The following is a 57,417-nucleotide window of genomic DNA, read 5'->3' as shown; positions in this document are numbered from 1 at the left end:
GCGCTTTGAGCGCAATAGTATTGCACTGAAGCGCAGGCGTGGAGATTCAAGTCGGGTTGTTGGCTATCGCCAAGTAGCTCGCGGTCGCTTCGATATTAGCCCGGTGGCTCTCCAACATATCTTTGAGATGGCGATGCAAATCGTCGTCACGTACCCGCCGGAGCAAGGCTTCAAGCCTGCGCACGACCCAGGCCTGCCCCCGATTGAGGAAGATAAGCCGGTCGAGTGGATCTGCAATAGCGAGGGCTTTCTGGTGAAACGCCCCCGTTTCATCGGATGGCAGGCCGCCGAGGCGACCTATCTGGCACGTAAGCATCGCACACCAACGCGCCTCATCCGCGCGCACTCTTTGCATCAAGTTCGTGTAGGCGCCGTTCGTCTCTGGCTTGCTGCTGGCGAGCGCGACCTTTGCCCCCGCTCGTTCGGCTTCCAGCAGCTCGTTTAAGGCAGCAAGAAGCTCATCGCGAGGAGCATAGCCCATATAGGCGTCATCGGCTTGCGCTGCATAGCAGACCGGCGAGGATGGATCGTTGGTCATGTGGCGATCGCCGCGGACGCTCTGAGCCCAGCGCGTATTCGATCCATTACGCCAGGATCGGCTTTGGCCGAATGCACGACGTGGGCCGAGTACGAAAACTCCGGACTCCCAGGAATGAGCGCCAGCCGCCCTTCATCGAGATAAGAGCGAATGAAACCCTTGCGGAAATAGCCGCTGCCTCCGGTGGCGAGAATGTATTCCAGAGCCAGCGGCCCGTAGCTGATCGACACGACCGCATTGGGATTGTCGGGGTAAGCGGCTTGATAGCTCGCGGCAAACTCCTCACCCCAATCGATCTGCACGTGGTCTTCCGGAGCCAAAGGCGTGGTGGTTGGGGTCGACCTCACAAGGACAAGCTTTTCCTCGAACAAGAGTTCAGCAACGACTCCTGGCCGGCTGGGCGCTGCATAGAGGACGGCGACGTCGAGCGAGCCATCCTGGACTTGTTCCATCAGGCGCTCTGACGTGTCGATGTGGGTGCTGACAGCAATCTCGGGGCATTCGCGCCGCATCCACAGCAGCCAGTGTCGAAGAAGCGGGCTCCAAAGACTGAGTTCGGAGCCGATGGTCACGACAGTTTCTCGCCCGGGAGGCAAGGCGACAGCGCGCCGAGCTCTCTCCCAGACCTGGACGATGGTCGTAGCGAAACGAAGGAAGTGCTCGCCGGCCGGCGTCAATTTCGCCCCAGCCTTGTTGCGAATGAAGACGGGACGGTCGAGTTGGTCTTCCAGGACCCGGATTCGCGCGCTAACAGCGGTCTGCGTAAGATTAAGATTAGCCGCCGCGGCCACGAAGCTGCCGGTTTTCACGACCTCGAGGAATGTGCGCGCAACACTGATATCCATTCTGCAATTTCCCGATTGCCAAAGCCCAATAATATTCATTTGCTTGATGGATGCTAACGGGCCGATGGGTGATTCACAAGGAGAGATCGTGTGGTCGAACCGACACAACCACCCACGACTGAGCGGCATCGGGCTGACGGAGGGGCGGCAAGATGAAACCCTGGGTTCCTTTCGAACCTGAGCCCCCGCCGCCGCAGGCGGCACTCTGGAAGGTCTGCATCGCCCTCACCATGTTGATTTTGGGAGTAGGAATCGCGCTGTTCAGCTTTCGTGATGCCGGAGCTATCAGCGACGAAGTCTATCTCGCCATGATGGTCTTCGTGATCGCGGCGAGCGCCGGGGTCATTATCGCAATGGACTTCGAGCAACAGGCTCATCTCGCCAAGCAGAAGAGACCGGAGGAAATACCTCCGCCGTTCGACTTCCTGTTGCTGTGGCCGCCCGATGGATCCGATATGGCGGACGATGGATCTGCGAATTCGGCAAAGCATCGCCCATCGAAGCCGCCTGCTAGTTCGCGGACGGACAAGCCGTGAATGCGGACAATAAGGACGACCTGGAGACGCGGGAGCCAGGGCGGCCACGCCCAATGTACGGGCTCAATATGATTCTTCTCGCTGGGTTGGCCTTTGCAGTGATCCGGCTTTTCGTTTGGATGCTGCGACAAGACGGCTCCATCACCGAAGAGAATGGCAACGCTTTGGTACTGGTGGCCATGCCCATCGCCTTCTTCGTGATCGCTTGGATCGGGCAGGAAGACCGCTATTGATTATCAACAGAAATATTGCTGATAATCAATAATAACATTCATTTGTTTGATGGCTCCTGGTTCTCCACATTGATCGTGCAGAATGAAGGAGTTCCCATGACCATCCAACTCGGACAGATCGCCCCCGATTTCGAGCAGGACAGCACGCACGGCCCCATCAACTTTCACGAATGGCTAGGGGAAAGCTGGGGTGTCCTGTTCAGCCATCCCAAGAATTTCACGCCCGTGTGTACCACCGAGCTCGGCGAGGTGGCCAAGCTGCGTCCGGAGTGGGACAAGCGAAACGTCAAGCCGATCGGCCTTTCGGTGGACCCGGTCGAAGCGCATCACAGATGGGAACTCGATATTCACGAGACCCAGGGCGCGAAGCTCGATTTCCCGATGATCGCGGACCCGGACGCCAAGGTCTCGACACTCTACGACATGATCCATCCGGAGAGTGACCCCACGGTTACCGTCCGATCGGTCTTCGTGATCGATCCGTCGCGAAAGGTGCGGCTGATCCTGACCTATCCCCCTTCGACCGGCCGGAATTTTGCCGAGATTCTCCGGGCCATCGACAGCCTTCAACTGACCGATTCCCGTAGCATCGCTACGCCAGTGAACTGGGAGCCGGGCGAACCTGTGGTGATTTCGCCCAAGCTTTCGGAGGAGGAGGCCGCGCGGCAATTCCCGCAAGGGTACAAAACACTCAAGCCTTACCTGCGAATGGTCGATCTGCAGGCATCGGCGCAGTGACGAAGGCTTGGGAAATTGATGAAGGGGCGCCCGCTGTCGCCGAGATCGGTGACGGCGGGCTGTCCGCCCTATTCGCGCGCAACCGTGCGTGGGCTGAAGCTAAAACCCTGGTCGATCCCAGCTTTTTCAAACGCCTCGTGGGTCAGCAGCAGCCACGCTATTTCTGGATTGGCTGTTCGGACAGCCGGGTGCCCGCAACCGAAATAGTCGATCTCGATCCCGGCGAGATGTTCGTTCATCGAAATGTCGCCAATCTCACCATGCCGACCGATCCGAACTTTGCGGCCGCACTGCAGTTCGCAGTCGATGTCCTGAAAGTCGAGCACATCATCGTTGTCGGCCACTACGGGTGCGGCGGGATTCAAGCTGCAATGACGCAGGGGACGGACGACGCGATCGGTGACTGGCTCGCGCCCGTGCGCGCGCTTCATCGGGCGACCCGCGGCGAGCATGATACCGGCGCCAATCGTTTGTGCGAGCATAATATTCGGGCCCAGGTGGGCGCACTTAGTACAAATCCGCTCGTCTTGGCGGCGTGGGAACGGCAAGCTTCTCTGACGCTCCACGGTTGGGTTTACGCCATCGGAGACGGTCTCCTGCGATCCGTGTGTGCTCCCGTAAATAGCTGCTCGAGCGGTGCAATCGCCGGCCGTCTGGTCGAGCCGCCGGTATGAATCTGGGGCGGGCCTTGCAGCGCGTTAGAGCGATAGGTCAGGACGACAGCCTCGTCGGCGCCATTGCCGCATGCAAGGCTGCCCTCGCGCCGAGCCGCGAAATTGACGCCCGGATCGCGCTCGCCGTGTTTCCGGCGCTGCGAGGCCTAACCTCCGTCGCCCCTGGGGTCTGGGAGCAGCACGACGGCGGTCACGTCCGCGCCCTCCTCTACACTGCAGCTTGTCCCGCGGCGGCAACGCTGGTGCCTCCAGGGTACTGGATCGAGACCGGTCCACAGGCGGTCGTTGTCCTTGGTGAACTGGGTGAATGGATTGGCGTCCATTCGGTGGAAGCAATTGCCCTGTGCATTGCTGCGCTCGATGCCCGCCGGGCCGAGTTGTCCTATGCACAGTGACCTTTCTCCGCAGCAGGTGAGCCATCCGTACCCGCCTGGCGGTCTCAGTCGGTATCACCCTGGCCGTTTTGCGGATTCCCTGCTGAGGGAGCGCTATACCAGTATCGCGCCCGCCGATTGGGGGGCGCCCTTCGGAGCGATAGACCGTCACACTTTGGCCAGTTTTGCGGAAAGCTGGGATCGCCTCGTTGACGATCGCTGGATGGGCGATGGCGGACGCTATCGTCGTCGGCGGTTTGCGGCCTTTGCGGTCGCGGACGGCGCCATCACGCGAAAGCAACATCGCCCGCATTTCCAGAAGCGCGCACACAATCGCCTCAATGGAGGAATCTCGCGGTGGTTTTCGCCAGTCGAGCGCATGATTGGCGAACATGTCGTGACGAGCACATTACTGCGGATCGGCGAAGAGCTTGCCAATGCGCTCATCGGTTGGGCGGGTTGCGCGTGGCATGCCGAATTGCACCGGTTCCGGATCGATGCGTCCGATCAGATCGGAAAGCCATCACCCGAAGGACTACACCAAGACGGCGTCACCGCGGTCCTCATGATCCTGATTGATCGACGCAACGTCCGCGGCGGCGTGACGATGCTTGTCGAGGACGGCCGGCTCGTCGCCCAGTTTGAACTGGCGAGTCCACTTCAGGCGATCGTCCTCGACGACATCCGGCTGCGCCATACCGTCACCCCGGTAATCGCCTGCAACATGGGCGTACCGGCCCGGCGGGATGCTCTGGTGATCACATTCCGCCCGGAGCGGAACACGAAATCTTTCCCGCTAAAGGAGACCAGCAATGGCTGATCAAAGTCGTGGTAATGGAGTAGCTCATCTCGATGATGAGAGGCTCGTCTTTGAACTACCGCCCCTTCCCTACGGGGAAAAAGACCTGGAGCCGATCCTTTCGGCGGAAACGCTGAAGATACACCATGGCAAACATCACGCGCGCTATGTTGAAACGCTCAATCGGCTGCTGACCGAGCAGAATTTCTCGGCGCATTCGCTCGAGGATATTGTCCGGATCGCGCGCGGCTGCGGGGCCCAAGGCGTCTTCAACAACGCCGCCCAGGCTTGGAACCACAGCTTCTTCTGGGAGAGCATGGCTCCGAAGGTGTCCAAGCCTTCCGGTGCGCTCGCTGCGGTTGTCGCGTCGGAATTCGGGAGCCTCGAAGGTTTCCGGCAACGCTTCTGCGCCGAGGGAGCGGGCCATTTCGGATCAGGCTGGGTTTGGCTCATCGCGAAGCGGGACAAGCTCGAAGTGATTTCGACGCACGACGCGGGAACGCCGATCCTTGACGAAGGCGTAACGCCGCTCCTGGCATGTGATGTGTGGGAGCACGCCTACTACATCGACTACCGCCAGGATCGCGCCGGTTGGCTGACGTCCTGGTCGAACCTGCTTGCGAACTGGCATTTCGCCGAAGCGCAATATGACGCGGCGCTCGGCCGGGGCCAATCGTGGCACTATCCCGCGCCGAAAAAAGCCCATGAAGGATGAGAGGAGAAGCACATGCTCATTGACGTATTGGCCGGACGGGACAGCGGGTCTGCGGTCTATCGCGGCGCCTTCCATTTCGCCTGTTCGCCAAAAGCGGGAGAAGAGATCGAAATCGAGGGAGCTTTTGCCATCGTGACAAAAGCCTGGCACCGGCCGGACATCTACTACAAGGGCGCGAAATTCGTGATCCTCGTGGAAGAACCGGTCGGTCGCGCAGAATCTCTTGCGGAGATCAGAGACGACGCTGGCGCACTGGTCTGAGGCGCGCGCCTCGCGGCCGCGCGAGGGTGGCGCGAACGGCCTCAGCAGCTAAGTGGAGAAGGAGGCCCATTCAGACTAGCTGCCGAGGTACACGTTGGAAACCGTTACGCTTGTCCTGACATTACTGTTCATGGTCGTGGCGAGCGGGATCCTGGCGCGACTCCTTCCGGTCCCGATACCCCGTCCCCTGGTTCAGATTGCGCTTGGTGCAGGGGTCGGATTGGTCGCGGACTGGCGGGTGGAGCTAGACCCTGAAATTTTCTTCTTGCTCCTCCTGCCACCGCTGCTCTTTCTCGACGGATGGCGTATCCCGCGTGAGGACCTGTTCAAGGATCGCACGACGATACTGGAACTGGCCCTTGGCCTCGTCGTGTTTACAGTGCTCGGCATGGGGTTTTTCATCCACTGGATGATCCCATCCATGCCGCTAGCAGTCGCGTTTGCACTTGCTGCTGTCATCTCCCCGACAGATCCGATCGCAGTTTCAGCAATTGCCCAGCGCACTCCGATACCCAAGAGGATGATGCACATCCTTGAAGGGGAATCGCTGCTCAACGACGCATCAGGGCTCGTGTGCATGCGCTTTGCGATCGCCGCTGCGCTGACGGGCGCATTTTCGTTTGGGAGCGCTGCGCTCAATTTTTTGTGGGTAGCGTTCGCAGGCATTATCGTCGGCGTCTGTCTGACCTGGATCGTCGGGTGGGCCAAAGCGATCGTTACGCGCCGCGTCGGCGAGGAGAGCGGCTCGCAGATCCTCATCAGCCTGCTCATCCCATTCGGTGCCTATTTGATCGCAGAGCACCTCCATTGTTCAGGAATTCTCGCAGCCGTCGCCGCGGGGTTGACCATGGGCCTCGTCGAGACGCGAGGTAACGCCCTGGCAGTCACGCGCATTCGTCGAACGACGGTATGGGACATAATCCAGTTCACGGCCAATGGGATCATATTCGTCTTGCTGGGTGAGCAACTGCCGACGATCCTTGCCGGAGCCGCCGAAACCGTCCGACTGACAGGACATCGCGAGCCGTGGTGGCTTGCTGTCTACGTCGTCGGAATAAACCTCGGTCTGGCTGTCCTGCGGTTCGTCTGGGTCTGGCTATCATTCAGATTGACTCTGTTCCGCCGGCCTGAGGACCGTGTCCGACCGAACGGGCGCATCATCGGGGCCATGTCGTTCGCGGGGGTCCGCGGTGCAATCACTCTGGCCGGCGTTCTAACTCTTCCGTTGACGATGGGTGACGGCACGCCATTTCCTGCGCGGGATCTGGCGATATTCCTGGCGATGGGCGTGATCATCATCTCTCTGATCACGGCGTCGGTCGGCTTGCCATTGATGATGCGCGGCCTGGAGATGCCTCCGGAGCCTTTCGCCGACGCTAAAATAGAGGCAGCTCGTGTTGCAGCGGCCGAAGCTGCTATCGGAGCGATCGAGCGCACTCAGCATCGGCTCGCCGGCGGCAGAAAAGATGCCGATGCCTACGTCAATGTCGCATCGCGCCTGATGGATCTTTATCGTGATCGGATTAATCACCAGTCCACCGCGCCGGAGGACAAGGACGTTCGAAAGCGTGATGAAAACATTGAGCGCGAATTGCTTCTCGCTGCCCTGGGGGCTGAGCGCGAAGAGATATTCCGGCGGGTTCGCCAGCGGGAATTAGGTAGCGAAGCGGCTCGAAAGCTCGTTCGTGAGCTTGACCTGGTCGAGGCAAGGCTCGCCAACTGACCGACATGGGGTGGGCGCGCAAGGGTTGATCGTTTGAAGCGAGGAGATGCGGCCGAGCGAGATCGTGCCTATAACAGTTCATTCTGGCGCGGGCGGTTTGACATCGCCGCTGAACGCCCGAATACTCGGCATCCCATGTCTAGGCATTTCATCTCGGCGGCGCACCCTGGTAGCAGTACACCGCGCGTGCCCCCCCCAGAGGCGGTTGGCTTGAGATCGCCGCTGGGGTGAAAGAGGCTGCGCGCAGTGGATGCCATCCCGGCGAGCCTAGCAACCAAAGACCGTTAGTGGGCTCGATCCCCCCCGGCGGCTACAATGAACATCGGGCTCTCGGACTGATCTGGAGCCCGATACGCCACTCCAGGGCAAACGCTTCGCGACCCTGCGGCGTCGTGGCGTTACCATAGAAACTTGGAGTAGCCCTTTGTTCCTGACACGTTTTACAGCCCTGACGATCGCAATCATCACCGCGATTGTCTCTGGGTACTACTTGCCAAATGTCTGGGCCATTCCGCTCTTCATTGTCGCCGTATGTCTCACCGGGGTAGGCCTGTACGACTTGGCGCAGCCGCTCCATTCCGTTCGACGGAACTATCCGATCATTGGGCATTTGCGTTGGTTTTTCGAGGAAATCCGCCCTGAGATTCGCCAGTACTTGATCGAGGGAGATCAGGACAAAACTCCATTCTCGCGAAGCCAGCGGTCACTAGTCTACGCCCGTGCCAAGGATGAAGACAGCGATCGAGCCTTCGGAACCCTCCTCGACGTCTATCAAAACGGCTTTGAATTTATCGCCCACTCCGTTCGGCCCGCGCCTCCAGCGGATCCGGCAAAGTTCAGAATTCGTATTGGGGGCGATGCGTGCACCCGCCCCTACTCGGCCAGCATTTTCAACATTTCCGCGATGAGCTTCGGATCGCTTAGCGCCAACGCGATACGCGCGCTGAATAAGGGCGCCGCAATCGGCGGTTTTGCTCACGACACCGGCGAAGGCAGCATCAGCCCCTACCATCGCGAGTTCGGCGGTGACCTCGTTTGGGAAATTGGCAGCGGATATTTCGGCTGTCGAACTGCCGACGGCAATTTCGATCCAAGCCGGTTCGAAGAGCAGGCGCGAGACTCTCAGGTCAAGATGATCGAGATAAAGCTCAGCCAAGGGGCGAAACCCGGCCACGGCGGTATCCTTCCCGCCCGAAAGGTGACGCTCGAAATCTCGCAAACGCGGGGAGTGCCGATGGGCGAGGACTGCATCTCGCCTTCCCGGCATCGGGCGTTCTCTACACCTCTCGAACTGATGCAATTCATATCCGACCTTCGCCGTCTTTCCGGGGGTAAACCCGTCGGATTCAAGCTTTGCGTCGGCCAGCCCTGGGAATTCATGGGTATGGTCAAGGCAATGCGTGAAAGCGCGATTGTTCCCGATTTCATCGTCGTCGATGGCGCGGAAGGAGGCACGGGTGCATCACCGCTGGAGTTCTCCGACCACTTGGGAATGCCCCTGAGGGAGGGCCTCCTCTTTGTGCACAACACCCTTGTTGGCGCAGGACTTCGAAACAAGATCCGCATCGGAGCGGCCGGAAAAATCGTTAGTGCGTTCGACATCGCGGCGACGCTCGCGCTTGGGGCGGACTGGACCAACGCGGGCCGCGGCTTCATGTTCGCGCTCGGCTGCCTACAGTCTCTCACCTGCCACACGAACCGATGCCCGGTCGGGGTGGCGACACAGGATCCTTTGCGCCAGCGGGCGCTCGCGGTGCCCGAAAAGGCGGAGCGCGTCGCAAACTTCCATCGGAACACGCTTCTCGCCTTGTCTGATATGCTTGCAGCTGCGGGTCTCGAGCACCCCACGATGATTGGACCGCATCACCTGGTCCGCCGGGTCAGCCCGACTGAGGTACGGATGTTCTCCCAACTCCACACCTTCCTTGAGGAAGGGCACCTTCTCCGCAAAACGCGAAAGCAGGACTTTTACAGCTCCGCATGGAGTCTGGCACGGCCCGACAGTTTCAGCATCGGACAGTAACGCGAAAAGCGTCCCCTTTGGGCCGGCCTATCGCCGGCCGATGATATGGAGACCATAGGTCGTGGTGCAAAGCAGAACGGCTCCCAGGAACTGGTGTCCGGCCGCAAGCCATATCGACATCCCAGACCAAATTGTGGCGACACCGAGGATCACCTGTGCCCCGGCCAACCCGCCGATGGCGAAGGCTGCGCTACGCTGATTTCGATCGCGGAGCATTCGGGCCGTAACGGCGAGCATGAGCAGAAGCGCCAAAGCCCACCAGCGATGCACGAAGTGGATGAGGTAGGGATCGTTCAGCCCGGCAAACGCAAGCCCTCGTGACCAGTCGATTCCTCGTGGAACCAGGCTTCCCTGCATCTGTGGCCAGGCTTCGAGGTTGCCCCACCCCGCCCCAGCAACATAGCCTGCCTGAAGCCCCGCCACCATCGCTCCGAGCAGCATCTGAAAAAACAGGGCGGCAAGGACGATCCACGCGAACGGGGCCAATCTCGCTGCGGGCGCGCCGCAAGCAGAGGCATTCAAGTCGAGCGCTGTCCACACGACACAGCCGAGCGTGACAAGCGCCAGTGCCTGGTGGATCGCCAATCGCAGGTGACTCACCTTCACATCCTGGGTGAGTCCGGATGTCACCATCCACCATCCGACGATACCCTGTATGGCTACGAGGAACACAAGCGCCGCCAGTCGCGGCCGGTACCCAGCGGGAATGCGGCCACGCATCCAAAGCCATCCGATCGACAGCAAGAACGCAAGCCCGATCAGCCGGGCGAGAAGCCGATGGGCCCACTCGCAGAAATAGATGACCTTGTAGTCAGCAAGCGTCATGCCGGCCGGCCCGGTCACGTGCTTGAATTGCGGAATGCCTCGATAGGCCTCGAACTCAAGCTCCCATTGGGCGTCGGACAGCGGCGGGATGATGCCGGTAACAGGCTTCCATTCCGTGATGGAGAGGCCGGCTCCAGAGAGCCGCGTCATTCCGCTCACGATGACGATAAGGAGTAGCAGAAATCCGATCGCGCTCAGGACGCGAGACAAGGCGATAGCATCCGCGGCGCGCGTGATTGCGTTCACTCTCCTATCGGACTTCAGCATCCTGCCTGCGCCTTCGCGGCGATTGTAGTTTCGTCCAACGCCCCATTATTCGATGGCACTGGCGAGTTCCCGATTGAGAGCAAGAGCGATCACAGTGAACACGGCGCCGGAGAGCAGATAAGCGCCCGCGGCGATTACGCCGAAACTGCTCGACAGAAGAAGCGCGGCCAGCGGAGCGAAGCCGGCGCCGAACAGCCAGGCGAGGTCGGAGGTCAGGGCCGAGCCGGTATAACGGTGGCGCGGTGAGAAGCTCGACGACAGTGCGCCCGAGGACTGACCGAACGACAGACCGAGTAGCGCGAAGCCCGTGAACATGAATACCGCTTCGCCGATTTCGCCAGCATCGAGCAACTGCGGCGCAAAGCCGCTGAACACCGCGATCGCCACGGCGGTCGCGCCGAGCACTGGGCGCCGTCCGTAGCGGTCCGCGAGGTAGCCGGAAGCGACGATCGCGAGCAGTCCCAGCACTGCCGCCATCGCTTCGATCACGAGGAAGCGCACCGGGCTTTCCTCGGTGAACAGGAAGACCCACGAGAGCGGGAAGACCGTGACCATGTGGAACATGGCGAAGCTGGCAAGCGGCGCGAATGCGCCAAGCGCGATCGTGCGCCATTCGCGCTGCAGGGTCTCGGTCAACCTGGCCGGCTCCAGCGAACGACGCTCGAACAGGACCGTATATTCGGGGGTGACGACGATGCGCAGCCGCGCAAACAGGGCGACGACGTTAATCGCGAAGGCCACGAAGAACGGATAACGCCAGCCCCAGCCGAGGAAGTCCTCAGCGGGCAGGGAGATGATCAGGAACACGAACAACAGGCTGGCGACGATCAGTCCCAATGGCGCCCCAAGTTGTGGGAGCATCGCATACCAGCCGCGCTTGCCCGCGGGCGCGTTGATCGCCAGCAGCGAAGCAAGGCCGTCCCAGGTGCCGCCTAGCGCCAAACCCTGCCCCATGCGAAAGAGCGCGAGAAACAGCACCGCGCCGACGCCTAGCGTCTCGTAGCCCGGCAGGAAGGCTATCGCGGCTGTAGACCCGCCTAGGAGGAACAGCGCGATCGTCAGCTTGGTACCGACTCCGTAGGCGCGCTCTATCGCGGTGAACACCGCCGTGCCGACCGGGCGAGCAAGGAATGCCAGCGCGAAGATGCCGAAGGAATACAGAGTGCCTGTCAGCGGATCGACGAAGGGAAAGATCAGCTTCGGAAAGACAAGCACCGAGGCGATGGCATAGACGAAGAAGTCGAAGAACTCCGACGTTCGGCCGATGACGACACCAATGGCAATCTCGCCTGGAGCGATCTTATGGCCTTCCGTATGAAGCTCGCGGGCATCACGTTCAGCTGCAGTCTGCGCGGTCATCTCAGATAGCTCCCAGAGCGAGCACGCTCCGTTCCGAATCGAACAACACCGCGCAGAGCCGCACGGTTCAAGTTCCAATGGTCGCTGAAGGTGCGAACGGGGATTGGACAAAATGTCCTATGTGCAGCGCAGCATGGTCGGCTTAGGCGCCGAGCATGCTTGACGCCCTTGCCCGATTCCGGCGGAGAATTCCCCTCCTGCTGTCGCTTACCGGTTTCCCGCTGCTCACCGGTTGCAACATGGTGGTCTTGGATCCGGCTGGCGACGTTGCACAGCAACAAGGCAACCTTGTCGTTATCGCGACCGCGCTGATGTTGCTGATCATCGTGCCGGTGATGGCGCTCACGATCCTGTTCGCATGGCGTTACAGGGCCGCTAACCGAGAGGCGCGCTACGAGCCCGACTGGGATCACTCGACCCAACTCGAGTTGGTGATCTGGGCTGCGCCGCTGCTGATCATCATCTGCCTGGGCGCAATAACCTGGGTCGGCACCCACCTGCTCGATCCCTACCGTGCCCTTGCCCGCACGGCGCCCGGGAAAGTCGTGGCAGCCGAGGTCAAGCCGCTCGACGTCCAGGTTGTCGCGCTCGACTGGAAATGGCTGTTCATCTACCCGGAGCAGGGCGTGGCCACGGTCAACGAGCTAGCGTTGCCGATCGATCGCCCGGTGCGTTTCCGCATCTCGGCTTCTTCGGTTATGAACAGCTTTTACATCCCGGCGCTCGCCGGGCAGATCTATGCCATGCCGGGCATGGAGACGAAGCTTCACGCGGTTCTCAATCGGCCAGGCAGCTACGAAGGTTTTTCCGCCAACTACAGCGGCGCGGGCTTCTCGCAGATGCGCTTCAAGGTGACTGGCATGGACGAGGCCGCCTTCGCCGCCTGGGCCAAGGGCGCCAAGAGCGCCGGTGGCACGCTAGATCGCGCGGGCTATCTCGTACTCGAAAAGCCAAGCGAGAACGAGCCCACGCGCCGCTTTGGCGAGGTTGAGGCCGGGCTGTTCGACGCTGTCGTGAATATGTGCGTCGAGCCTGGCAAGATGTGCATGCGCGACATGATGCGGATCGACGGACAAGGCGGGATGGGCCTCGCTGGGATCCACAACATACGCCCACTCGCCTACGACAAGCTCACCGCCCGAGGGTCGAGTCTGCCTGCCGAGTTGCTGCCAACTCGCCAGATGGTCGCAGCAACCTGTTTGCCCGAGGATGGCGATGGCGCTGGCGCCGCGTTGTCGCGCCCTGTGGACAGCGCTCCGCTGATCGGCGCGGGCCTAGCGCGGCCCGGCGTCTCGTCGTCGCTTTCACGGCCTTCCCTTTCCCAGATCGCGGTGTCTGACGCCGCGCCATTTGTCACAGGCAATCCCTGATGTCTTACGATCCCGTTCCCATCAGCCCGCTCCTCGGGCGACTTTCGCTCGAGGCCTTGCCGCTGCACGAGCCGATTATCGTCGCCACTTTCGCCGCGGTCGTCATTGGCGGCCTAGCGGTTCTGGGCCTCATCACACGCTACAAGCTGTGGGGCTATCTCTGGAATGAGTGGTTCACCAGCGTCGACCACAAGAAGATCGGCATCATGTATATGGTGTTGGGCCTAATCATGTTCCTCCGCGGCTTCGCCGACGCGATCATGATGCGTATCCAGCAGGCTATCGCCTTCAACGGGTCCGAGGGCTATCTCAACGCGCATCACTACGATCAGATATTCACCGCGCATGGCGTGATCATGATCTTCTTCGTGGCGATGCCCTTCGTCACTGGTCTGATGAACTACATCGTCCCGCTCCAGATCGGCGCGCGCGACGTCTCGTTCCCGTTCCTCAACAATTTCAGCTTCTGGATGACCACGGCGGGCGCCGTGTTGGTGATGATGTCGCTGTTCGTCGGCGAATTCGCGCAGACCGGCTGGCTGGCCTATCCGCCGCTTTCGGGCATCGCCTACAGTCCCGCCACCGGCGTCGACTATTACATCTGGGCGCTACAGATAGCCGGCGTGGGAACGACGCTTTCCGGCATCAATCTGATCGCCACGATCCTCAAGATGCGCGCGCCAGGCATGGGCATGATGAAGATGCCTGTCTTCACCTGGACATCTCTCTGCACCAACGTGCTGATCGTCGCCTCCTTCCCTGTGCTGACCGCGGTGCTGACGTTGCTTAGCCTCGACCGCTACGTCGGAACCAACTTCTTCACCAACGACTTCGGCGGCTCGCCGATGATGTACGTGAACCTGATCTGGATTTGGGGCCATCCTGAGGTCTACATCCTGATCCTGCCGCTGTTCGGCGTCTTCTCCGAAGTCACCTCGACCTTCTCGGGCAAGCGGCTCTTCGGCTATACCTCGATGGTCTATGCGACGATCGTCATCACGATCCTGTCGTACCTCGTCTGGCTGCACCACTTCTTCACGATGGGGTCGGGCGCTAGCGTCAACTCGTTCTTCGGCATCACGACAATGGTGATCTCGATCCCCACGGGCGCCAAGCTCTTCAATTGGCTGTTCACGATGTACCGTGGCCGCATCCGCTTCGAACTGCCGATGATGTGGACGGTGGCCTTCATGCTGACCTTCGTAGTCGGCGGGATGACTGGTGTGCTGCTCGCCGTGCCGCCAGCCGACTTCGTGCTGCACAACTCGCTGTTTCTGATCGCTCATTTCCACAACGTCATCATCGGCGGCGTGCTGTTCGGACTGTTCGCGGCGATCAATTACTGGTGGCCCAAGGCCTTCGGCTTCAAGCTCGACGTGTTTTGGGGAAAGATAAGCTTCTGGTGCTGGGTCGTCGGCTTCTGGCTGGCCTTCATGCCGCTCTACATTTTGGGCCTGATGGGCGTGACCCGGCGCATGCGCGTATTCGATGATCCGGGCCTGCAGTTCTGGTTCGTCATAGCCGGCATCGGCGCGGCCGTGATCGCGGTGGGCATCGGCGCGATGCTAGTCCAGTTCGCGGTGAGCATCTGGAAGCGGGACGAACTGCGCGACACGACCGGTGATCCTTGGGGCGGCCGCACACTCGAGTGGTCGACCTCCTCGCCGCCGCCCGAGTACAACTTTGCGTTCACCCCGGTGATCCACTCGCTCGACGCTTGGTACGACATGAAGACGCGTGGCGCCGAGCGGCCACTTCAGGGCTACCGTCCGATCCACATGCCGAAAAACACTGGAACCGGCGTGATCCTCTCCGCGCTCGCAACCGTCATGGGTTTCGCTCTGATCTGGTACATCTGGTGGCTCGCGGCGTTGAGCTTCACTAGCATTCTGGCAGTCGCTATCGGTCACACCTTCAATTATCGGCGCGATTTTCATATCCCCGCGGCCACGGTTGAGACGACCGAGGCCGAGCGGACACGCCTGCTGGCGGCAGGAGCCTGACGCCATGACGATGCACACCACCCTCGCCGCCGCTGACGAAGCGCGCCGCTTCTACGACCTCGATGAGCATGACCATCCCGAGGGCCACAGCACGATGCTGGGCTTTTGGATCTACCTGATGAGCGACTGCCTCATCTTCGCGATCCTGTTTGCCTGTTATGCCGTACTCGGCGGCAACCTCGCGGCGGGACCCGGTCCCAAGGATCTGTTCGAGTTGCCGTTGGTGGCGCTGAATACGGCAATGCTGCTGTTCTCGTCGATCACTTATGGCTTTGCCATGCTGGCGATGCAGCGCGATCGCCTGCGGCAGACGCAATTTTGGCTGACCGTGACGGGCCTGTTCGGCGCGGCGTTCCTCTCGATCGAGCTCTATGAGTTTCACCACCTGATTCATATTGGCGCCACGCCGCAGCGAAGCGCTTTCCTGTCCGCCTTCTTCACGTTGGTGGGCACCCACGGGCTGCATGTCACGTTCGGCATTGTGTGGCTTGTGACGCTGCTGGTGCAGCTTTCTCGCCGGGGGCTGATCCAGGCCAACAAACGCCGGCTCATGTGCCTAAGCCTTTTCTGGCACTTCCTCGACGTCATCTGGATCGGTGTCTTCACCCTCGTCTACCTGCTGGAAATGCTGCGATGAGCGCTCATCAAGACCATCCTGTCGATCAGGGCGCTCACGGCTCCTTGCGCGACTATGTCATCGGCTTCGCCCTGTCGGTCGTGCTGACGGCGGTTCCATTCTGGCTGGTGATGACGCAGCAGCTGGCCGATGGCCCCACCGCAGCGATCATCCTTGTCTTCGCGGCAGTGCAGATGGTGGTCCATGTGATCTACTTCCTGCACATGAACGGTAGGCAGGAAGGCGGCTGGACGATGATGGCGATGATCTTCACGGTGATCATCGTCGTGATCATGCTCACCGGGTCACTCTGGGTGATGTACCACTTGAACCACAATATGATGCCGATGTCTCACGACATGAGTCAGATGCCGTGATAAGCGCCGACGGCATCCCGGAGCGCGCCGGGTTCTTCGGCGTGCTGCTGGCCTTGGCGGCGTGCTTCGTCGCGCTGGGCCTATGGCAGATCGAGCGGCGCGCGTGGAAGCATGAGCTCGTCGCTGCAGTCGAGAGCCGAATCCATGCGCCGGCGGTGCCCGCACCAGACCCCGATGCTTGGCGCACGATCAACGCCGAACATGACGCCTATCGCCGCGTAACGGTGACGGGACGCTATGTGCCAGGTCATGAGACGCTCGTCCGCGGGGTGAGCGATCTCGGAGCAGGCTATTGGGTGATCACTCCGTTCGACACAGGGGACTTCATCGTTCTGATAAATCGGGGCTTCATTACCCCGGAACAACGCCGATCGTCGAGGCGCGAACCTGAAGGCGACCTGACGGTCACCGGCCTGCTGCGCATGTCCGAGCCGGGAGGCGGATTCCTCCGCGATAACGACCCCAAAACGGATAACTGGTATTCGCGCGATGTTGCCGGAATTGGCGCGGCGCGGGGGATCGTGCGGTCCGCCCCCTATTTCATTGATGCAGACGCGGTGCCGGGCGGCTCGAATGGGCCTGTAGGCGGGCTGACCGTGGTACGCTTTGCCGACAACCACGCTGCTTACGCGCTCACATGGTTCGCGATGGCATTGCTGTCCGCTTTTGCCGCGTGGCGCATAGTGCCCCGAAATCGCTTTATTAGGAGAGCCTTCGCCTGAGGTGGGATTGGTGTACGGTCCTATCGCTCGATGTGGACCGCGAACGGACCAGACGGCGCGGGAAATAGAAGCTCGATGATGCTCCCCGCGCCGACCTCGCTATCGATTTTCATGAAGCCACCGGCTTGTTCCACGAATGTCTGAACTTGGGGTATGCCCAAGCCAGTGCCGGTTCCGGTCTTGGTCGTGAAGAACGGATCGCAGATCCTGCGTAAGACGTTGGCGGACATACCCTCACCGTTGTCTCGCACGCGAACGCGCACATAAGCTTCCTGATCGGCACTCGGAAGTGTCGCTAAGGTAATGCAATCTGTGCTGATTTCGATCGCGCCGCCATCTGGCATCGCATCTCGAGCGTTGACGACGAGATTCATGATCGCCGCATTGAATCGTGGGGGATCAAAATCGAAATCCGGGACATCAGCGCCGAGTTGGAGGACAACCTTGACATCGCTGCCGGCGGCATATCGCAGAAGTGCTTCGGACTGCCGGAGTGCTTCGTTCACGTTTCCGGTTTGAATCTCACAGTCATTCCCGCGCGCGAATTCCAGGAGTCGCATCGTCATCTTCAGCCCGCGATCCACGCCCTCTTGAGCTCCCGTGAGGAACCCTTCCGCCAGAACCGGATCGGAGCTGTGCCGTTTCGCGAGGTTCAGCCCCGCGGAAATCACAGCGAGGACATTTCTGAAATCATGCACGAAGCCTCTGCTCATTTGGCCTAGATCAACCACTCGCTGAATGGCCAGCGCATTCGAGTCCTGAGAGCTGAGCACCGACCGGTTTGCCGTTGAACTCTCAACGATGCCGTCCAAGCTCTTAAGCTCCTGGAATAGTTCTGAAGATGTTTCAACCGGCATACCAGGGTCCCTCCCTGCCACCTGTGTCCAGATTTCTCTGGGAAGCCGCTTCGTAGCCATGGAAGATGGGCGCAAATTTAACAGAAGTCGAAAGAATATTATTGGCCGTTTGCAGCAACTATTTTCTCTTGTCATCCTTCGGAAGCTGGCGGGCCGAACGTTTGATCCCCACCGGATCGTTCCCGACGTTTGGCTTCCCATGGGAACGTCGGGCGCTGCTTCCGTCAGTCGGTCGTTTCCCTCTTCTGTGCCGGGAACCTTTCACCGTGCAGCCCATCAAATGGACGAAGTGAAGGCGATCATGGCCTGCTCTTGATCCCCGAGTTTCACACGCTGCGAATTGAAGGAGTGATGATGGAAAGCGCTCAGGTGGCCGACGTGTCGCGGGAGGCGGTTGGCATTTTCCACAGTTCGCAAGGACTGCAGGACGCGATAGATGACTTGTTGATGTCGGGCTTTCACCGTGCCGATCTTAGCCTCCTCGCCAGTGCGAAGACCGTGGAGGAGAAGATGGGTCATCGATATTCCAGGGTAGATCTGCTGGCCGACGATCCAAACGTCCCCCGAGCCGCATTCGTATCGACCGAGGCAATCGGCGATGCGGAGGGCGGTATCATCGGAGGTCTCGTCTATGTGGGAGCGATCGCTGCAGTTGGCGCTATCGTGGCGACCGGTGGAACAATGCTTGCCGTCATCGCCGGCGCAGCGATTGCCGGGGGTGCTGGCGGCCTGATTGGTTCGGTGCTCGCCAGACGTCTAGGCGACCACCATGCGCAGTACCTGGAGGAGCAGATTGTACGCGGCGGCCTGTTGCTGTGGGTACGCGTCTCGGACCCGGCCAGTGAAGAGCGGGCACTGGCTATTCTCAAGAAACAATCTGCGGACAAGGTTCATATCCACATGTTGCCGCGTGACGCGGACGGCTCGTGACCGATTGTGAAGCCTTGTTGGCGGAAGTACGGGCTTGCCGGGCGTGCGGTGATCTCCTGCCGCTTGGCCCCCGACCTGTTTTGCAAATGTCTGCGAGCGCGCGGATCCTGATCGCGAGCCAGGCCCCGGGCACAAAGGTTCACGCGACCGGTATCCCCTTTTCCGATCCGTCGGGCGATCGGTTGCGCCAATGGATGGGGCTTACTTCAGATCAATTCTACGATGCCGCCAACATTGCCATTGTTCCCATGGGGCTTTGCTATCCGGGGCGCGCGAGCAGCGGCGATGCACCGCCACGCCCGGAATGCGCGCCGTTATGGCGGAAGCGGCTACTTGCACTAATGCCGGACCTGCGCCTCACTCTCCTGGTCGGAAGCTACGCTCAAAACTATGTGCTGGGAAACGGTGCGATGACTGACCGGGTCCGCGATTTCGCGAGCTACCTCCCGCGGTGGTTTCCGCTTCCGCACCCCTCTTGGCGCTCCCAAATCTGGATGCGCAAACATCCTTGGTTCGAGGAGACCGTGCTTCCAGCGCTGCGCGCGCAAATTCGGCCAATAGAGCCGGCACTGGAAGACGCCGAAGAACCTGATCATAATGCGCAATTCGCGAGAGGTTGAACAGTCAATGCCCCCGCCAATGCCCATTTTCACCATCGGCCACTCCACAAGATCGCTAGGAGACTTCATGGATCTGCTAAAGGTCGGCGAGGTTACAAACGTTGTCGACGTCCGCACTATCTCGCGCTCCCGGACGAATCCCCAGTATAACGCCGATACCTTGCCAGCCGCCCTTGCTGCCGGTCGGATTGAATACAGCAAAATTCATGAGCTGGGCGGACTACGCAAGAGATCCAAAACCGTTGCGCCTGATGTAAATGGCTTCTGGATCAATCCGAGTTTTCACAATTATGCCGACTACGCTTTGTCGGCCGAGTTTCGGACAGGACTGGATAGCCTAATCGAAATTGCCTGCGGCGGCCGGTGCGCAATTATGTGCGCTGAGGCGGTGTGGTGGCGATGCCATCGCAGGATCATCGCTGATTACCTCCTTCATAGGGAGCAGAAGGTGTTTCACCTGATGGGGACTTCGGAAGCGAAGCCCGCGCTTATGACCCCTGCCGCGCGGGCCGACGTGCTCGGCCTAGTTTACCCCGCTGTTCCCTGACTGAATTCCCGCGCCTAGATAGCGTGCTCGACGGCCGCCTCTCCATCGCCAAATAGCCCTTGAACGATCGCCGCAGCATCGTTCTGGATCGCTTTAGATGGTCGGCGCCGGATACCGTGCGGTCGGCATCGGTGTCGTTGGCGACAGCTAGATCTAACCGATCGAGCAGCCGATCAAACGGGTCATCGCGTAGTGCGACGAGCAATCCATCCGGATCCTGCCGTCCCAGTCATCTGTTATGAACTCGAATGTGGGGTCGATCCTTCTCTCGACGATTGTGGCATCGAGGCCATATCTGTCGACGATCTCGGCCCAGTAGGCTGGACCGGCTCCCCCCCAGAGGGTCGATACTAAGCCTGAGTCCTGACGCTGCGATCGCGTTCATGTCGATTACCTGGGATGAGTTTCGAATGGCCGAGCCCCGATGGCCCGATGTGCCGAAATGGACGCGCGGTGACGGTTTCGACAGGTCTGGAGCCGAAGTAGAATAGGCGTCGCGAGTGCTTTCGGGCTCATCAGCTCGGCGGCACCCAGAAATTTCCCAACTATTGGGGAACACGCATTCATATCACTATTTTTCATTTCAAAGAAAAATAATATTCACTTGCTTCATAATAATAGCAAGCCGATGGTGGTCAATACAATAAGGATTTGAAGGCGATTTCCTGATCAATTGCCGCGCTCATTTAGGAAAAACCGAGCAATCGGAGTTGGATAGGCGCGCGATTTAGACTGCTCTACTGTTCGATGCCTGAGAGCTCATTGGCGAGCAGAACCTCGGGGCTCAGGCTTTGAAGCGGTAACCGCGACGATCGCAATGGGCTCTAAGTGGTTCGGACCAGGCCTTCGCAACACTTCGCTGGACGGACAGCATTGATCCTGGGTCCGGCGCGCTCCGTGGCGACACTCGATGCTTTCTTCATCGGGTGCGCGTTTGAAGGGAGACCTCATGTTCGCTTGCTCTGGCCCCAGAACTCGCCGCGCTATCATCTCCATGGCAGCTAGCTTCTCCGAGATCCGTTTGAATCTCGGTGCAATGTGCCATGTCCAAATCCAGGAGGGTCCGCCGCCGCCAAATGCGCTGGCGATCACCTGCTTTGGTGCGCGATCCGGGAACTGGGTGTGATCGTGGGGGCGAAGCCTCGCCGCGACGCCTGTGCCGACCTTCAACTGGCCGCAGCCGACAGCCATCCCGATGAAGCAGAGTTGCGTCTCGTCATGCAACGCAATGACCGGCAATTTTTTCGTGCTGCATTGCGGATTTTGGGAAATCGCGAAGACGCCGAAGATGCCGTGCAAAGCGCCTATCTCAGCGCCATTGCGGCAATCGGGAGCTTCGCGGGAAGATCGACGCTATCCACGTGGCTGACCCGTATCGTCATCAACGCGGCGCTTGCACAAGTTCGCATGCGCCGCCGGCGGCGAGCGTGGCTTCATGATGATCCAGTCTCGCTGCTCGAAAGCTACCGCGAGCACCTGATGCGCGGATCGGTGACGGCCTCTCCCGAGCGCGCCCTCGCATGTCGCCAGATCAAGCAACTCATCGACGACGCGATCGACCAGTTGCCCGTCCCATTTCGCACGGTCTTCGTGCTGCGTCAGATTGAGGAACGCGAAGTTGGCGAAGTCGCCCAGGCGCTCGGCATTAACCCTGCAACGGTGAAGACCCGGCATCTGCGTGCACGGAAGCGGCTTCAGCGCGTGCTGGCCTCCACGTTCGGGAGCGGATTGGCAGGCATATTCCTGTTTGCTGGTGAGGCTCATGAGCAAGCGGCCGGCCGGTTGCCGGGGATCTCAAGACAGGGCGCTTGGAATGAGACTGATGGGAGGACCGCATGAGCCAGGAGCGCAGGGACACCAATTCAGCACAACCTTTTGCGTCAACTGGTCCCTGGCACTTCCTTGGCAGGGCGATGCCCAAACCTCCATGGAATGACACGGCAGCCATCCGCGAGGTGATCTTCAGTGTCGAGCGCATGGAAGAGCACGCACGCAGTCTGGCCCAGGCCCAGGTTGTAAAGCCGCATCGGCAATTGGGTCATCCACTGCTCGACCGTTTGGCCGCGAATGAAACAAGCCTCATCCATTCCTATCGAGCAATCCTTGCAGCCGTCGTCGACAAGGCAGCCATCACACCCGCGGCAGAATGGCTCATCGACAATTTCCACCTTGTCGAACGGCAAATCCGAGAAATCCGGCTGGATCTTCCGCCTCGATATTATCGACAATTGCCGAAGCTGGCCGATGGTCCGTTTCAGGGTCTGCCAAGGGTATTCGGCTTAGTCTGGTCTTTCGTCGCCCACACCGACAGCCGTTTCGATAGCAACACCTGGTGTGCCTATATTGATGCGTATCAGCAGGTACAGCCGCTGACGATCGGCGAGCTATGGGCTTCGGCCATCACCTTGCGCATTATCCTGATCGAGAACTTGCGGCGGATCGCCGAGCGTATAGTCTACAGTCGCGACGAACGTCGCATCGCTGACGATATCGCAGATCGATTGTTGGGCATCTCGGCCTCCGACCAGTTGGAGGGAGCCCTCATCGAAGAACTCGGCTCGTCCCCTCCATCCGATGCCCTGGCGCTGCAATTGATCCATCGGCTTAGGGATCAGAGTCCCGCCCTTACCGCCATGCTTGGCCGCCTCGATGAGCGGCTCGCGGCGGACGGGAGAACGATGGACAGCGCGATCCACGATGAGCAGCAAAGGCAGATCGCGGCCAATGTCACCGTACGCAATATCATTACAAGTATGCGGCACATCTCGGACGTGGACTGGGCGGTTCTCTTCGAACGTGTTTCTCTGGTTGATGTCGTGCTCGCCAAGAGCTGCGATTTCGCCGAGATGGATTTCGCGACACGCAATCTCTATCGAACTTCCATCGAGCAACTCGCTCGCGGATCGGGCCGGAACGAACTGGATGTTGCGCAACACGCTGTCAACGTGGCAGCGGGCGCGGTCGAACCGCGGCGTAAGGATCCCGGCTACTACCTGACCGCCGAAGGCCGGCCCGTTTTCGAAACGATTCTTGGTTTTCGACCCTCATTGTGGGCATTGGTCAACCGCGCCTATCGTGCCCTTGGGGTCGGCGGTTATGCCGGTGCGGGTGCACTCGTCGCGCTTTTGCTGCTCGGCTTTCCTGTCCTTTTCCATGTCGAAGCCAACATGGGCTGGCTGTTGCTCGGCGTCCTCGGGCTGTTGGGCGCGGTGCCAGCGATCGATTCGGCGGTATCGCTCGTCAACCAGATCGTTACCCACCAGTTCGGCGCAACCCAGATTCCTGGTCTCGAACTCCGCAAGGGAGTGCCGGAGCCGTTGCGGACGATGGTGGTCGTGCCGACGATGCTAACCCGCGTCGAGAAGGTTCTCGAGCAGGTTGAACAGTTGGAAATCCACCATCTCGCGAGTGTGGGCGGCGACATTCAGTTCGCGCTTCTCTCAGACTGGTGTGATGCGGCAAGTGAGACTGTCGAGGGTGACGACAAATTATTGCGAGCAGCGGTTGACGCAATCGCTGGCTTGAACCGCAAGTATGCGCCGGCGCCCGGTGGCGAAAGGTTCTTGCTGCTCCATCGCCGCCGAGTCTGGAATGAAAGCCAGCGTCAGTGGATCGGTTGGGAGCGCAAACGCGGCAAGCTTCATGAGCTCAACCGTCTGCTTCGAGGAGCAAAAGACACAACGTTCATAACGCTCGATGGACGGTCGCCGACCGCACCAGAGGGCGTTCGCTATGTCATCACGTTGGATGCCGATACTCGAGTGCCTCCCGACACGGTCCGGAAGCTGATCGGCAAGATGGCGCATCCATTAAATCAACCGATTGTCGACCCCGTCAGGCGCCGCGTCACCGAGGGCTATACTATCCTTCAGCCCAGAGTGACCCCGGATCTTCCGTTGGGCGAGGAAGGCTCGGTCTATCAGCGCGTCTTTTCCAGTCCGAGCGGCATCGATCCATACTCTGCTGCCGTTTCTGACGTGTATCAGGATCTGTTCGGTGAAGGATCTTACGCAGGCAAGGGCATCTATGCGCTCGACGCGTTCGAGACCGTGCTCGCCGATCGAGTGCCCGATTCAACTTTGCTCAGCCATGACTTGTTCGAGGGCGTGTTTGCTCGTGCGGGTCTTGCCTCCGATGTCGAGGTCGTCGAAACTTTTCCGGCACGCTATGACGCCGCATCGCTGCGATACCATCGCTGGGCTCGCGGCGACTGGCAATTGCTACCCTGGATCCTCGGGTTCAGTCCGCTCCTCGGCAAGTCCCGGAGCATGCCCGCCCGAATGCCGGCCAGCGGTCGCTGGAAGATGGTCGACAATCTGCGTCGGTCCGTCACGTCGTTGACCTGCATTCTCGCGCTTTTCGCGGGATGGACTTTGCCGTTCCAGGCTTCGGTCGTCTGGACGTTATTCTTCCTTGCCATGATCGCCTTGCCAAGTTTGTCCCCGGTCCTCGCCTCGGCATGGACCCGGCATCCCGGCATCCCAACTCGCGTTCATTTCGCGAGAATCCTGGGGGATCTGGGCAGCGCGCTCGTGCAAATCCTCTTGATCATCGTGCTCCTCGCGCACCAGGCCTGGCTCATGGCCGACGCGGTCATTCGAACCCTGCTGCGACTGTTTGTTACCCGTCGCAATCTCCTGCAATGGACCCCAGCGGCGCAGGCGAGCATCGGCCGCGATCCCACGATCACCACCTACTATCACTGGATGATAGGCGCAGTCTTGACTGGTGCGACCGCAATTGCAGGCACGCTCTACTTTGGCGGTGGCACCGTATATCTGGCTCTGCCCTTTGGGGTGCTCTGGATCGCTTCTCCGGCAGTCGCGAAATGGGTGAGCCAACCCTCACCTGCGTTCGCAGAACGTGAACTAGAGGACTCGGACCGACAGGCGCTCAGGCTCACCGCACGACGAACCTGGCGCTATTTCGAGACGTTTGTGACGCCGAGCGATCACATGCTTCCGCCGGACAATTTCCAGGAAGTCCCATCTCCGGTCCTCGCGAGGCGCACGTCTCCGACCAACATCGGACTCTACCTCTTGTCGGCCGCTAGCGCGCACGACTTCGGCTGGGTGGGCACGCTCGATACGATCGAGCGCCTCGAGGCGACGATGTCAACCATGGCTAAGCTCGACCGATACCGCGGGCATTTTTACAACTGGTACGATACGGAAAGCCTCCGCGCTCTCGACCCCCAGTATGTGTCGTCGGTCGATAGCGGCAATCTTGCAGGGCACCTTATCGCGCTCGCCGGCGCATGCGAGGACTGGTGCACGCGGCAGCTCGACGATGAGCGGCGGCTCGCCGGCATTTCCGACGCACTCTCGCTCCTGCGCGAAGAGATCGAAACGCTGCGGGACCGCCGCCGCACCGAAACCGTCACCTGGGATCAGCTCGACGAGACCCTCGCTACCGTTGCCGGCCAAATGAGCCAACCCTCGGCCGGCGATGAAACACTCGCCGCCCGTCTCGGGCGGCTCGCGGGACCGGCAGAACTCTTGGTCGATCTTGCCAAAGCGTTCGCAGCTGAGAGAGGCGAGGATACCGAGGACATTCTCTTCTGGGCGCGGGCGGTATGCCATTCGATCGTCAGCCACCGGCGCGACACTGAAACCAAAGTCGATGTGGTTGTGCGCCTGGCGGCTCTCGCCCGCGAGGCACGGGACATAGCATCGGCGATGGAGTTCGGCTTCCTTCTGAACGATGAGCGCCAACTGCTTTCTATCGGCTTCATCATGCGCGACGGCGCTTTGGACGAAAGCTGCTACGACCTTCTGGCTTCAGAAGCCCGTTTGGCAAGCTTCGTCGCAATCGCCAAGGGCGATCTTCCTGCCCGTCATTGGTTCCGACTTGGGCATGCCGTTACGCCGGTCGCCGGTGGTGCGGCCTTGATGTCTTGGTCCGGCTCGATGTTCGAATATCTCATGCCCGCTTTGATAATGCGCGCGCCCAGCGAAAGCATTATTGGGCGAACCAATCGCGCTGTAGTCCGGAAGCAGATCGAATACGGCCGGAAACTGGCGACGCCCTGGGGAATATCCGAATCCGCCTATAATGCGCGCGACCTCGAGCACACCTATCAATATTCCAACTTTGGCATTCCGGACCTTGGCCTTAAACGAGGCCTGAGTGAAGAGGCCGTCATCGCGCCTTATGCGACAGCGCTCGCGGCAGTAATCGATCCGGTCGCTGCGGCACGTAACTTCTCGCGGCTGAAAGCTTACGATGCCCGCGGCCGTTTCGGATTTTTCGAAGCGCTAGACTTCACACCACGTCGCTTGCTCGACGATCAGAAGGTTGCGGTTGTCCGCGCATTCATGGCCCATCACCAGGGAATGACAGTTGTCGCCATCGCCGATGCCTTGCTTGGCGGTTTGATGCGCGAGCGCTTCCATGCCGAACCGATCGTGCGCGCAACCGAACTGCTGCTCCACGAGCGAATGCCTCGCGAAATTGCAACCGCACCGGCATGGGCGAGCGATTCCAAGCCCGATACCCGCATTCGCGAATTCGAGGCGTCGGCACAATGGCGAGATGCTGACCCGCACGCCCTCTCTCCTGTCACCCATCTTCTTTCCAATGGGCGCTATAGTGTCATGCTTACCGCAGCCGGATCGGGCTACAGCCGCTGTCGGGAACTCTCAGTGACCCGTTGGCGCGAAGATGCGACCTGCGACAATTGGGGCTCGTTCATCTATTTGCGCGACGTGGAGAGCGATCTCCTGTGGTCCGCCACCTACCAGCCGACGAGCGTGCGACCGGATGAATATTCGGTCGCGTTCAGTGAGGAGCGCGCGACATTTTCGCGCCAGGACGGCAGTCTTCACACAACGCTCGAGGTCGTCGTTTCGACGGAGGACGACGCCGAAGTCCGGCGTCTGACGCTCGCCAATAATGGCAGGCGACCAAGAGAGGTCGAAGTCACGTCCTACGCCGAGATCGCGCTCGCACCGCAGGCGGCAGACAATGCCCATCCAGTGTTCTCGAAACTCTTTGTCGAAACCGAATATGTAGCGCGCTTGGGTGCTATCCTGGCTACTCGCCGCCACCGATCGTCAGACGAGCCCGAAATTTGGGCAGCGCATCATTCGGTCACTTCGAACGAAGGTGTCGGAAAGGCGGAGTTTGAGACAGACCGGGCTCGTTTCCTGGGCCGAGGGCTCGGCGTACGGACCCCGGCAGCGGTAATCGACGGTCGTCTTCTCGCTCAGTCGACGGGCGCAGTGCTCGATCCCGTCTTTGTCCTGCGCCGAAGGGTGCGCCTGGCACCAGGAGCAGCCGTCCATATCGATTTCTGGACATTGGTGGCCGGTTCTCGAGAAGACCTGATCGACGTCATCGACAAGACAAACGACGTCAGCGCATTCGACCGGGCGGTGACGCTCGCGTGGACCCAGTCGCAGGTGGAGCTTCATCATCTCGGCATCGACCGGGATGAGGCCGGGGCGTTCCAACGCCTGGCAGGACGTCTCCTCTATGCCGGCCCGACGCTTCGCCCATCCTCGGAGGTAATTGTCCGCGGCGCCGGGCCACAGTCGGGCCTCTGGCCACAAAGCATCTCGGGCGACCTGCCGATCATCCTTCTGCGCATTGCCAACATTGAGGATATCCGGATCGTCCACCAACTGCTGCAGGCCATGGAATATTGGCGTGCTCGCAGGCTCGAGGTGGACCTCGTGATCCTGAACGAACGGGCTTCGTCTTACGTCCAGGACTTGCAGACAACGATTGAGGCCACGTTGCGCGCGAGCCAAGCCCGGCGGCCAACCACTGTAGAGGGCGCGACAGGTCAGGTGTTCGTGCTGCGCGCTGATCTGGTTCCGCCCGAAACATGCGCGTTATTGGCATCGGTTGCGAGGGTGCGGCTTACGGGTGATGGAGGCGGGCTCGCCGAACAACTCGGTCGGCTCAAGGAGACCATGGCCCCGTCGCGCCCCGCGCGGAAAGTCGTAGCTCGCGGGTCGCAGCCGCGCATGGCAGCCGGCCCCAAACTGGAATTCTTCAATGGTGTTGGCGGGTTTGCCGATGAAGGGCGAGAGTATACGATTACACTTGGCCCGGGTCAGTCCACTCCGGCGCCGTGGATCAATGTGATAGCAAACCAGGAATTCGGCTTCCAGATTTCGGCCGAGGGCTGCGGCTTTAGTTGGTCGGTGAACAGCCGCGAGCATCAACTGACGCCATGGTCGAACGATCCCGTGACCGACGCCCCTGGTGAGGTGATATACCTGCGTGATGAGGATTCCGGTGAACTCTGGACACCCACTGCACTGCCGATACGCAACGACGCCGGCATCTATGTGGCCCGGCATGGTTGGGGGTACAGCCGGTTTGATCATGAAGTGCATGGAATAGCCTCGGAGCTACTCGTTTACGTGCCAATCGCCGATCCGGTTAAGATCACCCGGCTCAAGCTTCGTAATACCACGAATAGACCACGGCGTTTGTCGATCACGGCCTATGTCGAATGGGTGCTGGGAACGTCCCGCGCGGCGTCAGCACCCTTCGTCATCACTGAGATCGCTCCGAAACTGCGCGCGATGTTCGCCCGCAATCCATGGAACGCGGCCTTCGCCCGGCGGGTAGCGTTTCTTGATATGAGGGGGCGTCAAACGAGTTGGACCGGCGATCGCCGTGAGTTCATCGGTCGCAACGGCTGCCTGTCGGATCCCATCGCGCTGTCTAACGAAAGCGAACTCTCCGGCGCGGTCGGAGCCGGGTTCGATCCATGCGGTGCCATGGCGACGATCGTCGATCTCCCGCCGGGTGCTGAAACCGAGATTGTGATTCTGTTGGGCGACGCGGCCGACCCGGAACACGCCTCCGCGCTCGTCACACGCTATCGAAATGTGGATCTAGACAAGGTGCTCGACGATGTTCGCGGGCAGTGGGAGGATCTGCTCAGCGTGGTCCAGGTCAAGACGCCCGATCGCTCGATGGACGTCATGCTCAATGGCTGGTTGCTGTACCAGACAATCGCTTGTCGTCTTTGGGCGCGCTCAGGGTTCTACCAGGCTAGCGGCGCTTACGGCTTTCGCGATCAACTCCAGGACGGCATGGCGCTCGCTCCGATCCGCCCCTCCTTGACCCGCGAGCATTTGATACGGGCCGCGGGCCGCCAATTTCCCGAAGGCGATGTGCAGCACTGGTGGCTACCGCACTCAGGACAAGGCGTTCGCACTCGGATCTCCGACGACAGGCTTTGGCTCGCCTTTTGCGTTGCTCACTACCTCGAGACCACGGGCGATGCCTCGCTGCTCGAAGAGGCCATTGCCTTCCTCGAAGGGCCGAGCCTGAAAGATGACCAGCACGACAGCTTCTTCGCCCCAACTGTTTCGGACCGAATGGGCAGCCTCTACGAGCATTGCGCGCTCGCTTTGGACGCGAGTCTCGATCGAGGTGTTCATGGCCTCCCCTTGATTGGAGGCGGCGACTGGAACGATGGCATGAATCGGGTGGGCGAGCAGGGAAAGGGAGAAAGCGTATGGCTAGCCTGGCTGTCTCACATGTCCCTGACGAGATTTGCAGAGATAGCGCAAGCGCGCGGCGACACTGAACGAGCCTCCCACTGGCGCGCCGAGGCCTCGACGCTGCAGAAGGCGATCGAGCGTGAGGCTTGGGACGGCGGTTGGTATCTGCGGGCTTGGTTCGACGATGGCACGGCCATCGGTTCGGCGGCCAATGACGAATGCCGGATCGACTCTATCGCGCAGTCCTGGGCGGTCATGTCAAACGTCGCAAATCCGGAGCGCGCACGGCGTGCCATGGCAGCGGTGGAGCGCGAGTTGATACGGAGCGATGACGGTCTGTCCTTGTTATTCACCCCACCCTTCGACCGGACCTCTCACGATCCAGGCTACATCAAGGGATATCCGCCCGGTATCCGCGAAAATGGCGGCCAGTACACGCATGGTGCAATCTGGTCGATCATCGCGTTAGCTCGCCTCGGCGAAGGCGAAAAAGCGGCCGGTCTCTTCTCGATGCTCAATCCGATCAACCACGCCCGCAACCGTGCCGACCTGCGTCGGTACAGGGTGGAACCCTATGTGGTTGCAGCCGATGTCTATGCCGCTGCAGATCATTTGGGGCGTGGCGGATGGACTTGGTACACGGGCTCGGCTGCATGGCTGTATCGTGCCGGAATTGAAGAGATTCTGGGCTTGCGGGTGCGCGGCTCATCACTTGTTCTGAATCCCTGCATTCCGGTCGGATGGCCGGGCTTCGAGATTGCCCTGCGCCGAGGATCGACGCGTTTCGACATCCGCGTCGAAAACCCCGACGGCGTCGTTCAAGGCATTGCTAAGGCGATGATGGATGACGCTCCTATCATGGGGCGGCCGCTCTCCTTCGACCTGCCCGATGACGGCAAGAGGCATAAGATTCTGGTCACGATGGGTTGAACGACTTCGAGCGCATTCGCCGGTTCTGTAGAACACTCGAAGGAACCTGATCCAGCCAGCCCCACCAATGAGCAGAGGGAGTATGAGGCGGCCGCGCACTTACGGCTAACTGCCCGCATATTTTTCAGGTGCGTTGCGCGGGAAAATCGTGGCGTCAAAGTGGCCCACTGTCCGGCAGCGCGGCCAGGAACGGCGCATCAACTTGCCTCTCGATGTAGCAGCCCAGCGTACAATAATCGATGACGAGGACTGTACGCACCTACGCTCCAACGGCAAAACCAATCTGAGCCGCGCCGTCTCCCTTTCCAATAGCCGTAGCCGGATCTGCCTGGGCAGCGCTTCAGTTGCGCTTCTTCACGAATTCGGCCCTGAGCACCAAGTCTTTGATCCCTTCATAGCGACAATCGATCTCCTGCGGATCGCCGGTTAGCCTGATCGACCTAATCAAGGTGCCGCGCTTCAGCGTCTGGCCCGCTCCTTTGACAGTGAGATCCTTCAAGAGCGTGACTTGATCGCCGTCGGACAAGAGGTTTCCGACCGCATCGCGCACTTCGACATCCGCGCCCGCGTCCGTCGTCCGTAGTTGGCTTGCAGGAACCCAGTCTCCAGACTCTTCATCGAACACGTAGTCTTCGTCACTCATCATGCACTCCTTCCATTTCGGGCCTGCCTCATTAGGCGGACAGGCCCCTCTCGATCGCCCCAGCCTGAAGAGCGAGCAAGGCCGCTCCAAGCGATGCGATCGCGAGAGCCCATTCGCCCGTACCGATCGAAGCCATCGTTCCCGCGATGGCGCCACCGACGAAGCAGAGTCAGAACACCGAGTGGCTACCGATCGATCCTGATTTTCCGTCAATCCAGCGCGAGCCCAACGCTTCGCCCAAGCGGACCATCTGCGCTGATGCGAACATGCCTTCGTGAAGACGGTGCGGATCCCGCTCGAGAACACAATGAAAACCTCCGGCAGCAGCGGCCAAAATTGCCAGGGAGGAATAGAAACCGCCGGCTTCAAGACACAGGAAGGCGATGAACAGCGCAGGCAGCAGGGCGGTCAGAATGGCGGTACGGCGCCAGCGCCGGAGCCGGTACGCGCACAGCGTCGTGAGAATGACCCCAACGAGAAAGCTCCTCAGCGCTGTCGCCGCGAGCTGGAGCGACCGACCGCCGGCAAGCTCTACGCCAAGGATCGTGGCGTTCGCGTCAGGGGAAGACAGATATACGCGTCCAAACGCCAGAAAACCCGCGGCGTCGATGAACCCGGCTAAGGCCGCCAAGCTGCGGGCTAGCGGAACAAGCGCGCGCTCAGCGCGCGCGGTCTCCAATGTCCCGGGCCCCGGCGAAAGCAGCGAAACTGGTCAATGCCTGGCATAGTCTGTGTCTGCCCGCGGCAATCGCTCGATGACAAGCGCTATACCTTGCCCGCCGCCGATGCACATCGTGACGAGACCATAGCGGCCACCGATGCGCTCAAGTTCATACATCGCCTTGATCGTTATGATAGCGCCGGTCGCGCCAACCGGATGGCCAAGCGCGATACCGCTTCCGTTCGGGTTTACCTTGTCGGGATCGAAGCCGAGAAGCTTGGCGACGGCACAGGCTTGCGCGGCAAAGGCTTCATTCGCTTCGATCACGTCCATGTCGGCAAGCGTCAAGCCGCAGCGATTGAGCGCGATCGGCACCGCCTCGACAGGGCCCAACCCCATGACCTCGGGCGCCACGCCCGCATGGCCCCAGCCGACGACGCGCGCCCTGGGCTCCAGCCCGTGGCGCGCGGCTGCGTCAGCCGATGCGAGCACCAAAGCGGCCGCCCCGTCATTGATCCCGCTCGCATTCCCTGCGGTCACCGTGCCGTTCTCCTGTCGGAAAATCGGCTTTAGCGCTTGCAACGCGGCGTGAGAAAGCTCGGTACGGACATGTTCGTCCAGCGCGAACTGTACCGGTCCATCCTTGCCCCGGACGTCGACAGGAACGATCTGCGCCTCGAACCAGCCCTCGGCCTGCGCGATGGCCGCGCGCCGATGACTTTCGGCCGCCAGTTCGTCCTGCATCTGACGCGTGATCGAATAGCGATCGGCCACGTTCTCCGCCGTGACCCCCATGTGGCCGGCCCCGAACGGGTCGTTGAGCGTGGCGTTCATCGCGTCGATCATGACGCCGTCGCCCATGCGCCGACCCCAGCGCATCGTTTTGACGACGTGCGGCGACTGGCTCATGCTCTCGACGCCGCCGGCAACCGCAAATTCACACTCGCCCAGCTTGATCATCTGCGCAGCGGAGATCAGCGCCTGCACGCTCGAACCGCATAAACGATTGAGCGTCAAGGCCGGCGTGCGGTCGGGAATCCCCGCCGCAATCGCCGCGATGCGGGAGACATAAGCATCCCGTGGTTCGCTCTGGATCACCTGGCCAAGCACAACGTGACCTATTTGAGCGGGGCTCAGACCTGCTCGCTTGATGGCTTCCGAGATAACAATCCGGCCCAGCTCCGAAGGGGCAATGTCTTTGAGGCTTCCGCCGAAGTCGCCGATCGCGGTGCGAGCGGCGGCGAGAATTACAACGTCCTGCAACATCGGTCCTTCCTTATGAGTACAAATCGTATCGTTCGCGTCGAGCTTGCGCGCGCTATCAAGCGGGATTGGTATAACTCGCATCGAGAAGGTCCCGCGCGAGGGCCTGTGCGGCGGCATAATCGGCGGCATAGAAGAGCTTCTCGGACCCCTGGCCAAGATGAACGCGCTCAAGCATCGACCTGGGCTGCGGTTGCACACCCGACAGGATAACCCTGGCGCCGGCGACCCGCGCTTGCTCGATGAACTCCTCAAGTGTCCGAACGCCGCTGGCATCGAGCAGCGGGACCAGCCGCATGCGCAAGATGATAGCCCTGGGAGACTCGCCGAGCCGGCGCAGGGTGTCGAGCAGCTCACCCGCGACGCCGAAGAAGAATGGACCGTTGATCCGAAAGACCTCGACCCCTGCAGGCAAGGTATCGCGCTGGTGGACGTCTTCGGAATCGAGATCGATGTCCTTGCCGTTGCTGGTATCGACCTCGACCGCTTCGGCCATGCGCGCCATGAACAGCAGTGAGGCCAAGGTGACGCCAACACCGATGGCGACCGTCAAGTCCACCAGGACCGTCAGACCGAAGGTCAGGAGAAGAACCGAGCGGTCGCTGTTGGGCATGCGGAGCAGCGCCAGAAACCGCTCGTACTCGCTCATGCCCCAGGCAACCATGAAGAGGATCGCCGCCAAGGCGGCCATCGGTACATAGGCCATGAGATCGGTGGCAAACAGGATGAACAGCAGCAGGAAGACGGCGTGCATGATGCCCGCAACCGGCGTCTTCGCGCCCGAGCGAATATTGGTCGCGGTCCGCGCGATCGCACCGGTAGCCGGAAGCCCGCCGAACAGCGCCGAGCCCAGGTTTGCAACGCCCTGCCCGATCAGCTCCTGGTTGGAGCGATGGCGCGTCCCGGCCATGCCATCCGCCACCACGGCCGACAGCAGAGCCTCGATCCCCGCGAGGAAGGCGATGGTGAAAGCCGAAGGCAGGACCGCATTGATCTTTGCGAGCGAGATTTCGGGCAAGGACGGCATGGGCAGGCCCGGCGGAATTTCGGGAAAGCGCGAGCCGATCGTGTCCACCGGCAGCTTGAGCAGGGCCACGGCCACAGAGGTGACGACCACAGCTATCAGGAAACCGGGCAGCTTGGGCGCAAGCTTGCGCAGCGCGATGATGATCGCGAGAGCGCCCACGCCAACCGCCACGGTGGCCCCGCTGGTTGTCGCTATCGCATCGAGATAGGCTTCCCATTTGGGAATGAAATCAGCCGGCACCTTGTCGATCGACAGCCCCAGGAAATCCTTCACCTGGCTCGAGGCGATAATCACGGCAATGCCAGCGGTGAAACCAGTCACCACGGGGTGAGGGATATATTTGATGAGCTGCCCGAAGCGGAAGACTCCCGCGAGAATCAGGATAAGCCCGGCAAGCAGCGTTGCGATGAGCAGTCCGTCATAGCCGTGCTTGGCGATGACATTGAAAATTACGACGACAAAGGCACCGGTGGGACCACCCACCTGAACCCGCGAGCCGCCAAGGGCAGAGATTAGAAATCCCGCCACGACTGCCGTGACGAGGCCCTTGTCCGGCGAAGCGCCGCTGGCGATACCCAGCGCCATCGCGAGCGGCAGCGCCACGATCGCGACTGTCAGTCCTGCAATGGCATCGGCCCGGAGGAGGCGAGAAGAATAGCCCTCGCGAAGCACCGTCGCGAGCTTGGGCCCGAAGGCCGCCTGCATCACCGCTCGGTCTCCCGCTCCGCCACCTTGTCATAGAGAAGCGACGAACCACGCGCGCCCCGGACGCCGCTCGCGGTTTCGCGTAGCCGAACCCCTCGCCCAACGCCCGTGCTTGGCGCGTTCTCGCCGAGTAGCTCAATGCCAGCACCCTCGAGCGCGGTGATGACCTTCACCAGCGTGTCGACGATCCCCCTCACCTGCCCCTCCGACGCTTCCATCCGCTGTATGGTCGGAAGCGAGAGGCCGGCGAGTTCGGCAAGCTGGCGCTGATCCAGACCGAGAAGGGCACGGGCGGCTCGCAATTGCTGTGATGTGATCATTGTCACTCCTGATGTATAATACATCAAATATCACTATTAACAATCTATCAGTGCGTTGTATATATGCATTATGCCAATCGTTGAATCATCTGGATGCGGGCAAGACCCTGCCGATTTGAGCAGCTCCCGCGCTCAGATGAGCGGCTTCAACGCCCATCTGCGCCTTATGCCCCAGGCTCCGGATGAGTATCGCGTGGTGCTGACCTTCCATCACGGCGATGGACAGCTTTGCGAAGCCGCCCTCACGCCCCTGGAAGCCTCCATGCTCCTGTCGGAGATAGCGCATGTCCTGGAGGAAGGAGATCGTCGGGCTATCCGATCAGAAGCAGGGCGGGACGCGACATGATCGAAGACAAGAGGCGCAGTCGCAAGCTTCGAAATCGTGGGACCGGCATGGCGCCGAGATCCTCGTCAGCGCTTGCGGCCTCGGACACGCCGGCAAAACCCGATCGGCCCCGGCGTCCGAAGCTTAGTCTCAAGCTCCCCGTGGACGTGCCGCCAGGCAACGTCTGATTCCTTGATCTTCCCTAACAGAACCGAGAGGCCTCGCATACAATGACGCTGACATTCACCGTTCCTGACATCAGGATCAAAGCCGGCGAGAGGCTCCACGAGAACCGCGATACGCCCGCGTTGACCGAGATCGCGTTGCGACGCGGCGAAGGCCGGCTGTCCGAGCATGGCGCTCTGGTGGTCGAGACCGGACAGCACACCGGGCGCTCCGCGCAGGACAAGTTCATCGTGCGCGACGTGCTCACCAAGGATGACGTCTGGTGGGGCGCGTCGAACAAGCCCATGAGGGGAGAGGCCTTCGCCAATCTGCGGGCGGATTTCCTGCAGCACCTCGCAACGCTCGATGATGTTTTCGTCCAAGATCTTTTTGGCGGATCGCAGGCGGAATATCGCGTGGGTGTGCGCGTCGTCACCGAACTCGCCTGGCATTCGCAGTTCGTGCGGACCATGCTGGTGCGTCCTACGCAAGACGAGCTCCTGCATTTCACGGCCGACTATACGATTATCGATCTGCCTAGCTTCCGTGCCGATCCGGAACGCCACGGCTGCCGGTCGCAAACCGTGGTCGCTGTCGATTTCATGCACCGGCTGATCCTGATCGGCGGCACCGGCTATGCTGGCGAAATGAAGAAGGCCGTGTTCTCGGTCCTGAACTTTGTCTTGCCCGAGCGCGGCGTCATGCCGATGCACTGCTCGGCGAACATCGGCCCAGCGGGCGACACGGCAATATTCTTCGGTCTGTCGGGCACCGGCAAGACCACGCTTTCCGCCGACGCCTCGCGCACGCTCATCGGCGATGACGAACATGGCTGGTCGGATACCGCCGTCTTCAACTTCGAGGGCGGATGCTATGCCAAGATGATCCGCCTCTCGGCCGAGGCCGAGCCCGAGATCTACGCGACGACCCGCCGGTTCGGGACCATCCTGGAAAATGTCGTCATGGATCCGGAGACGCGAGCCCTAGACCTCGACGATGCCTCGCTCGCCGAGAATAGCCGCGGCGCCTATCCGATCGACTTCATCCCCAATGCCTCCGCCGACAATATGGGGCCGGTTCCGAAGAACATCATCATGCTGACGGCGGATGCCTTCGGAGTGCTGCCGCCGATCGCGAAGCTCACGCCCGAGCAGGCGATGTACCATTTTCTCTCTGGCTATACCGCAAAGGTCGCCGGTACCGAGCTCGGCGTGACCGAGCCGGAGGCGACATTCTCGACCTGCTTCGGCGCACCGTTCATGCCCCGTCACCCGAGCGTTTACGGCAATCTGCTCCGCAAACGCATCGCCAAGGGCGGTGCCGACTGCTGGCTGGTCAACACGGGCTGGACCGGCGGACAATACGGAACGGGATCGCGCATGCCGATCAAGGTGACGCGAGCACTGCTCAATGCGGCGCTTTCGGGCAAGCTCAACCAAGCGCGGTTCCGCACCGATCCCAATTTCGGGTTCGAGGTTCCGATCGAAGTGGACGGCGTCGAGACCCGCATTCTTGACCCGCGGGCGACCTGGGCCGATGCTGACAGCTACGACCAAGCTGCACGCGGTCTTGCTGACCGCTTCCGGCGCAATTTTACGCAATTTGTCGCACATGTCGACGAAAGCGTGCGCGCAGCCGCTCCGCCTGGTGTGTTCGATGCCTGATCTCATGGCATCACCGTTTGACCACTTGCCAACGAAGCCCGAAACCGTGTCCGACCCACAAACCATCACTCCCGCGGCGCCACCCGTCCTGCCCGCTTCGGCGGTGGAGGCCATGGCCCGGGGCGCGCGGGGCCATTGTCCCCGGTGCAAGGAAACGAAGCTCTTTCTTCGTTTCCTCAAGCCGCGGCCGCGCTGTCCGAATTGCGGGCAGGACTGGTCTCATCAACAGGCAGATGATTTCCCCCGCATACGTCTCGATCCTGATAACCGGACACCTCTTGGCCCCATTGATCATTGCGCTCGTTCGCGATGCGGAATTGTCGGTCGCCGCTCTGGTTGCAATCGTGATGCCTCTTGCGATGATTTTGATGATCGCGCTGCTGCAGCCGGCCAAGGGCGCGATCATCGCCCTGCAATGGTGGTTCGGCATGCACGGATTCCAAAAGGAGCGCCCGGCGCCGGTCGACGAGGAGACCGGATCATGATCGAGGTGCGGCCGTTGGCGAGTTCGGAAGTTGACGAGGCGGTGAAGCTTTGGGACGCTTGCGACTTGACCCGCCCCTGGAACGATCCGGTTGCCGATGCCCAGCGGGCGCTCAACGGGCCAACGTCCACGATCATCGGCGCGTTTGCCAGTGGTCACCTGATCGGCACTGCGATGACCGGTTGGGACGGTCATCGCGGGTGGATCTATAACCTGGGTGTCGAAGGCGATTTTCGCAGATGGGGGCTTGGCCGAAAACTAGCCCGAGCCTGCGAGGATTGGCTGGCACAGTACGCCCCCGCCAAGATCCAATTGATGGTTCGTCCCGACAACGACGAGGCCGCGCGATTCTACAACGCCATTGGCTATGAAGAAGAGACGTTTCGCGTTTTTTCTCGGCGGTCTTCGAAGCGAGCATGACGGGTGAATTCGGCCACCCCAGCATCCGCTCTCCCGCATGCTGGCGACGGCGGGCTGTTAACCCAGGATCGAAGCTTGGCCAAAACGGTTCTGTTCCAACCGCTGAAAAAACCTAACCAAGGTGCTGGTGAGATGACCCCGCGTCCCAACCTCAAACCGACAGCGCGTAATAGCGAATTCTACCTGACGCGCATGAACGCATCCCTTGCGCAGGCAGCCGAGACACTTCTGCCGAATATCCGAGATCAAGCACTTCGCGCCGCCGCCGCTTGGCAAGAGATGTACGAGAAAGCCCAGCAGTTCGAAAAGCGACAAGTCCGTTGATCCCGCGTGCATTCGGAACCGGCCGCGAGGTTCGGACTGCGACTCCAGTCTTGATCTCCGCGCGGCCGGCAAATCGCTCCTCGTAGAATCTCCATTCTTTCAAACAGGAGGCGCCCGTGATCATATTCTGGATCATCCTTATCTCCATTGTGCTGCTCGTGTTGTTCTTCAGCGTCACCGTCGCAGGGGGACGCGCCCACGATCGGCAGAACGCACGCCGTGACGATGCGCGTCGTGACAATGACGGATAAGTGCCCAGAAGGCCTGGAAGACGAGAGCGTAATCGCCCTCTCGCCCGACACAGGGCGGGACTTGCATGGCGACGCAGCGAGAGCGGAGCTGGATGATTTTCTCGACCATATCGACGGTATCGATCGCGACCAGCGTTATGCCGAGCGATTTGGGTTTGACCAGCGCGATCCGTATCAAATGGAGCAAGTTGGATTTGACGCCCCGCTTGTCTTCGAGCTGGGCGACATACGAAGCCTTCTCGCAAACTCGGCCTTCGTGCAAAGCGCGATGAGCATCGAGGGTCCCGACAGGTTGCTGCTGAACTACACGCGCCTGATGATGGGTTTCCCCTGTTCAACCCTTCACCGGAGACGATCGAGATCATCGGGCTGGGCGGAGGGTCGCTGGCAAAATATTGCTATCGAAATCTACCGGACGTTTCGATCATCGGCGTCGAAATAGACCCCGAGGTCATTGCCGTTTCGCAAAGGGTGCAGTCGATCATCATTTCCCTTCGACGGAGGCGATCTTCACGCGCGCCCTCAAAGGCGTGCAGGTCGCCGAAGAAAGTGCTCAATTGCATAGGCTACCTCGTCCTCCTCATTGGTCGCCGAAACGGCATCGGCCGCGGCTTGAACTTCTATGGGTGCCTGGCCCATCGCCACGGACAGTCCTGCGCGCGCGAACATGGGCAGATCATTGGGCAATATCACCGAATGCGGCGACTTGTGGGAGCTCAAGCCCTGCCGCCTCGGTCAACGCCGCGATGCCGTCACCTTTGTTCGCCAGGCAGTGCGTAATATCGAGATAATACGGCTGTGAGTGGGCGATCGTTAAGTCGGGGCCGATTGCCTGCTTCGCCTCAGTTTCCAATCGTCGGAGGGTTTCGCTGTCGTCGCTGACCCCCACTATTTTATCGATCCTCGCGCCGAGCTCCACGAAGTTGTCCCTTCGAGCCGACTCCAGGCATGACGCGAGCCGCTCGCGCGCGACGTGGCGGTTACTGGGATCCGGAGTAAACCACTCTCCGTCCGCAAACACCCATGGGGTGACGCCGTACCGGCCTATCAGCCGTAGCATCGTTGCGCCATCGTCGGCGGCAAGGGCAAGGATCGACGCACGATTGGCGGCGGAAAGCGTCTTGTCATTGCGGACCAGAGTGCCATCGATATCCGATACTAGGAGACGAAGTGGTACCTTCATGTCCGAAGTGCGTGCCAGGTCCGGCCGTCGCGTTGGATTAGCGCTTCAGCCGCAACTGGTCCGTCACTGCCCGCCCTGTATATTTGCGGATGACCGTTGTCCCGGCTCCAGGCGTCGAGGATGGGCTGGACCGCTGCCCATCCCGCCTCGATTGCCTCCGCGCTTTGAAACAGCGTCTGGTCGCCAATCATCAGGTCATAGAGCAGCGTCTCATAGCCGGTCAGCTTGGGAAGCGTGAACCGGTCGGCGTACCGGAAATTCATGCTGACGGGCGCGGTATCGATCACTGGGCCCGGGAGCTTGGCGAGAAAATCGAACTTGAGGCCTTCATCGGGCTGGATGTGGATGACCAGTCGATTGGCAGGCAGGTGGGTCACGTTCGAGTGGGCAAACAGCGCGCGAGGCACCGGTTTGAACTGGAGTACAATCTCCGTCTCCCGCGCCGCCATCGCTTTTCCTGTGCGTAGGTAGAACGGAACTCCAGACCAGCGCCATGTATCGAGCCATAGCTTTATAGCGACATAGGTCTCGGTACGGGTCATCGGGTCGACGTCCGGCTCCTCGGCATAGGCGGGGCACAGATCTTCATCGATGCATCCGGCGGTATACTGTCCACGAACTACGTCGGTCTCGACCGCCTTGGAAGTGAGCGCGCGAATGGCCGTTATGACCTTTGTCTTTTCAGTACCGATCGCATCGGCGGCAAAGCTGTTGGGTGGCTCCATACCGACCATCGCGAGGAGTTGGAACAGGTGATTGGGCACCATGTCACGCATGGCACCGGTCGCATCGTAGAATTTTCCGCGCCGACCAATCCCGACAGTCTCTGCGGCGGTAATCTGGACATGATCGACATAGCGGTTGTTCCACACGGCTTCGATCATGGGGTTGGCGAAGCGGGCAACGAGGATATTCTGCACGGTCTCCTTTCCCAGGAAATGATCGATCCGATAGACCTGCCGTTCGCCTACCCGGCTTAGGATGCATTTGTTGAGGACGCGTGCCGAGGCAAGGTCGTGACCAAGCGGCTTTTCGACCAGCATGCGGCGGAAGCCTGATTTTTCCTCAAGTAGATGGGCTCCGGCCATCTTCTCGACAATGGTGCCGAAATACTCGGGCGGCGTGGCGAGATAGAAGGCGGCGTTGCACTCTGCATCTAGGCGATCACCGATCGCTCGGTAGAGCGCATCGTCCTCAAATGCGCCCTTCAGATACGTAATCCGCCGGCGTAGCCGCTCCCAGCCCGGCGGAGCAGGGCCGACGAACTCATCCAGTCGGGCACGAAGTTCCTCGTCATCCAAGTCTTCACAAGCGACGCCAAGTATATGCAGTTCTTCACCCAGGAGATCCTCGCGCAGAAGATTGGCGAGTGCAGGCATCAGCAACCTCCTCGTCAAGTCGCCGCTTGCCCCGAAAATCACCAGCGTCGCGCCGGGCATCTGTTCCGGCTCCGCGCTCATTACTGCGGTATCTCTACATGACCGCCGAACCCGAACCGCATTGCGGACAGCAATTTGTCGCCGAACGTGGTCTCGACCCGGCTACGATATCGAGCGGAGAGGGCAGCCGACAAGACACAGGCCGGGACCGCTTCCTCCATTGCCGCATCGGCAGTCCAACGCCCCTCCCCGCTGTCCGCGACATGGCCACTGTAGTGTTCGAGTGTGTGGTCCCGCGCGAGCGCTGCGGCGGACAGGTCCAACAGCCAGGATGAAATCACACTGCCGCGTCGCCATACGTCGGCCAGCTTGTCGGACGACCTGCCCTTCAGAATGTCGAATCCTTCGGCATAGGCCTGCATCAAGCCGTACTCGATGCCGTTGTGGAACATCTTAACGAAATGCCCTGCGCCGGCCGGTCCGACATGCACATAGCCGCGTTCCGCCCGATCATCGGGCCTGTCACGACCTACAGTGCGGGCGATGTCCCCAAAGCCGAGCGCCAGCGTTTCGAAGATCGGGTTCAACCTGCGCACCGTCTCCAAGTGTCCGCCAATCATCATGCAATAGCCGCGCTCAAGACCCCTGACACCGCCCGAGGTGCCGACGTCGACGTAGTCGATGCCTCGTGTCGCCAGCATTTTGGAGCGGCGTATGTCATCCTTGTAGAAGGTGTTGCCACCATCGATGATGATATCGCCGGCCGCGGCAGTCACGCCGAGCATTGTCACCGTCTGCTCGGTCGGCTCGCAGGCCGGCAGCATCACCCAAAAGGTTCGGTGCTCCCTCAATTGGCCGGCCATGTCCTCGATCGAAGCGACCGCGATGGCGCCATCGGGAGCAACCGCTTCTGTCGCTTCCGAGCCGTGAACCCATACCACGACCTGGTGGCCGCCCCGCATGAGCCGCCGTGCGAGGTTGCCCCCCATCCCACCCAATCCGATCATTCCGATGCGCATGTCGTCAACGTCCGTTGATCATATCACCCCAGCAGCGCCATCCGCTTTTCCGCGATCGCGCGAAGTAGGGCGTCATTGGCCTCGGAGAACTGCCTGATTCCGTCGACCACCAGCTTCGAAGTGATGCGCGCAAGATCGAGGCCAAGTCGATCGGCACTCTCCAACACGCGGCGAGCACCGTCGACGTCTTCGACCAGTGTCGCGGCAAGCGTACCGTGGTCTCGGAAGGCGTCCATCGTCTTGGGCGGGATGGTGTTGATGGTATTCGGGCCGATAAGTGCATCGACATAGAGGACGTCCGGTAGACTGGCGTCCTTCGTGCTGGTGGAGGCCCACAGCAACCGTTGCGGCCGCGCTCCCTTGGCTGCCAGCTTCAGCCAGCGGTCGCTCGCGGTCAATTGGAGATAATGTTGATAGGCGAGCTTGGCATTGGCGATCGCCACCTTACTACGTAGCGCCTTCAGCGCTGCGGTTTCTGCATCTCCTGCCTTCACGCGCGCGTCGATTGCCGCATCGATGCGGGAATCGATACGGCTGACGAAAAAGCTGGCGACGGACGCGACACGGGACACATCCGCGCCCCTGTCGACCCTCGCTTCCAAGCCGGTGAGAAAAGCGTCCGCCACGGCCTTATACATGTCGATGGCGAACAGCAGTGTGATGTTGATGTTGAGCCCCGCGTCGGTAAGCAGCCGAACGGCAGCCACACCTGCCTTTGTGCCGGGGATCTTGATCATCAGGTTGGGGCGGTCGATCTCCGTCCACAAGCGGCGCGCCTCGGCGATGCTGTCGTCCGTCGAGTTGGCAAAATCGGGAGACACCTCAATACTGACAAAGCCATCCGCTCCGTTCACTCGGTCATAGACCGGGCGAAGCGCATCGGCGGCAGCGCGGATATCGGTGACCGCGAGATGTTCGTAAATCGCACCGACGTCAGGTTCACCGCGCTGTAGCAGCGAGGCGATGTCATGATCGTAGGCATCACCGTGGCCCATCGCCTTTTCGAAGATGGACGGGTTGGAGGTCACCCCGGCGACGCCGTCCTGTGAAATGAGTTTCGTCAATTCGCCCCGGACGAGAAAGCTCCGGTCAAGAAAATCCAACCACACGGATTGCCCCAGGGTTTCGAGCTCTTTTACTCGGCCAGTCATGACTTCTCCTCCAGCACTTCGCGCGCCACATTGACGACATGGTCAACCGTGAACCCGAATTTTCTCCGCAAATCGGCAAACGGCGCCGATGCGCCAAACCCATCCATCGTCACGGTCGCCCCATGAGCGCCGACATAGCGGTCCCAGCCAAGCGGGGCGGCTTGCTCGATTGCCACCCGCGCCGAGACCGACGGCGGCAAGACCGCCTCGCGATAGCCGAGGGGTTGTTTTTCGAATATCGACCAGCATGGCATTGACACCACCCGCGATCGCACAGCGGTCCCGGTCAGTTGCTCATGTGCGGCAAGAGCCAGGGATACCTCACTGCCGGTCGCCAGCAAGATGAGTTCGGGGCATCCACCTGCCGCATCGGCCAGAACATAGGCGCCGCGCGCAAGTCCCGACGCGGAGGCATAGCGATTGCGGTCGATCGTCGGCAGCGCTTGCCGCGAGAGGACGATGCAACTTGGTCGATTGGCCTGTATCATCGCCGTTCGCCACGCCTCGGCAGTTTCATTGGCGTCGGCTGGTCGAAAGACATCGAGGCCGGGAATGGCGCGCAGCCCTGCCAATTGTTCGACCGGCTGGTGGGTTGGGCCATCCTCCCCAACCCCGATCGAATCATGGCTGAAGACGAATATGGTCGGCAATTCCATGATGGCCGCCAACCGGATCGGCGGACGCATGTAGTCGCTGAACACCAGGAAGGTCGCCGTGAACGGCAAAAGATGCGAAAGCGCCATCCCGTTGGCGATCGCGCCCATCGCGTGCTCGCGCACACCGAAGTGCATGTTGCGCCCTGCGTAGTTGCTCCGCTCGAGGGTCCCTGCATCCTCGAAGGTCAGCTTGGTCTTCGTCGACGGCGCCAGGTCAGCTGCCCCGCCGATCAACGCCGGCACTTTGCGGGCAATCGCGTTAAGCACCTCGCCTCCAGCATCGCGTGACGCCATGCCCTTCGGATCCGCCGGGAAGAGGGGAATGTCCTTGTCCCATCCATCGGGGAGTTGGTGCTGGAGCAAGCCTTGGAGTTGCTGCGCCATGTCGGGGTAATCACAACGGTAACGCGCCAGCGTTTCGTTCCACGCCTTACACAGCGGCTTCGATCGGTGGGAAAGCGCCTGTCGCAGATGCTCCGCAACTCCGTCGGGCACCAAAAATTGTGCATCCTGTGGCCAGCGATAGGCGCGCTTGGTTTCACGAATAGCGGCGTCCCCCATCGGGTCGCTATGAGCCTTGGAGGTCCCCGCGATCGGCGAACCCCAGCCGATGACGCTATCCAATACTATCAGCGTCGGCGCGTCGTTGCGTTCCTGAAAGGCCGCGATGGCACGCGCTATCGTGGCAGTATCGTTCGCGTCTTCGATATGAAGGACGTTCCACCCATAGCCGCGGAACCGGTCGGCGACATTTTCACTGAAGGCGAGTGATGTCGGCCCTTCGATCGTGACGTGGTTGTTGTCATAGAACCAGCAGAGGTTGCCTAGGTTAAGATGCCCGGCCAGCGATGCCGCCTCGCTGGCCACGCCTTCCATCATGTCGCCATCGCTGCACAGCACATATATGTCATGGTCGAACAGGACCGAGCCGGCGCGGTTAAAGCGGGCGGCGAGCCACCGTTCGGCGATCGCCATCCCCACCGAATTGGCACAGCCTTGGCCAAGGGGACCGGTCGTGACTTCCACGCCAGTGGTGACCCGATATTCAGGATGTCCTGGAGTCTTGGAAGCAAGCTGGCGAAATTGCTTGATGTCGTCGAGGCTGACCGCCGGTTGCCCGGTTGGCCTGCCTTGCGCATCGACCTCGCAAATCCCGGCGAGGTGGATCAACGAATAGAGCAACATGGACGCGTGACCGTCCGAGAGCACGAAACGGTCACGGTTTGGCCAGTCTGGCTGGTCGGGATCATAGCGCAGGAAACGGCTCCACAGCGTATAGCCGAGCGGCGCCATCGCCATAGGTGTACCCGGATGACCCGATGACGCCCTCTCGACGGCGTCCATCGTGAGTGTTCGAATGGTGGCGATCGTAAGTTCGCCCATGCGCTGGGAAGTGCGGTCCGAACAATTAGTGGTCATTTCGACCTCCGAGGTAATGACCGCTAATGCCAGGAGTTCGAAAGACCCGCAGAAGCACCGGGATTTCTGGCGCGCGGCGACGGATCACGACACCGTCCCGGACGTGCCGCGGGTCAATTGAGCGATCCCGTCCCTTCGGCCTACATAGGCGGCGTCGATCTCATCTAAAAAAAGGCCGTGCCCCAGCACTCCTGGGATGTCGGCAAGATCAAGCGCCAGCCCCTTCGGATCGTTAATCGTGCCGAATCGACAATCGAACACGACGTTACTCTGGTCAGTCAGGTAGCGGACGACGCCCGCCATGCGCAGGCTGACAATTGCGCCTAGTTGCTCGATGCGACGAGAGGCATAGCAGGCCGCTAAGGGCAGCGTCTCGACGGGAAGCGGGCCCCGACCAAGCACGGGCACGCCCTTGCTCTCATCGGCGACCACAATCATGCGTGCAGCAGCCGCAGCGATAATTTTCTCGCGCAACATGCCTCCTCCGCGGCCCTTTATCGCACGCAGGTGGGCATCGAGTTCGTCGACGCCGTCGATTGCGAGGTCGACGGCGTCGAGCCTGTCGAACGCGAGGATCCGCAAGTCTGCTGCCTTGGCTTGATCAGCGGTGCGGAGCGAGGTTGCGACGACATCGATCCGCAGACCCGCCGCAACGCGCTCGTCCAAAGCTGCTATGACAAACGAAACCGTCGTTCCCGTGCCGAAGCCGACGAGCATTCCATCCTCGATTTCAGCTACGGCAGCGTGCGCGGCACCGCGCTTGAGCACTGCGACATTGGAAGGATCATATATGCCGTCAGCCATGTCGACCGCTCCATTCAGCGCTATCGACACCCCCAAGTCGTCTGTCTTGCTGTTAAGCCAGAGCGCCTGATCCCGGATTGAGAATTCGCTGACGAATACTCTCGCAAGGATCGGATCCGATCCGATTTCGATTTCCGGTTGGATGCCCAACCGGCTCGAAAACAGATCCGTTGCCCATCAAGGTAGGTGCTGTGCCCGTTTGCACAACTTCATAATTTGGCTCTCATCCATCATGAATATTGCGCTCAAGGGCTGACACCACCGACAGGATGTGGCGCCGCGCCCGTAGAATCGCGCTCCCCCTTTTCATCTTGCGGAGTGGTTCGCAACGGCGCAGCTTTTCGCCTATGCAGCGAATGGATTGTGCTCAACAAGCGCGGTAGCAGGAAAGCCTTCGCCTGATGGCGGAAACTCGTTCGAGAAATCCCGCAGAGCCCAGTGCTGATGCCGGCCTGCGCAACATGCATCTGTTGATGCAGCTTCGCTGGATCGCCGTCAGTGGGCAGTTGATCACAATTGCGGTCGTCGACCGAGTAATGGGAATCAAGCTTCCGCTGGCGCCGTTGCTGATTGCTCCTGCGCTGCTAGCGGCCATCAATCTCATTAGCGTGCCCTATCTGCGCCGCCGCGATTCAGTGCGCAACGTTGAGTTGACCGGCGCACTTTTGGTCGATGTCGTCGCACTTGCCTGGCAACTCTATCATAGCGGAGGTCTAGCAAACCCCTTTACCTCACTGTTCCTGCTGCAGGTAGTGATCGGTGCGATTCTGCTGGAGGGACGTTCCTCCTGGGGCATCGTGATCGCGACTTTGGTCGCACTGGGAGCTCTGGCGCTCAAGCCCGTGCCACTCGTGCTGCCACCGGGCTCGGCCTTCGATCCGATGGCGCTCTATCTGGCGGGCAGCCTGGTCTGTTTTGTCCTGATCGCAGTTCTGCTGGTGGCCTTCGTCACACGCATCAACCGCAATTTCCGCGAGGCAGACGCGGCCCTGGCCGCGGTGCGTCAGCGCGCGGCCGAGGAAGATCACATAGTGCGCATGGGCCTGCTTGCCTCCGGCGCAGCACATGAACTGGGGACACCGCTATCGTCAATGTCGGTGATACTGGGTGACCTCGCCCGTCATCCGGCAATCACCGAGAATAGCGAAGTCTTGACCGATATAGCCGACATGGAAGCAGAACTGCGACGCTGCAAGGTAATCGTCGGCGGTATCCTCACTTCCGCCGGCGAGGTGCGTAGTGAAAATCCCTCGATCACGACATTGAAGACCTTTCTAGCCGATGCGATTGAGGACTGGCGCGGCAGAACTGCGGGCGCGATTTACCTGGATGACGAAATGGACGACGACATGACGATCGTCGCGGATCCGGCGCTTCGCCAGGTCATCGGCAACATCGTTGAAAATGCCGTGGACGCTGCAGCCAAGAGCATTGTCATCCATGCCCGGCGCACGGAGACGATGCTCGAGCTCGAGGTCCGCGATGATGGCCCTGGGTTCTCGACCGAAATGCTGGCCGACTTTGGACGACCCTATGCCAGCACCAAACCGGCTCCCGGCAGCGGCCTGGGCCTCTTTCTGGTTGTCAATGTGCTGCGCAAGCTGGGTGGAAATGTGGACGTGGCCAATCAGGACGGAGAAGGTGCCCGCGTCCGCTTGACCGTACCGCTCAGCACGCTCCTATATGAGCGGGAGGTCCCCCGGTGAACGACACGCATCGGCACTTGCTCATCGTAGAGGATGACGCTTCGTTCGCCCGCACGTTGCGCAGGTCATTCGAACGCCGCGGCTACACAGTCGACCATGCCGCTAGTCCAGAAGAACTCGAGGTGCTGATCGAGAGACCCCACCATTTCGATTTTGCGGTGGTCGATCTCAAACTCGGAACCGCATCGGGTCTGACCTGTGTGAAGATGCTCCATGAGACAAATCCGGAGACGCTTATCGTTGTCCTCACCGGCTTCGCCAGCATCGCGACGGCGGTTGAGGCGATCAAGCTCGGTGCTTCCTATTATCTTGCCAAGCCGGCGAACACCGATGACATCGAGGAGGCGTTCAGCAAGACGCAAGGCGATCCCGACGTTCCGCTCGAAGGCCGCAAGACATCAATCAAGACTGTCGAATGGGAATACATCCAAACAACGCTGGCGGAGTGCGACTTCAATATCTCCGAAGCAGCGCGCAGGCTCGGGATGCATCGGCGCACCTTGGCTCGCAAGCTGGACAAGCGCCAGCTACGATAGCCGGCCGGCGAGCGACCGCACATTCGATCATACCATATCGAATCGAATTGCGGGCTATGGTGCGATGCGCAATAGCCCAACCCGAATTCTGCGTAAAAGTTCTAGATCCGTCATGAAATACGACCGATAGATTGACAGTTATACAAATACGATCCCTTCTTCTGATCGCCTTCTTAGTCATCATCTGTTCATCTGACAAAATTACACATCCGGCTTGACCACGCTTAGCCAGTCTCTGGACTTGCCAAGTTTCGCAAACTCGCCGAAAAAATTCGACCTGGATTGCAAAATTTGACATTTTCAAGTGACGGAACCATATTGATGGCATCATGTTGATTGCGAAGTATCAGACTGAAATCCACCCAGGCAGCAGTACCGCACGGCTGTTGGCCCTAGGTGGGTGCCGTCAGCACCGCGCCTAGGGTCTCCTCCCCATCGATCGCGCTTTCGAGCGCATTCAATCTTCAGATTTAGCGCGAGCTTGCGCACGATCCGGCAAATTACCGGTCGTGCACGAACTCGCCGTGGAGGTCTTCGTGTCCACGCACTTTGTGGTAGAGTCCGATAGGGCTATCGTAGGCGTCGCAATCCGGGTGCCCGGCGGCTTTCGCTTCTTCCAATCAGATCCTCGTTTCCAGGCTCTCGACGGCAAAATCTTCCGGCGTGCGCGCATGCTGGCAAGCGCCGTACGCGACTTTGGCCGCCGATTTAGCCGCGATCGCGATCGGTAATCGGCGCGATGGTGCTCAGCGAGCAGCGATGTCTGAATTCGATCGGTCTCGCCGCTTCGCTGGTCGCATCCCGAACCCATCGAGATTCAGGACCGCTTAGAGGTACGAGATATGGGCAGAAGACGAAACGATACGATCAAGACCCCAGAACGCCGCCTGCAGATCGAGGCAACGCTTGCGGAATATCCGCAAGTCACGCCCGATCGAATTCTGGATGTCATCCATTGGTTCAAGCGCGAGGCAACCGCACACGAAGTGGCCTCGATCGCCAAAAATCCTCACATCGGCAGGGAATATCAGCAGTTTCGAAAGAAGCACCTCAATGGGTTGACCGCTGCGGAGCTCGTGATGGCATCGGCGCTAGGCGTAGTTCTGATCGTTGCCGTTGCCGTCGCGATCGTCGTGCCATGACGCCGTCAGCATCGGTCATTGCCGCGCCAGCCCATACCGCCCGGCACCGCCCCCGCATGTGAGCCAACATAGCCCGCGCAGGATTCCAATGAATGTCGTGTTCATCCTCGAGTCTTCTCTATCTACAGTATCGTCTTCGCCATTGTGCGCTGGCCATGGCTGCTTTGGGCGATCTTCGCCCTCCAGTGCGGCGTCACCGCGGCGGTCCTGGTCCTCTTCACCGACATTGCTAGCCCGAAGACGACCGAGATTCGCGGGAGAGTCGACCAGTAAACCCAACGCAGTGCCGCACCCAATGCCATTACGGCAAGGAGATATATTTCAATGTTAGCAGAAGATCACGCCCGTCTGTTCGACGACATACTGGCCAGTTCGTGCACACAGGCCGAACAGATCCTCGAACGTTACGACAATACCGGTCCCGCCGGTGAGCGAAGGATCTCGGATCTGGAGGTATCGCCCTTGCTGGACAAGCAACTGATCGCAGCCGCACTTCGCCTTGCGAACGACCTTTGCCTTTCCAGCGGCGTCAGGACCAGCTTGTTTAAGCGATTCCGTTCGCCGCCTCCCGGCGTAGCTGTCGAAGCGCAGCGTCGGACTATCGAGCGAGAGGTCCGGGACAAGGGGCTGCCGATGGAGCTTGCGGGAGACTACGTGGATACGCTGCAGCGGCGGCTTTCTGTTCCGGAAGAAGCCCTGCCGGGCATTCTTTGGGGGTACGCCGCCATATACGGCATGATGTGGAGCGATCCAAGGATCGGAGCCCGCGCCCCGACGAGGCGTATCATGCTTGCAATGGGAACCGTGCTTCGAGCCCGCAGCGCCCAGTTGATCGCCGCCAAATCGAAGAACAGCAATAGGGCCGACATCGGCGACTTAGTCGCGACCATTCACCCGCCAATTTATCAATAATTCTAGGCGTAATCCAGACGAATAGGGGCCACTCCATTGAGTGCTTTATTCTGCGAACATTTGAGGACATCTGCATGAATGCTAATGAGGAAGTCGATGCGCAAATTTCGGATCGGAATCTGGAATCGGAGCAAACACCGGAAGAGCGCCGCGTGCTTCCGTTCGCGAGGCCGGCGGGACGCGGGAAGAGTAGTCGGCCTGCGCATCGCAACACTCCTCCCGATCCACCTTCAGCGGCCTAATTATCGGAGTACCGAAGTGCGTACGCATCGAGTTGAGAAATCGGAATTGCTGGACGAATTGCTGATCCGCGCAAGCGAGGTGGCGACCAAGATTCTTGCCGCACCTGGATCGGCCGCGCGGCTCCGGCAGCTTGGGCCCGACGATATGAGTGAAATCCAGCGGTTGGAAACCTCGCCGCTCGCCACTGATCAGCTTATCGCCGTTGCCCTTCGCCTTGCAGGATCCCGTACCATGCGAGGCAACATTGCTGATCACCTTAGCACCTATTTCGAGAACCAATCGTCTTCCATCGAAATTGAGGCCGAACGTCGAAGCATCTGGCAAATGAACCGCGTCGAAGCCCTCCCTCGGGACGAAGCAGACAAGGCAACGCGGGCGATTGTCGCGCTCATTTCGTCCCAGCAGCGAGATATTCTTGAAGAGCTTCCGCGATGGACGAGCCTGTACGCGGATCTGTGGTGCGACCCGCGGATCGGGGCAAGCGGCCAGGCACGGCGAACCATGCTGATGATGGTCACGTCGATGCATGAACTGTGCAGCGCCGATGGAGGAGCGGCACTCGCGAACCAGGCGAGGATGTGATGAGCAAACTCGATGTCGAAAGCGAAAACGCACCGGTCCAAGTAGGCTGCTTGGGACAGGCCATCATCGTGGCCCTCTTCCTCGCTATGCTAATTTTTGCATCGCCCTAAGGGCGGCCGGAAATCTTTGGGCGATTGGCATCGAGACCATGCCTCGCGAAGGCACACACACAAGCCCGACGACGGCGTGCCATTTGGAATCTCGCCGCGCCCATCAACGGTAACGTAAAGCTGCCCCCCGACCTGGCGCGCCTGAGAGCCAATTTCGTTGCACACCTCCGGCAACCACCTCCTTCCATCCTCAGTATCCGCCGTCCCATTCGGCACCATATTGGCCATAATTGACAGCCCTCCCTGGGCCAGACATGATGCGGAATGGCCATTGAGCATCGTCACCTGCATTTTCGCCTTCACGGAGGGCAGATTCTCGTGGGCTCCTAGCCCCGGGTTCCGGTGCGCACGCCCCGAACTCGGGGTGTAGACGATCAACTCAATCGAGCGCTCCGCATTCCCAAGCGGGTGGGGCTGCTTTTCCGAAAAGGTGTGACCATGACTACGAAAAGGGCGACCCGGCGGCCGCCTATCCAAATGATCGATAAAGAAGCAGACGCCTTGGCAGAGTTGGCCATGAGCGTCGAGGAGCGGTTGCCTCAGGTCAGTGAATTGCTGCTTAACGAGATCACTCGGGCCACTCTTCACCCGGCGCGTCGGATCCCCGATGACGTCGTAACTATGCACTCAACCGTAAGGTTTATCGATGAAGCCAGTGGCAGGGATTACACTTACGAACTGACCTATCCGCAAGATGCTGACATCTCCAAAGGCCGCATTTCTATTCTGACGCCTGTCGGAGCAGGATTGATAGGATTGCGGGCTGGCCAGTCGATCCTCTGGCCAGACCGCGAGGGTCATGAGCGGGAGCTCAAGATCATCGCTGTCACGCATTCCGAGCCAGCAAGCTAAGCGACTGTGGCCATCCGAGTTGTCTCCGTTCGCGCGGCATGTTCTGCAATGGCGGCGAAGCAATCCTGTTTGGGTTATTCGCCGCCGTTGAAGCCCGGCCCGCTCTTCGGACCCAACGCCTTCGGGGCGAGAGGCATACTCCGTGCTGCGTGAACGCCTATCGCATCCACAGATAAGTAACGCTGGAGCGACGATGTCCCCGCCGAATTGTAGAAACTCGCGGACCGCGTACTGACTGGCAGTTTCACGGCCGGATATTGACATTTTTTGGTCATTCCTTTATGGTCTAACTACTATGATGGTCATGGAAATTCATCCGGGCAGCAGTACGGAACGACTGTATGCCCTAGGCGGGTTGCGATGATACCGACCCCCAGGGCATTGATTTCATCCGTCTGCGCCATCTGGCGCTCTTAACTTCCATTTATTGTACGGGTGTACTCGCTAGGGGCTTGAACAACCTGCGGCGAGTTCGCGATGGAGGCGTTTGCGCCCATTCACTTCGTTTGGGATTGAGACCGCACGCATGCCGGCGGCTCGGTAGAAATGCCTATTTGAGGCCGGAGAAGGGTTCTCACAGCCTTCAGGCTCTACTGCTTTCCACCGCCCCATCTCCCGTACATTGAATAATCGGGATATTCAGAATGTCTCAGCCACGTTGTGACGGCGCGGCAAGCGCCGATCGGCGCACGCAAATCGAAGCCGTTCTCGTTGACTACCCAAATATCAATGCGGCCGCCTTGACCCAGTTGACCCACTGGTTTCACAAGGAGGCGTCCGCTCTAGATGTGGCGCTGGTGGCCAGCAATGAGATGATCACTCAGCAATACCGCAGCTTTCGCGCTGATCACGTCGATCGGTTCAAAACGCGGGATATTGTCCATGGGCTTGCATTTACCGCCGTATTTGGCGGGTTCATTTTCGTTTCGCTAATCTGGCCCGCTCTTTAGCTTGATGCGCACGCGCTATCAGGAGACACGCCGGATCGACATGTCGATGCGGCCGTCGAGTTCGGCGTGCTGGGTCCCAAAAACTCCGGAGCCGCATTGGATCGGTTCCGGAGTCAATATTATCGGCCGGAGCGAGCAGCCATCTGCCTGGAACCATGCTGCCGCGAACCTGAACGTCAGTGGAAGGTTACGCTGCCCGCCGCTTGACTGCGCCCAGCCTTGGTTAGTTTCTGGGCCAGTTCACCGACCTTGTGCGCCAAGTTCCGGACGCGCCGAAACACCTGCCCGTCCAGAATACGGAACCGAGGATCCGAATAAAAGAATCGATAGCCGCCCGGAACACGAACCGCGACGCCGACAGCTGTCCTGTCGGCTTCCACGACGAAATGATCCATCTCGCATCTCCTCTGCATCGTGCCCTGGCGCTCAACGGCGCTCGAGGCCAATCCTGTACAAAGCCAATTCGCTCAGAGGGAGCCCCAGGCGACCGGTACGGCGTTCGCCTGGGGCCTGTTAGCGTGCGGTGCTGCTGCCGGGATGGATAGCGATATGGAATTTGGACGTTGCCATAGCGCCTTTCAATGTGGGGCGGAGAGCCAAGGAAATCAAACACCAAGCACAGGGATCGGCACCCGCATCGAAAGATTCACGCAAGGTGATGGTCAGGCTGGTTCGCTCGCGGCAGCGAAGTGGCGATTTCCTGTTATTATCGAATGCCGGTGGCGCTGTCCTGCCCAGCGTCGATCCTGCCGGACCAATAATCTTCGGTCGCGGCTCTGGCAGCTGAATATGGCTGGGCGCATGGTCAACCGCTGACCAAGGCTCTAAGCGACCCGGACCATGGTCGCATTCGGAGAAGTAATGTCCAAGATCGATGAGAAGCTCGAGCCCGTGCTCGACCAGGTCCTGCGCCGCAATGTTGGAGAGCTCGAATTCCATCAAGCAGTGACGGAGGTGCTCGAAAGCCTCGGCCGCGTTGTCGCCAAATATCCGAGCTACCTCGAGAACGCCCTCATCGAGCGGATCTGCGAGCCCGAACGGCAGATCATATTCCGCGTCCCCTGGGTCGACGACTGCGGTCAGGTCCTGATCAACCGCGGCTTCCGAGTTCAGTTTAATTCTGCGCTAGGCCCCTACAAGGGCGGGTTGCGGTTCCATCCTTCGGTGAACGTGGGCATCATCAAATTTCTCGGTTTCGAGCAGACTTTCAAGAACGCGCTCACTGGTCTGCCGATTGGCGGCGGCAAAGGCGGTTCGGACTTCGATCCGCGCGGCCGCTCGGACGGCGAGATAATGCGCTTCTGTCAGTCGTACATGACGGAACTTTATCGCCATCTCGGCGAGTACACCGACGTCCCCGCTGGCGACATCGGCGTGGGCGGGCGCGAGATTGGATACCTGTTCGGCCAGTACAAGCGCCTCACCAACCGCTACGAGGCCGGAGTGCTTACCGGTAAGGGCCTTGTCTATGGAGGCTCGCGCGCGCGGATCGAAGCGACCGGTTACGGAGCCGTGTATTTCGTCGATCGAATGCTCGCCACGAAGGGTCTGTCGTTCGAAAACAGGCGGGTAGTGGTTTCCGGATCAGGGAATGTCGCGATCTACACCTCCGAGAAGATCTGCGAGTTTGGCGGCAAGGTCATCGCCTGCTCGGACTCCAGCGGATACGTTGTCGATGAGAGCGGCGTCGACCTCAAACTCCTGAAGGAGGTCAAGGAAACACGGAGAGAGCGCATCTCCGAGTATGCGCACCTCAAGGGCGGCGGGGCCCAATTCATTGAGGGCGGATCGATCTGGGATGTGCCTTGCGACGTCGCCATGCCGTCCGCGACCCAGAACGAACTGACCGGCAGGGACGCCAAAGTGCTCCTGGCGAATGGCGTCGTCGCGATCGGCGAAGGTGCAAACATGCCCTGCACGCCCGAAGCCGTAAGGCTCTTCAAGGAGGCGGGCGTTCTCTTCGCGCCCGGCAAGGCTGCGAACGCCGGAGGGGTGGCGACCTCCGCTCTCGAGATGCAGCAAAACGCTTCTCGAGACAGTTGGACCTTCGAGCAGACCGAACAACGGCTCGCCGACATCATGCGGCGGATCCATGACACCTGCGCCGCAACCGCGGATGAATTTGGCACACCAGGAGACTACGTCCTCGGCGCCAACATTGCCGGTTTCGTGCGGGTTGCAGAGGCGATGCGAGCATTGGGGGTCATCTAGCCGCGCCTGTTTTGCAGCCCGCCCAGTTCCCCTCGAGCCGTCTAACATGCATTCTGCTTGCATATTTTTTCTGGCGCTCTATTGATGCATCATAGATGCATGATTGGAGTGCGAGTCGTGGACGCGATCGATGGGATCGACGAAGAAGGGTTGGAGCAGTTGGTAGACTGCTTCTACGCCCGTGTCCGTGCCGATGGGAAACTAGGCCCTATCTTCAACGATGCGATCGCCGACTGGCCTGAGCATCTTGAAAAGCTCGCGGCATTCTGGTCGTCGGTCATGCTCACGAGCGGACGCTATAAAGGGCAGCCGGTGCCCGCGCACCGCAAGCACTCCGAGCGCATCACACCAGAACTATTCGATCGGTGGCTTGGTCTGTGGCAAGCCACCACCAACGAAATGATGTCTGCGCCGGCTGCTGCGGCGCTTCAGGCAAAGGCGGCGCGCATCGCCGAAAGCCTGCAGCTTGCCCTCTTTTTCAAGCTCCCCGCCGCGGACGACCCAGCGCAGGTCGTAGCGTAACTACCTGAGCATCGTTTCGAGACAGATACCATTCGTGAGGAATGACCATGGCTGAGCCCTACCGCTCGACCCCGATCTTCGACCAAGATTCCTTGCCCGCCGCGCTGCGGGACAACCATCAGACCAAAGAAGGTGTCTGGGGCCTTATCAGAGTCTTGGAGGGAGAACTGAACCTGACCTACGTGCAGCCTCACTCGGAGAAAATGCTTTCACCCGGCAATCCCGGCGTGGTCGGACCGCAGCAGACGCATTTTGTCACGCCGATCGGACCGATGCGTATGCAGGTCGATTTTTACAACGAACCACCGCTGCCCTGAGAAACTCTCGGCAGCTTCAACCTCGTACAATCAGGAGTATTTTGATGGCGCAAACATTGAGCGGCCAGACCATTGAGATCGTCAAGGCCACGGTGCCTGCGCTCGAGGCACATGGCCTTGAGATCGTGCATGAAATGTATTCGCGCATGTTTCAAAACGCGGAGATCCGTGATCTCTTCAATCAATCCCACCACGGCGACTCCGGTTCGCAGCCGCGTGCTCTGACCGGCGCGATCCTCGCTTATGCGAGTAACATCGACAACCTCGGTGCGCTTGCACCTGCCGTCGAGAGGATTGCGCAGAAGCATGTCGGGTTGCAGATTCTGCCCGAGCATTATCCGCATGTGGCCGACGCTCTCCTTGGCGCGATCAAGGCGGTTCTGGGCGAGCTCGCGACCGATGACATCCTCGCTGCCTGGGGCGAGGCGTACTGGTTCCTAGCGAACATCCTGATCGCCCGCGAAGGGCATATCTATCACAATCTTGCGACAGCGGACGGTGGCTGGACCGGCTGGCGAGATTTCATCGTCGAGAAGGTCCAGCACGAGAGCGAGATCATCAGTTCGTTTACACTGCGACCCAAGGATGGCGGCCCTGTCATCCGCCACAAACCCGGTCAATATCTCACCTTCTGGCTGGAGATCCCCGGTCATCCGCCGGTTAAGCGGAACTATTCGATCTCGGATGCGCCCAACGGGAGCACGTACCGGATCTCGGTGAAACGCGAGGCACAGGGCCTGGCTTCGGGCTGGCTCCATGACCAGGCCGTCGAAGGCACGCTGCTCAAGGTCGGCCCGCCAGCCGGCGAATTCGTCCTGGCAGCTCAACCGCAGCGCCCTGTCGTCCTACTATCGGGCGGCGTCGGGCTAACGCCCATGGTCGCGATGCTCGAAGAGATAGCGGCCAACCATCCAGACGTTCCGGTGCACTTTGCCCATGGTACCCTTGACGGTTCTACCCATGCGATGGGCGCGCATATCCGAACTCTCACCGAAAAGCACCATAATGGGCACACAACGATCTTCTATCAGACGCCCCGCTCGCAGGACGTCTCGGGCCGCGATTACGATGTCGCGGGACTGATCGATGCCGATTGGCTGATCGCCAATACGCCCACCG

General features: G+C 60.3%; 54 protein-coding genes and 1 pseudogene (1 of these 55 cut by a window edge). 37 read left to right on the top strand and 18 right to left on the bottom strand.

What is annotated here, in order from left to right; translation table 11 throughout:
* Positions 1–46: 46 nt before the first annotated feature.
* Positions 47–538, bottom strand: a complete 492-nt coding sequence (locus tag KRR38_RS31220) for a DUF6306 domain-containing protein (protein WP_217407718.1) — start codon at positions 536–538, stop codon at positions 47–49.
* Positions 535–1,383 carry a LysR family transcriptional regulator gene (locus KRR38_RS31215; protein WP_217407717.1) on the bottom strand — a complete coding sequence of 283 codons (849 nt, stop codon included), beginning with the start codon at positions 1,381–1,383 and terminating at the stop codon, positions 535–537. The genes KRR38_RS31220 and KRR38_RS31215 overlap by 4 nt, the downstream gene beginning before the upstream one ends.
* 152 nt (positions 1,384–1,535) lie before the next feature.
* Here KRR38_RS31215 and KRR38_RS31210 point away from each other — a divergent pair, with 152 nt between their 5' ends.
* From KRR38_RS31210 to KRR38_RS31165, 10 genes are all read left to right on the top strand, one after another.
* Complete coding sequence (locus tag KRR38_RS31210) at positions 1,536–1,919, top strand: hypothetical protein (RefSeq protein ID WP_217407716.1); 384 nt, start codon at positions 1,536–1,538, stop codon at positions 1,917–1,919.
* 53 nt (positions 1,920–1,972) lie between these two features.
* A complete protein-coding gene (locus tag KRR38_RS31205; RefSeq protein WP_217407715.1) occupies positions 1,973–2,152 on the top strand; it encodes a hypothetical protein in 180 nt (59 codons plus the stop codon).
* A 96-nt stretch (positions 2,153–2,248) separates the two neighbouring features.
* Positions 2,249–2,890 (top strand): peroxiredoxin, encoded by a 642-nt coding sequence (locus KRR38_RS31200; protein WP_217407714.1) that lies wholly within the window; start codon positions 2,249–2,251, stop codon positions 2,888–2,890.
* Positions 2,887–3,564, top strand: a complete 678-nt coding sequence (locus tag KRR38_RS31195; RefSeq protein ID WP_309141223.1) for a carbonic anhydrase — start codon at positions 2,887–2,889, stop codon at positions 3,562–3,564. Before KRR38_RS31200 ends, KRR38_RS31195 begins: the two co-directional genes overlap by 4 nt.
* 14 nt (positions 3,565–3,578) lie before the next feature.
* Positions 3,579–3,959: a hypothetical protein gene (locus tag KRR38_RS31190; RefSeq protein WP_254515797.1), complete on the top strand. Its 381-nt coding sequence runs from the start codon at positions 3,579–3,581 to the stop codon at positions 3,957–3,959.
* The gene (locus KRR38_RS31185) at positions 3,949–4,758 is read left to right on the top strand and encodes a 2OG-Fe dioxygenase family protein (RefSeq protein WP_217407712.1); all 810 of its coding nucleotides are present in this window, start codon (positions 3,949–3,951) and stop codon (positions 4,756–4,758) included. Before KRR38_RS31190 ends, KRR38_RS31185 begins: the two co-directional genes overlap by 11 nt.
* Entirely contained in the window at positions 4,751–5,452 is a 702-nt protein-coding gene (locus tag KRR38_RS31180) for a superoxide dismutase (protein ID WP_217407711.1), read from the top strand. The genes KRR38_RS31185 and KRR38_RS31180 overlap by 8 nt, the downstream gene beginning before the upstream one ends.
* Positions 5,453–5,464: 12 nt before the next feature.
* Positions 5,465–5,713, top strand: coding sequence for a hypothetical protein (locus tag KRR38_RS31175; protein ID WP_217407710.1), 249 nt, complete (start codon positions 5,465–5,467; stop codon positions 5,711–5,713).
* Positions 5,714–5,807: 94 nt separating this feature from the next.
* Positions 5,808–7,436: a Na+/H+ antiporter gene (locus tag KRR38_RS31170; protein WP_217407709.1), complete on the top strand. Its 1,629-nt coding sequence runs from the start codon at positions 5,808–5,810 to the stop codon at positions 7,434–7,436.
* 424 nt (positions 7,437–7,860) lie between these two features.
* A complete protein-coding gene (locus tag KRR38_RS31165) occupies positions 7,861–9,459 on the top strand; it encodes an FMN-binding glutamate synthase family protein (protein ID WP_217407708.1) in 1,599 nt (532 codons plus the stop codon).
* A gap of 27 nt (positions 9,460–9,486) precedes the next feature.
* Here the strand turns inward: KRR38_RS31165 and KRR38_RS31160 are convergent, their stop codons facing one another.
* Together KRR38_RS31160 and KRR38_RS31155 are read right to left on the bottom strand one after the other, a co-directional pair.
* Positions 9,487–10,551: a COX15/CtaA family protein gene (locus tag KRR38_RS31160; RefSeq protein WP_217407707.1), complete on the bottom strand. Its 1,065-nt coding sequence runs from the start codon at positions 10,549–10,551 to the stop codon at positions 9,487–9,489.
* 45 nt (positions 10,552–10,596) lie between these two features.
* A complete protein-coding gene (locus KRR38_RS31155; protein ID WP_217407706.1) occupies positions 10,597–11,910 on the bottom strand; it encodes an MFS transporter in 1,314 nt (437 codons plus the stop codon).
* 155 nt (positions 11,911–12,065) lie between these two features.
* Between KRR38_RS31155 and cyoA the strand changes: the two genes are divergently transcribed.
* The 5 genes from cyoA to KRR38_RS31130 are packed head-to-tail and all read left to right on the top strand — an operon-like array spanning position 12,066 to position 16,998.
* A complete protein-coding gene (cyoA, locus tag KRR38_RS31150; RefSeq protein ID WP_217407705.1) occupies positions 12,066–13,280 on the top strand; it encodes a ubiquinol oxidase subunit II in 1,215 nt (404 codons plus the stop codon).
* Positions 13,280–15,283 carry a cytochrome o ubiquinol oxidase subunit I gene (cyoB, locus tag KRR38_RS31145; protein ID WP_217407704.1) on the top strand — a complete coding sequence of 668 codons (2,004 nt, stop codon included), beginning with the start codon at positions 13,280–13,282 and terminating at the stop codon, positions 15,281–15,283. The genes cyoA and cyoB overlap by 1 nt, the downstream gene beginning before the upstream one ends.
* Positions 15,284–15,287: 4 nt before the next feature.
* Positions 15,288–15,920 (top strand): cytochrome o ubiquinol oxidase subunit III, encoded by a 633-nt coding sequence (gene cyoC / locus KRR38_RS31140; RefSeq protein WP_217407703.1) that lies wholly within the window; start codon positions 15,288–15,290, stop codon positions 15,918–15,920.
* Positions 15,917–16,276, top strand: a complete 360-nt coding sequence (gene cyoD / locus KRR38_RS31135; protein WP_217407702.1) for a cytochrome o ubiquinol oxidase subunit IV — start codon at positions 15,917–15,919, stop codon at positions 16,274–16,276. The genes cyoC and cyoD overlap by 4 nt, the downstream gene beginning before the upstream one ends.
* Positions 16,273–16,998: an SURF1 family protein gene (locus tag KRR38_RS31130; protein ID WP_309141222.1), complete on the top strand. Its 726-nt coding sequence runs from the start codon at positions 16,273–16,275 to the stop codon at positions 16,996–16,998. Before cyoD ends, KRR38_RS31130 begins: the two co-directional genes overlap by 4 nt.
* A gap of 20 nt (positions 16,999–17,018) precedes the next feature.
* On the opposite strand, the gene KRR38_RS31125 is transcribed toward KRR38_RS31130, so the two are convergent.
* Positions 17,019–17,810, bottom strand: coding sequence for an ATP-binding protein (locus KRR38_RS31125; protein WP_254515796.1), 792 nt, complete (start codon positions 17,808–17,810; stop codon positions 17,019–17,021).
* A 399-nt stretch (positions 17,811–18,209) separates the two neighbouring features.
* Between KRR38_RS31125 and KRR38_RS31120 the strand changes: the two genes are divergently transcribed.
* From KRR38_RS31120 to KRR38_RS31100, 5 genes are all read left to right on the top strand, one after another.
* Positions 18,210–18,785: a hypothetical protein gene (locus KRR38_RS31120; protein WP_217407701.1), complete on the top strand. Its 576-nt coding sequence runs from the start codon at positions 18,210–18,212 to the stop codon at positions 18,783–18,785.
* Entirely contained in the window at positions 18,782–19,405 is a 624-nt protein-coding gene (locus tag KRR38_RS31115; protein WP_309141221.1) for a uracil-DNA glycosylase family protein, read from the top strand. Before KRR38_RS31120 ends, KRR38_RS31115 begins: the two co-directional genes overlap by 4 nt.
* A gap of 67 nt (positions 19,406–19,472) precedes the next feature.
* The gene (locus tag KRR38_RS31110) at positions 19,473–19,952 is read left to right on the top strand and encodes a DUF488 family protein (protein WP_254515795.1); all 480 of its coding nucleotides are present in this window, start codon (positions 19,473–19,475) and stop codon (positions 19,950–19,952) included.
* Between the two features lie 1,122 nt (positions 19,953–21,074).
* Positions 21,075–21,791, top strand: coding sequence for a sigma-70 family RNA polymerase sigma factor (locus KRR38_RS31105; protein ID WP_309141220.1), 717 nt, complete (start codon positions 21,075–21,077; stop codon positions 21,789–21,791).
* Positions 21,788–30,352, top strand: coding sequence for a GH36-type glycosyl hydrolase domain-containing protein (locus KRR38_RS31100; protein WP_217407700.1), 8,565 nt, complete (start codon positions 21,788–21,790; stop codon positions 30,350–30,352). Before KRR38_RS31105 ends, KRR38_RS31100 begins: the two co-directional genes overlap by 4 nt.
* Positions 30,353–30,692: 340 nt before the next feature.
* On the opposite strand, the gene KRR38_RS31095 is transcribed toward KRR38_RS31100, so the two are convergent.
* The 5 genes from KRR38_RS31095 to KRR38_RS31075 all read right to left on the bottom strand — a co-directional run bounded on the left by KRR38_RS31095 (position 30,693) and on the right by KRR38_RS31075 (position 34,971).
* Complete coding sequence (locus tag KRR38_RS31095) at positions 30,693–30,998, bottom strand: alkylphosphonate utilization protein (RefSeq protein WP_254515794.1); 306 nt, start codon at positions 30,996–30,998, stop codon at positions 30,693–30,695.
* A gap of 166 nt (positions 30,999–31,164) precedes the next feature.
* Positions 31,165–31,674 carry a DUF1275 family protein gene (locus KRR38_RS31090; protein WP_217407698.1) on the bottom strand — a complete coding sequence of 170 codons (510 nt, stop codon included), beginning with the start codon at positions 31,672–31,674 and terminating at the stop codon, positions 31,165–31,167.
* Positions 31,675–31,707: 33 nt separating this feature from the next.
* On the bottom strand, positions 31,708–32,919 hold the full coding sequence (gene bktB / locus KRR38_RS31085) for a beta-ketothiolase BktB (RefSeq protein ID WP_217407845.1): 1,212 nt from the start codon (positions 32,917–32,919) through the stop codon (positions 31,708–31,710).
* A gap of 58 nt (positions 32,920–32,977) precedes the next feature.
* Complete coding sequence (locus KRR38_RS31080; RefSeq protein ID WP_217407844.1) at positions 32,978–34,651, bottom strand: SulP family inorganic anion transporter; 1,674 nt, start codon at positions 34,649–34,651, stop codon at positions 32,978–32,980.
* The gene (locus KRR38_RS31075; RefSeq protein WP_217407697.1) at positions 34,651–34,971 is read right to left on the bottom strand and encodes a helix-turn-helix domain-containing protein; all 321 of its coding nucleotides are present in this window, start codon (positions 34,969–34,971) and stop codon (positions 34,651–34,653) included. The genes KRR38_RS31080 and KRR38_RS31075 overlap by 1 nt, the downstream gene beginning before the upstream one ends.
* 555 nt (positions 34,972–35,526) lie before the next feature.
* Between KRR38_RS31075 and KRR38_RS31070 the strand changes: the two genes are divergently transcribed.
* From KRR38_RS31070 to KRR38_RS31050, 6 genes and pseudogenes are all read left to right on the top strand, one after another.
* Complete coding sequence (locus KRR38_RS31070; protein WP_217407696.1) at positions 35,527–37,125, top strand: phosphoenolpyruvate carboxykinase; 1,599 nt, start codon at positions 35,527–35,529, stop codon at positions 37,123–37,125.
* A pseudogene (locus KRR38_RS37540) lies at positions 37,073–37,333 on the top strand (hypothetical protein); the annotation flags it as partial. The gene KRR38_RS31070 and the pseudogene KRR38_RS37540, both read left to right, overlap by 53 nt.
* Before the next feature lie 79 nt (positions 37,334–37,412).
* Positions 37,413–37,610 (top strand): DUF983 domain-containing protein, encoded by a 198-nt coding sequence (locus KRR38_RS37535; protein ID WP_309141219.1) that lies wholly within the window; start codon positions 37,413–37,415, stop codon positions 37,608–37,610.
* The gene (locus KRR38_RS31060; RefSeq protein ID WP_217407695.1) at positions 37,607–38,029 is read left to right on the top strand and encodes a GNAT family acetyltransferase; all 423 of its coding nucleotides are present in this window, start codon (positions 37,607–37,609) and stop codon (positions 38,027–38,029) included. Before KRR38_RS37535 ends, KRR38_RS31060 begins: the two co-directional genes overlap by 4 nt.
* Positions 38,030–38,104: 75 nt before the next feature.
* On the top strand, positions 38,105–38,353 hold the full coding sequence (locus KRR38_RS31055; protein ID WP_217407694.1) for a hypothetical protein: 249 nt from the start codon (positions 38,105–38,107) through the stop codon (positions 38,351–38,353).
* Positions 38,354–38,572: 219 nt separating this feature from the next.
* Positions 38,573–39,046, top strand: coding sequence for a hypothetical protein (locus KRR38_RS31050; RefSeq protein WP_217407693.1), 474 nt, complete (start codon positions 38,573–38,575; stop codon positions 39,044–39,046).
* A gap of 80 nt (positions 39,047–39,126) precedes the next feature.
* Here KRR38_RS31050 and KRR38_RS37990 read toward each other — a convergent pair whose 3' ends face one another.
* From KRR38_RS37990 to rpiA, 7 genes are all read right to left on the bottom strand, one after another.
* Positions 39,127–39,243, bottom strand: coding sequence for a hypothetical protein (locus tag KRR38_RS37990; RefSeq protein WP_375293488.1), 117 nt, complete (start codon positions 39,241–39,243; stop codon positions 39,127–39,129).
* A gap of 37 nt (positions 39,244–39,280) precedes the next feature.
* Positions 39,281–39,787, bottom strand: a complete 507-nt coding sequence (locus tag KRR38_RS31040; protein WP_217407691.1) for an HAD hydrolase family protein — start codon at positions 39,785–39,787, stop codon at positions 39,281–39,283.
* A complete protein-coding gene (gene zwf, locus KRR38_RS31035; RefSeq protein WP_217407690.1) occupies positions 39,784–41,247 on the bottom strand; it encodes a glucose-6-phosphate dehydrogenase in 1,464 nt (487 codons plus the stop codon). The genes KRR38_RS31040 and zwf overlap by 4 nt, the downstream gene beginning before the upstream one ends.
* Positions 41,247–42,185, bottom strand: coding sequence for a phosphogluconate dehydrogenase (NAD(+)-dependent, decarboxylating) (gnd, locus tag KRR38_RS31030; RefSeq protein ID WP_217407689.1), 939 nt, complete (start codon positions 42,183–42,185; stop codon positions 41,247–41,249). Before gnd ends, zwf begins: the two co-directional genes overlap by 1 nt.
* Positions 42,186–42,208: 23 nt before the next feature.
* Positions 42,209–43,336: a transaldolase gene (gene tal, locus KRR38_RS31025; protein WP_217407688.1), complete on the bottom strand. Its 1,128-nt coding sequence runs from the start codon at positions 43,334–43,336 to the stop codon at positions 42,209–42,211.
* Positions 43,333–45,411, bottom strand: a complete 2,079-nt coding sequence (gene tkt / locus KRR38_RS31020) for a transketolase (RefSeq protein ID WP_217407687.1) — start codon at positions 45,409–45,411, stop codon at positions 43,333–43,335. The genes tal and tkt overlap by 4 nt, the downstream gene beginning before the upstream one ends.
* Positions 45,412–45,495: 84 nt before the next feature.
* Positions 45,496–46,365 carry a ribose-5-phosphate isomerase RpiA gene (gene rpiA, locus KRR38_RS31015; protein ID WP_254515793.1) on the bottom strand — a complete coding sequence of 290 codons (870 nt, stop codon included), beginning with the start codon at positions 46,363–46,365 and terminating at the stop codon, positions 45,496–45,498.
* Positions 46,366–46,616: 251 nt separating this feature from the next.
* Here rpiA and KRR38_RS31010 point away from each other — a divergent pair, with 251 nt between their 5' ends.
* The 7 genes from KRR38_RS31010 to KRR38_RS30980 all read left to right on the top strand — a co-directional run bounded on the left by KRR38_RS31010 (position 46,617) and on the right by KRR38_RS30980 (position 53,248).
* Positions 46,617–47,921: an ATP-binding protein gene (locus KRR38_RS31010; RefSeq protein ID WP_217407686.1), complete on the top strand. Its 1,305-nt coding sequence runs from the start codon at positions 46,617–46,619 to the stop codon at positions 47,919–47,921.
* Positions 47,918–48,457: a response regulator transcription factor gene (locus tag KRR38_RS31005; protein WP_217407685.1), complete on the top strand. Its 540-nt coding sequence runs from the start codon at positions 47,918–47,920 to the stop codon at positions 48,455–48,457. The genes KRR38_RS31010 and KRR38_RS31005 overlap by 4 nt, the downstream gene beginning before the upstream one ends.
* An 842-nt stretch (positions 48,458–49,299) precedes the next feature.
* Complete coding sequence (locus tag KRR38_RS31000; protein ID WP_217407684.1) at positions 49,300–49,599, top strand: hypothetical protein; 300 nt, start codon at positions 49,300–49,302, stop codon at positions 49,597–49,599.
* A gap of 324 nt (positions 49,600–49,923) precedes the next feature.
* The gene (locus KRR38_RS30995; RefSeq protein WP_217407683.1) at positions 49,924–50,511 is read left to right on the top strand and encodes a hypothetical protein; all 588 of its coding nucleotides are present in this window, start codon (positions 49,924–49,926) and stop codon (positions 50,509–50,511) included.
* Positions 50,512–50,799: 288 nt separating this feature from the next.
* The gene (locus tag KRR38_RS30990; protein ID WP_217407682.1) at positions 50,800–51,336 is read left to right on the top strand and encodes a hypothetical protein; all 537 of its coding nucleotides are present in this window, start codon (positions 50,800–50,802) and stop codon (positions 51,334–51,336) included.
* A 548-nt stretch (positions 51,337–51,884) separates the two neighbouring features.
* Positions 51,885–52,298: a nucleoside diphosphate kinase regulator gene (rnk, locus tag KRR38_RS30985; protein WP_217407681.1), complete on the top strand. Its 414-nt coding sequence runs from the start codon at positions 51,885–51,887 to the stop codon at positions 52,296–52,298.
* A gap of 644 nt (positions 52,299–52,942) precedes the next feature.
* Positions 52,943–53,248 (top strand): hypothetical protein, encoded by a 306-nt coding sequence (locus KRR38_RS30980; RefSeq protein WP_217407680.1) that lies wholly within the window; start codon positions 52,943–52,945, stop codon positions 53,246–53,248.
* Positions 53,249–53,424: 176 nt separating this feature from the next.
* Here KRR38_RS30980 and KRR38_RS30975 read toward each other — a convergent pair whose 3' ends face one another.
* Positions 53,425–53,643 carry a hypothetical protein gene (locus KRR38_RS30975; RefSeq protein WP_217407679.1) on the bottom strand — a complete coding sequence of 73 codons (219 nt, stop codon included), beginning with the start codon at positions 53,641–53,643 and terminating at the stop codon, positions 53,425–53,427.
* A 466-nt stretch (positions 53,644–54,109) separates the two neighbouring features.
* Here KRR38_RS30975 and gdhA point away from each other — a divergent pair, with 466 nt between their 5' ends.
* From gdhA to hmpA, 4 genes are all read left to right on the top strand, one after another.
* On the top strand, positions 54,110–55,459 hold the full coding sequence (gene gdhA, locus KRR38_RS30970; protein ID WP_217407678.1) for an NADP-specific glutamate dehydrogenase: 1,350 nt from the start codon (positions 54,110–54,112) through the stop codon (positions 55,457–55,459).
* A gap of 84 nt (positions 55,460–55,543) precedes the next feature.
* Entirely contained in the window at positions 55,544–55,981 is a 438-nt protein-coding gene (locus KRR38_RS30965) for a group III truncated hemoglobin (RefSeq protein ID WP_254515791.1), read from the top strand.
* Between the two features lie 41 nt (positions 55,982–56,022).
* Complete coding sequence (locus tag KRR38_RS30960; protein WP_375293484.1) at positions 56,023–56,298, top strand: DUF1971 domain-containing protein; 276 nt, start codon at positions 56,023–56,025, stop codon at positions 56,296–56,298.
* 44 nt (positions 56,299–56,342) lie between these two features.
* Positions 56,343–57,417, top strand: the 5' portion of a protein-coding gene (gene hmpA / locus KRR38_RS30955; RefSeq protein WP_217407675.1) for an NO-inducible flavohemoprotein. 137 nt of this gene lie beyond the right edge of the window; only the first 1,075 of its 1,212 coding nucleotides appear in the window; it begins with the start codon at positions 56,343–56,345; its stop codon lies off the right edge, out of view.

The sequence above is a fragment of the Novosphingobium sp. G106 genome (genome assembly GCF_019075875.1).
Lineage (GTDB): Bacteria > Pseudomonadota > Alphaproteobacteria > Sphingomonadales > Sphingomonadaceae > Novosphingobium.
Note: the sequence above shows the minus strand (reverse complement) of the source record. Positions and strands in the feature narration are given on the sequence as shown.

What these genes read in the sequence shown, in the direction of transcription:
- KRR38_RS31220 (WP_217407718.1), bottom strand. Translation starts at nt 538, where the DNA reads ATGACCAACGATCCATCCTCGCCGGTCTGCTATGCAGCGCAAGCCGAT.
- KRR38_RS31215 (WP_217407717.1), bottom strand. Translation starts at nt 1,383, where the DNA reads ATGGATATCAGTGTTGCGCGCACATTCCTCGAGGTCGTGAAAACCGGC.
- KRR38_RS31210 (WP_217407716.1), top strand. Translation starts at nt 1,536, where the DNA reads ATGAAACCCTGGGTTCCTTTCGAACCTGAGCCCCCGCCGCCGCAGGCG.
- KRR38_RS31205 (WP_217407715.1), top strand. Translation starts at nt 1,973, where the DNA reads ATGTACGGGCTCAATATGATTCTTCTCGCTGGGTTGGCCTTTGCAGTG.
- KRR38_RS31200 (WP_217407714.1), top strand. Translation starts at nt 2,249, where the DNA reads ATGACCATCCAACTCGGACAGATCGCCCCCGATTTCGAGCAGGACAGC.
- KRR38_RS31185 (WP_217407712.1), top strand. Translation starts at nt 3,949, where the DNA reads ATGCACAGTGACCTTTCTCCGCAGCAGGTGAGCCATCCGTACCCGCCT.
- KRR38_RS31180 (WP_217407711.1), top strand. Translation starts at nt 4,751, where the DNA reads ATGGCTGATCAAAGTCGTGGTAATGGAGTAGCTCATCTCGATGATGAG.
- KRR38_RS31175 (WP_217407710.1), top strand. Translation starts at nt 5,465, where the DNA reads ATGCTCATTGACGTATTGGCCGGACGGGACAGCGGGTCTGCGGTCTAT.
- KRR38_RS31160 (WP_217407707.1), bottom strand. Translation starts at nt 10,551, where the DNA reads ATGCTGAAGTCCGATAGGAGAGTGAACGCAATCACGCGCGCCGCGGAT.
- KRR38_RS31155 (WP_217407706.1), bottom strand. Translation starts at nt 11,910, where the DNA reads ATGACCGCGCAGACTGCAGCTGAACGTGATGCCCGCGAGCTTCATACG.
- cyoA (WP_217407705.1), top strand. Translation starts at nt 12,066, where the DNA reads ATGCTTGACGCCCTTGCCCGATTCCGGCGGAGAATTCCCCTCCTGCTG.
- cyoB (WP_217407704.1), top strand. Translation starts at nt 13,280, where the DNA reads ATGTCTTACGATCCCGTTCCCATCAGCCCGCTCCTCGGGCGACTTTCG.
- cyoC (WP_217407703.1), top strand. Translation starts at nt 15,288, where the DNA reads ATGACGATGCACACCACCCTCGCCGCCGCTGACGAAGCGCGCCGCTTC.
- cyoD (WP_217407702.1), top strand. Translation starts at nt 15,917, where the DNA reads ATGAGCGCTCATCAAGACCATCCTGTCGATCAGGGCGCTCACGGCTCC.
- KRR38_RS31120 (WP_217407701.1), top strand. Translation starts at nt 18,210, where the DNA reads ATGGAAAGCGCTCAGGTGGCCGACGTGTCGCGGGAGGCGGTTGGCATT.
- KRR38_RS31110 (WP_254515795.1), top strand. Translation starts at nt 19,473, where the DNA reads ATGGATCTGCTAAAGGTCGGCGAGGTTACAAACGTTGTCGACGTCCGC.
- KRR38_RS31100 (WP_217407700.1), top strand. Translation starts at nt 21,788, where the DNA reads ATGAGCCAGGAGCGCAGGGACACCAATTCAGCACAACCTTTTGCGTCA.
- KRR38_RS31095 (WP_254515794.1), bottom strand. Translation starts at nt 30,998, where the DNA reads ATGATGAGTGACGAAGACTACGTGTTCGATGAAGAGTCTGGAGACTGG.
- KRR38_RS31080 (WP_217407844.1), bottom strand. Translation starts at nt 34,651, where the DNA reads ATGCAGGCGGCCTTCGGGCCCAAGCTCGCGACGGTGCTTCGCGAGGGC.
- KRR38_RS31075 (WP_217407697.1), bottom strand. Translation starts at nt 34,971, where the DNA reads ATGATCACATCACAGCAATTGCGAGCCGCCCGTGCCCTTCTCGGTCTG.
- KRR38_RS31070 (WP_217407696.1), top strand. Translation starts at nt 35,527, where the DNA reads ATGACGCTGACATTCACCGTTCCTGACATCAGGATCAAAGCCGGCGAG.
- KRR38_RS31060 (WP_217407695.1), top strand. Translation starts at nt 37,607, where the DNA reads ATGATCGAGGTGCGGCCGTTGGCGAGTTCGGAAGTTGACGAGGCGGTG.
- KRR38_RS37990 (WP_375293488.1), bottom strand. Translation starts at nt 39,243, where the DNA reads ATGGGCCAGGCACCCATAGAAGTTCAAGCCGCGGCCGATGCCGTTTCG.
- KRR38_RS31040 (WP_217407691.1), bottom strand. Translation starts at nt 39,787, where the DNA reads ATGAAGGTACCACTTCGTCTCCTAGTATCGGATATCGATGGCACTCTG.
- zwf (WP_217407690.1), bottom strand. Translation starts at nt 41,247, where the DNA reads ATGAGCGCGGAGCCGGAACAGATGCCCGGCGCGACGCTGGTGATTTTC.
- gnd (WP_217407689.1), bottom strand. Translation starts at nt 42,185, where the DNA reads ATGCGCATCGGAATGATCGGATTGGGTGGGATGGGGGGCAACCTCGCA.
- tal (WP_217407688.1), bottom strand. Translation starts at nt 43,336, where the DNA reads ATGACTGGCCGAGTAAAAGAGCTCGAAACCCTGGGGCAATCCGTGTGG.
- tkt (WP_217407687.1), bottom strand. Translation starts at nt 45,411, where the DNA reads ATGACCACTAATTGTTCGGACCGCACTTCCCAGCGCATGGGCGAACTT.
- KRR38_RS31010 (WP_217407686.1), top strand. Translation starts at nt 46,617, where the DNA reads ATGGCGGAAACTCGTTCGAGAAATCCCGCAGAGCCCAGTGCTGATGCC.
- KRR38_RS31000 (WP_217407684.1), top strand. Translation starts at nt 49,300, where the DNA reads ATGGGCAGAAGACGAAACGATACGATCAAGACCCCAGAACGCCGCCTG.
- KRR38_RS30995 (WP_217407683.1), top strand. Translation starts at nt 49,924, where the DNA reads ATGTTAGCAGAAGATCACGCCCGTCTGTTCGACGACATACTGGCCAGT.
- rnk (WP_217407681.1), top strand. Translation starts at nt 51,885, where the DNA reads ATGACTACGAAAAGGGCGACCCGGCGGCCGCCTATCCAAATGATCGAT.
- KRR38_RS30980 (WP_217407680.1), top strand. Translation starts at nt 52,943, where the DNA reads ATGTCTCAGCCACGTTGTGACGGCGCGGCAAGCGCCGATCGGCGCACG.
- KRR38_RS30975 (WP_217407679.1), bottom strand. Translation starts at nt 53,643, where the DNA reads ATGGATCATTTCGTCGTGGAAGCCGACAGGACAGCTGTCGGCGTCGCG.
- gdhA (WP_217407678.1), top strand. Translation starts at nt 54,110, where the DNA reads ATGTCCAAGATCGATGAGAAGCTCGAGCCCGTGCTCGACCAGGTCCTG.
- KRR38_RS30965 (WP_254515791.1), top strand. Translation starts at nt 55,544, where the DNA reads ATGCATCATAGATGCATGATTGGAGTGCGAGTCGTGGACGCGATCGAT.
- KRR38_RS30960 (WP_375293484.1), top strand. Translation starts at nt 56,023, where the DNA reads ATGACCATGGCTGAGCCCTACCGCTCGACCCCGATCTTCGACCAAGAT.